Annotated in this window: 63 protein-coding genes and 4 tRNA genes (2 of these 67 cut by a window edge); 40 read left to right on the top strand and 27 right to left on the bottom strand. The window is 31.0% G+C overall.

All coding sequences use genetic code 11. From position 1 onward, the window contains the following. The 15 genes from ELQ10_RS05535 to ELQ10_RS05465 all read right to left on the bottom strand — a co-directional run. Positions 1 to 227 carry the 5' portion of an NADH-quinone oxidoreductase subunit J gene (locus ELQ10_RS05535; protein ID WP_002858410.1) on the bottom strand. Its footprint begins 292 nt before the window's first position, so only the first 227 of its 519 coding nucleotides appear in the window; it begins with the start codon at positions 225 to 227; the stop codon falls past the left edge of the window. Next, a complete protein-coding gene (nuoI, locus tag ELQ10_RS05530) occupies positions 224 to 865 on the bottom strand; it encodes an NADH-quinone oxidoreductase subunit NuoI (protein ID WP_002938373.1) in 642 nt (213 codons plus the stop codon). Before nuoI ends, ELQ10_RS05535 begins: the two co-directional genes overlap by 4 nt. Before the next feature lie 9 nt (positions 866 to 874). Beyond that, positions 875 to 1873, bottom strand: coding sequence for an NADH-quinone oxidoreductase subunit NuoH (gene nuoH / locus ELQ10_RS05525; RefSeq protein WP_002938377.1), 999 nt, complete (start codon positions 1871 to 1873; stop codon positions 875 to 877). Continuing rightward, the gene (locus tag ELQ10_RS05520; RefSeq protein WP_133401831.1) at positions 1866 to 4328 is read right to left on the bottom strand and encodes an NADH-quinone oxidoreductase subunit G; all 2463 of its coding nucleotides are present in this window, start codon (positions 4326 to 4328) and stop codon (positions 1866 to 1868) included. Before ELQ10_RS05520 ends, nuoH begins: the two co-directional genes overlap by 8 nt. Beyond that, positions 4325 to 5017: a hypothetical protein gene (locus ELQ10_RS05515; RefSeq protein ID WP_133401830.1), complete on the bottom strand. Its 693-nt coding sequence runs from the start codon at positions 5015 to 5017 to the stop codon at positions 4325 to 4327. Before ELQ10_RS05515 ends, ELQ10_RS05520 begins: the two co-directional genes overlap by 4 nt. Then, positions 5014 to 5241, bottom strand: coding sequence for an NADH-ubiquinone oxidoreductase subunit E family protein (locus tag ELQ10_RS05510; protein ID WP_002824979.1), 228 nt, complete (start codon positions 5239 to 5241; stop codon positions 5014 to 5016). The genes ELQ10_RS05515 and ELQ10_RS05510 overlap by 4 nt, the downstream gene beginning before the upstream one ends. After that, a complete protein-coding gene (gene nuoD, locus ELQ10_RS05505) occupies positions 5238 to 6464 on the bottom strand; it encodes an NADH dehydrogenase (quinone) subunit D (RefSeq protein WP_002862216.1) in 1227 nt (408 codons plus the stop codon). Before nuoD ends, ELQ10_RS05510 begins: the two co-directional genes overlap by 4 nt. A 1-nt stretch (position 6465) precedes the next feature. Beyond that, a complete protein-coding gene (locus ELQ10_RS05500; protein WP_072238634.1) occupies positions 6466 to 7260 on the bottom strand; it encodes an NADH-quinone oxidoreductase subunit C in 795 nt (264 codons plus the stop codon). After that, positions 7257 to 7760, bottom strand: coding sequence for an NADH-quinone oxidoreductase subunit B (locus ELQ10_RS05495; protein WP_002777888.1), 504 nt, complete (start codon positions 7758 to 7760; stop codon positions 7257 to 7259). Before ELQ10_RS05495 ends, ELQ10_RS05500 begins: the two co-directional genes overlap by 4 nt. Continuing rightward, positions 7742 to 8131 (bottom strand): NAD(P)H-quinone oxidoreductase subunit 3, encoded by a 390-nt coding sequence (locus ELQ10_RS05490; protein ID WP_002824972.1) that lies wholly within the window; start codon positions 8129 to 8131, stop codon positions 7742 to 7744. Before ELQ10_RS05490 ends, ELQ10_RS05495 begins: the two co-directional genes overlap by 19 nt. 112 nt (positions 8132 to 8243) lie before the next feature. Then, the gene (locus ELQ10_RS05485) at positions 8244 to 8909 is read right to left on the bottom strand and encodes an ATP-binding cassette domain-containing protein (RefSeq protein ID WP_044306295.1); all 666 of its coding nucleotides are present in this window, start codon (positions 8907 to 8909) and stop codon (positions 8244 to 8246) included. Next, positions 8902 to 9612, bottom strand: coding sequence for an ATP-binding cassette domain-containing protein (locus ELQ10_RS05480; RefSeq protein WP_011050003.1), 711 nt, complete (start codon positions 9610 to 9612; stop codon positions 8902 to 8904). The genes ELQ10_RS05485 and ELQ10_RS05480 overlap by 8 nt, the downstream gene beginning before the upstream one ends. Further along, entirely contained in the window at positions 9609 to 10403 is a 795-nt protein-coding gene (locus ELQ10_RS05475; protein ID WP_133401829.1) for an ABC transporter permease, read from the bottom strand. Before ELQ10_RS05475 ends, ELQ10_RS05480 begins: the two co-directional genes overlap by 4 nt. Continuing rightward, positions 10390 to 11334 (bottom strand): ABC transporter permease, encoded by a 945-nt coding sequence (locus ELQ10_RS05470; protein ID WP_052793982.1) that lies wholly within the window; start codon positions 11332 to 11334, stop codon positions 10390 to 10392. The genes ELQ10_RS05475 and ELQ10_RS05470 overlap by 14 nt, the downstream gene beginning before the upstream one ends. Next, positions 11334 to 12869: an ABC transporter substrate-binding protein gene (locus ELQ10_RS05465; protein WP_133401828.1), complete on the bottom strand. Its 1536-nt coding sequence runs from the start codon at positions 12867 to 12869 to the stop codon at positions 11334 to 11336. The genes ELQ10_RS05470 and ELQ10_RS05465 overlap by 1 nt, the downstream gene beginning before the upstream one ends. A 296-nt stretch (positions 12870 to 13165) precedes the next feature. On the opposite strand from ELQ10_RS05465, the gene ELQ10_RS08635 reads away from it, so the two are divergent. The 6 genes from ELQ10_RS08635 (at position 13166) to cgb (ending at position 18094) form a co-directional block, all read left to right on the top strand. Continuing rightward, positions 13166 to 13471 carry a hypothetical protein gene (locus ELQ10_RS08635; RefSeq protein WP_243833029.1) on the top strand — a complete coding sequence of 102 codons (306 nt, stop codon included), beginning with the start codon at positions 13166 to 13168 and terminating at the stop codon, positions 13469 to 13471. A gap of 32 nt (positions 13472 to 13503) precedes the next feature. Further along, a complete protein-coding gene (locus ELQ10_RS05460) occupies positions 13504 to 15528 on the top strand; it encodes a DMSO/selenate family reductase complex A subunit (protein ID WP_243833028.1) in 2025 nt (674 codons plus the stop codon). Positions 15529 to 15538: 10 nt separating this feature from the next. Next, complete coding sequence (locus ELQ10_RS05455) at positions 15539 to 16195, top strand: DMSO/selenate family reductase complex B subunit (protein ID WP_126252255.1); 657 nt, start codon at positions 15539 to 15541, stop codon at positions 16193 to 16195. Beyond that, on the top strand, positions 16182 to 17048 hold the full coding sequence (locus ELQ10_RS05450; RefSeq protein WP_052793985.1) for a DmsC/YnfH family molybdoenzyme membrane anchor subunit: 867 nt from the start codon (positions 16182 to 16184) through the stop codon (positions 17046 to 17048). The genes ELQ10_RS05455 and ELQ10_RS05450 overlap by 14 nt, the downstream gene beginning before the upstream one ends. Further along, complete coding sequence (locus ELQ10_RS05445) at positions 17048 to 17605, top strand: molecular chaperone TorD family protein (RefSeq protein WP_133401826.1); 558 nt, start codon at positions 17048 to 17050, stop codon at positions 17603 to 17605. Before ELQ10_RS05450 ends, ELQ10_RS05445 begins: the two co-directional genes overlap by 1 nt. 66 nt (positions 17606 to 17671) lie before the next feature. After that, positions 17672 to 18094: a single-domain globin Cgb gene (cgb, locus tag ELQ10_RS05440; protein WP_002866873.1), complete on the top strand. Its 423-nt coding sequence runs from the start codon at positions 17672 to 17674 to the stop codon at positions 18092 to 18094. Between the two features lie 19 nt (positions 18095 to 18113). On the opposite strand, the gene ELQ10_RS05435 is transcribed toward cgb, so the two are convergent. Both ELQ10_RS05435 and ELQ10_RS05430 read right to left on the bottom strand, forming a co-directional pair. Continuing rightward, positions 18114 to 19745 (bottom strand): multidrug ABC transporter permease/ATP-binding protein, encoded by a 1632-nt coding sequence (locus ELQ10_RS05435; protein ID WP_002866874.1) that lies wholly within the window; start codon positions 19743 to 19745, stop codon positions 18114 to 18116. A 49-nt stretch (positions 19746 to 19794) separates the two neighbouring features. Beyond that, positions 19795 to 21090: an MFS transporter gene (locus ELQ10_RS05430; RefSeq protein WP_002866875.1), complete on the bottom strand. Its 1296-nt coding sequence runs from the start codon at positions 21088 to 21090 to the stop codon at positions 19795 to 19797. Positions 21091 to 21186: 96 nt separating this feature from the next. Between ELQ10_RS05430 and ELQ10_RS05425 the strand changes: the two genes are divergently transcribed. The 16 genes from ELQ10_RS05425 (at position 21187) to hisIE (ending at position 32449) form a co-directional block, all read left to right on the top strand. Further along, positions 21187 to 21984 (top strand): MBL fold metallo-hydrolase, encoded by a 798-nt coding sequence (locus ELQ10_RS05425; RefSeq protein ID WP_002866876.1) that lies wholly within the window; start codon positions 21187 to 21189, stop codon positions 21982 to 21984. Between the two features lie 87 nt (positions 21985 to 22071). Next, a complete protein-coding gene (gene infA, locus ELQ10_RS05420; RefSeq protein ID WP_002781436.1) occupies positions 22072 to 22290 on the top strand; it encodes a translation initiation factor IF-1 in 219 nt (72 codons plus the stop codon). A 171-nt stretch (positions 22291 to 22461) separates the two neighbouring features. Beyond that, positions 22462 to 22575 carry a 50S ribosomal protein L36 gene (rpmJ, locus tag ELQ10_RS05415; RefSeq protein ID WP_002781429.1) on the top strand — a complete coding sequence of 38 codons (114 nt, stop codon included), beginning with the start codon at positions 22462 to 22464 and terminating at the stop codon, positions 22573 to 22575. A 2-nt stretch (positions 22576 to 22577) separates the two neighbouring features. Beyond that, positions 22578 to 22943 carry a 30S ribosomal protein S13 gene (rpsM, locus tag ELQ10_RS05410; RefSeq protein ID WP_002800121.1) on the top strand — a complete coding sequence of 122 codons (366 nt, stop codon included), beginning with the start codon at positions 22578 to 22580 and terminating at the stop codon, positions 22941 to 22943. A 9-nt stretch (positions 22944 to 22952) separates the two neighbouring features. Then, positions 22953 to 23345, top strand: a complete 393-nt coding sequence (gene rpsK, locus ELQ10_RS05405) for a 30S ribosomal protein S11 (protein WP_002779544.1) — start codon at positions 22953 to 22955, stop codon at positions 23343 to 23345. Between the two features lie 27 nt (positions 23346 to 23372). Further along, positions 23373 to 23999, top strand: coding sequence for a 30S ribosomal protein S4 (gene rpsD / locus ELQ10_RS05400; protein WP_002856574.1), 627 nt, complete (start codon positions 23373 to 23375; stop codon positions 23997 to 23999). 12 nt (positions 24000 to 24011) lie between these two features. Beyond that, positions 24012 to 25025 carry a DNA-directed RNA polymerase subunit alpha gene (locus ELQ10_RS05395; protein WP_133401825.1) on the top strand — a complete coding sequence of 338 codons (1014 nt, stop codon included), beginning with the start codon at positions 24012 to 24014 and terminating at the stop codon, positions 25023 to 25025. 3 nt (positions 25026 to 25028) lie between these two features. Beyond that, on the top strand, positions 25029 to 25382 hold the full coding sequence (gene rplQ, locus ELQ10_RS05390) for a 50S ribosomal protein L17 (protein ID WP_002851332.1): 354 nt from the start codon (positions 25029 to 25031) through the stop codon (positions 25380 to 25382). Positions 25383 to 25554: 172 nt separating this feature from the next. Continuing rightward, on the top strand, positions 25555 to 26454 hold the full coding sequence (hisG, locus tag ELQ10_RS05385) for an ATP phosphoribosyltransferase (protein ID WP_038816164.1): 900 nt from the start codon (positions 25555 to 25557) through the stop codon (positions 26452 to 26454). A gap of 7 nt (positions 26455 to 26461) precedes the next feature. Beyond that, positions 26462 to 27748 carry a histidinol dehydrogenase gene (hisD, locus tag ELQ10_RS05380; protein WP_133401824.1) on the top strand — a complete coding sequence of 429 codons (1287 nt, stop codon included), beginning with the start codon at positions 26462 to 26464 and terminating at the stop codon, positions 27746 to 27748. Next, positions 27745 to 28803: a bifunctional histidinol-phosphatase/imidazoleglycerol-phosphate dehydratase HisB gene (gene hisB, locus ELQ10_RS05375; protein WP_133401823.1), complete on the top strand. Its 1059-nt coding sequence runs from the start codon at positions 27745 to 27747 to the stop codon at positions 28801 to 28803. The genes hisD and hisB overlap by 4 nt, the downstream gene beginning before the upstream one ends. Beyond that, on the top strand, positions 28800 to 29387 hold the full coding sequence (gene hisH / locus ELQ10_RS05370; RefSeq protein WP_002892617.1) for an imidazole glycerol phosphate synthase subunit HisH: 588 nt from the start codon (positions 28800 to 28802) through the stop codon (positions 29385 to 29387). Before hisB ends, hisH begins: the two co-directional genes overlap by 4 nt. Continuing rightward, positions 29384 to 30115 (top strand): 1-(5-phosphoribosyl)-5-[(5-phosphoribosylamino)methylideneamino]imidazole-4-carboxamide isomerase, encoded by a 732-nt coding sequence (gene hisA, locus ELQ10_RS05365; protein WP_134250302.1) that lies wholly within the window; start codon positions 29384 to 29386, stop codon positions 30113 to 30115. The genes hisH and hisA overlap by 4 nt, the downstream gene beginning before the upstream one ends. Further along, complete coding sequence (locus ELQ10_RS05360) at positions 30100 to 31056, top strand: HTH domain-containing protein (RefSeq protein ID WP_134250301.1); 957 nt, start codon at positions 30100 to 30102, stop codon at positions 31054 to 31056. The genes hisA and ELQ10_RS05360 overlap by 16 nt, the downstream gene beginning before the upstream one ends. Further along, the gene (hisF, locus tag ELQ10_RS05355) at positions 31057 to 31824 is read left to right on the top strand and encodes an imidazole glycerol phosphate synthase subunit HisF (protein ID WP_134250300.1); all 768 of its coding nucleotides are present in this window, start codon (positions 31057 to 31059) and stop codon (positions 31822 to 31824) included. It begins immediately after the preceding gene. A 1-nt stretch (position 31825) separates the two neighbouring features. Further along, complete coding sequence (hisIE, locus tag ELQ10_RS05350; RefSeq protein WP_134250299.1) at positions 31826 to 32449, top strand: bifunctional phosphoribosyl-AMP cyclohydrolase/phosphoribosyl-ATP diphosphatase HisIE; 624 nt, start codon at positions 31826 to 31828, stop codon at positions 32447 to 32449. 23 nt (positions 32450 to 32472) lie between these two features. Here the strand turns inward: hisIE and ELQ10_RS05345 are convergent, their stop codons facing one another. Both ELQ10_RS05345 and ELQ10_RS05340 read right to left on the bottom strand, forming a co-directional pair. Next, entirely contained in the window at positions 32473 to 33633 is a 1161-nt protein-coding gene (locus tag ELQ10_RS05345; RefSeq protein ID WP_002866583.1) for a 2,3,4,5-tetrahydropyridine-2,6-carboxylate N-succinyltransferase, read from the bottom strand. A gap of 25 nt (positions 33634 to 33658) precedes the next feature. After that, positions 33659 to 34765: an Mrp/NBP35 family ATP-binding protein gene (locus tag ELQ10_RS05340; RefSeq protein ID WP_038816157.1), complete on the bottom strand. Its 1107-nt coding sequence runs from the start codon at positions 34763 to 34765 to the stop codon at positions 33659 to 33661. A gap of 122 nt (positions 34766 to 34887) precedes the next feature. Between ELQ10_RS05340 and ELQ10_RS05335 the strand changes: the two genes are divergently transcribed. The 6 genes from ELQ10_RS05335 (at position 34888) to prfA (ending at position 39958) form a co-directional block, all read left to right on the top strand. Further along, positions 34888 to 36003: a bifunctional 2-C-methyl-D-erythritol 4-phosphate cytidylyltransferase/2-C-methyl-D-erythritol 2,4-cyclodiphosphate synthase gene (locus ELQ10_RS05335; protein ID WP_107840459.1), complete on the top strand. Its 1116-nt coding sequence runs from the start codon at positions 34888 to 34890 to the stop codon at positions 36001 to 36003. After that, positions 36000 to 36887 carry a response regulator gene (locus ELQ10_RS05330; protein ID WP_134250298.1) on the top strand — a complete coding sequence of 296 codons (888 nt, stop codon included), beginning with the start codon at positions 36000 to 36002 and terminating at the stop codon, positions 36885 to 36887. Before ELQ10_RS05335 ends, ELQ10_RS05330 begins: the two co-directional genes overlap by 4 nt. Then, positions 36865 to 38025: a sulfate adenylyltransferase gene (locus tag ELQ10_RS05325; RefSeq protein ID WP_002866588.1), complete on the top strand. Its 1161-nt coding sequence runs from the start codon at positions 36865 to 36867 to the stop codon at positions 38023 to 38025. Before ELQ10_RS05330 ends, ELQ10_RS05325 begins: the two co-directional genes overlap by 23 nt. Before the next feature lie 4 nt (positions 38026 to 38029). After that, entirely contained in the window at positions 38030 to 38530 is a 501-nt protein-coding gene (locus ELQ10_RS05320) for a phosphatidylglycerophosphatase A (protein ID WP_002858951.1), read from the top strand. Positions 38531 to 38608: 78 nt separating this feature from the next. Next, the gene (rpsT, locus tag ELQ10_RS05315; protein ID WP_002856547.1) at positions 38609 to 38872 is read left to right on the top strand and encodes a 30S ribosomal protein S20; all 264 of its coding nucleotides are present in this window, start codon (positions 38609 to 38611) and stop codon (positions 38870 to 38872) included. Between the two features lie 18 nt (positions 38873 to 38890). Further along, positions 38891 to 39958: a peptide chain release factor 1 gene (gene prfA, locus ELQ10_RS05310; protein ID WP_134250297.1), complete on the top strand. Its 1068-nt coding sequence runs from the start codon at positions 38891 to 38893 to the stop codon at positions 39956 to 39958. 13 nt (positions 39959 to 39971) lie between these two features. Here prfA and ELQ10_RS05305 read toward each other — a convergent pair whose 3' ends face one another. Next, on the bottom strand, positions 39972 to 40727 hold the full coding sequence (locus ELQ10_RS05305) for a HugZ family heme oxygenase (RefSeq protein WP_070233518.1): 756 nt from the start codon (positions 40725 to 40727) through the stop codon (positions 39972 to 39974). A 193-nt stretch (positions 40728 to 40920) separates the two neighbouring features. Between ELQ10_RS05305 and ELQ10_RS05300 the strand changes: the two genes are divergently transcribed. Genes ELQ10_RS05300 through ELQ10_RS05285 form a run of 4 tightly spaced genes read left to right on the top strand, consistent with a single transcriptional unit; the run spans position 40921 to position 45584 of the window. Further along, positions 40921 to 43044, top strand: a complete 2124-nt coding sequence (locus ELQ10_RS05300; protein ID WP_134250296.1) for a TonB-dependent receptor — start codon at positions 40921 to 40923, stop codon at positions 43042 to 43044. Beyond that, positions 43019 to 44005 carry an iron ABC transporter permease gene (locus ELQ10_RS05295; RefSeq protein ID WP_002856526.1) on the top strand — a complete coding sequence of 329 codons (987 nt, stop codon included), beginning with the start codon at positions 43019 to 43021 and terminating at the stop codon, positions 44003 to 44005. The genes ELQ10_RS05300 and ELQ10_RS05295 overlap by 26 nt, the downstream gene beginning before the upstream one ends. Then, complete coding sequence (locus ELQ10_RS05290; RefSeq protein WP_002856079.1) at positions 44005 to 44781, top strand: ABC transporter ATP-binding protein; 777 nt, start codon at positions 44005 to 44007, stop codon at positions 44779 to 44781. Before ELQ10_RS05295 ends, ELQ10_RS05290 begins: the two co-directional genes overlap by 1 nt. Next, on the top strand, positions 44778 to 45584 hold the full coding sequence (locus ELQ10_RS05285; RefSeq protein WP_002881816.1) for an ABC transporter substrate-binding protein: 807 nt from the start codon (positions 44778 to 44780) through the stop codon (positions 45582 to 45584). The genes ELQ10_RS05290 and ELQ10_RS05285 overlap by 4 nt, the downstream gene beginning before the upstream one ends. On the opposite strand, the gene ELQ10_RS05280 is transcribed toward ELQ10_RS05285, so the two are convergent. After that, positions 45581 to 46438 (bottom strand): radical SAM/SPASM domain-containing protein, encoded by an 858-nt coding sequence (locus ELQ10_RS05280; RefSeq protein ID WP_208379421.1) that lies wholly within the window; start codon positions 46436 to 46438, stop codon positions 45581 to 45583. The genes ELQ10_RS05285 and ELQ10_RS05280 overlap by 4 nt on opposite strands. Before the next feature lie 165 nt (positions 46439 to 46603). Between ELQ10_RS05280 and ELQ10_RS05275 the strand changes: the two genes are divergently transcribed. Beyond that, entirely contained in the window at positions 46604 to 47863 is a 1260-nt protein-coding gene (locus ELQ10_RS05275; RefSeq protein ID WP_134250294.1) for an MFS transporter, read from the top strand. Positions 47864 to 47886: 23 nt separating this feature from the next. On the opposite strand, the gene ELQ10_RS05270 is transcribed toward ELQ10_RS05275, so the two are convergent. Together ELQ10_RS05270 and mutY are read right to left on the bottom strand one after the other, a co-directional pair. Then, positions 47887 to 48255, bottom strand: coding sequence for a cupin domain-containing protein (locus ELQ10_RS05270; RefSeq protein ID WP_134250293.1), 369 nt, complete (start codon positions 48253 to 48255; stop codon positions 47887 to 47889). 30 nt (positions 48256 to 48285) lie between these two features. Next, a complete protein-coding gene (gene mutY, locus ELQ10_RS05265; RefSeq protein ID WP_134250292.1) occupies positions 48286 to 49320 on the bottom strand; it encodes an A/G-specific adenine glycosylase in 1035 nt (344 codons plus the stop codon). A 72-nt stretch (positions 49321 to 49392) separates the two neighbouring features. Between mutY and ELQ10_RS05260 the strand changes: the two genes are divergently transcribed. The 7 genes from ELQ10_RS05260 to ELQ10_RS05230 all read left to right on the top strand — a co-directional run bounded on the left by ELQ10_RS05260 (position 49393) and on the right by ELQ10_RS05230 (position 52307). Then, positions 49393 to 50145, top strand: coding sequence for a hypothetical protein (locus ELQ10_RS05260; RefSeq protein WP_002895360.1), 753 nt, complete (start codon positions 49393 to 49395; stop codon positions 50143 to 50145). 71 nt (positions 50146 to 50216) lie between these two features. Beyond that, positions 50217 to 50291: transfer RNA gene (locus tag ELQ10_RS05255), tRNA-Gly, on the top strand. Positions 50292 to 50300: 9 nt separating this feature from the next. Further along, positions 50301 to 50389: transfer RNA gene (locus tag ELQ10_RS05250), tRNA-Leu, on the top strand. A gap of 18 nt (positions 50390 to 50407) precedes the next feature. Next, positions 50408 to 50481 (top strand) — tRNA-Cys (locus ELQ10_RS05245). A gap of 21 nt (positions 50482 to 50502) precedes the next feature. Continuing rightward, positions 50503 to 50590: transfer RNA gene (locus ELQ10_RS05240), tRNA-Ser, on the top strand. A gap of 204 nt (positions 50591 to 50794) precedes the next feature. Continuing rightward, complete coding sequence (gene ribD, locus ELQ10_RS05235; protein WP_134250291.1) at positions 50795 to 51805, top strand: bifunctional diaminohydroxyphosphoribosylaminopyrimidine deaminase/5-amino-6-(5-phosphoribosylamino)uracil reductase RibD; 1011 nt, start codon at positions 50795 to 50797, stop codon at positions 51803 to 51805. Beyond that, positions 51786 to 52307 carry a hypothetical protein gene (locus tag ELQ10_RS05230; RefSeq protein ID WP_134250290.1) on the top strand — a complete coding sequence of 174 codons (522 nt, stop codon included), beginning with the start codon at positions 51786 to 51788 and terminating at the stop codon, positions 52305 to 52307. The genes ribD and ELQ10_RS05230 overlap by 20 nt, the downstream gene beginning before the upstream one ends. 7 nt (positions 52308 to 52314) lie before the next feature. On the opposite strand, the gene ELQ10_RS05225 is transcribed toward ELQ10_RS05230, so the two are convergent. From ELQ10_RS05225 to ELQ10_RS05210, 4 genes are all read right to left on the bottom strand, one after another. Continuing rightward, positions 52315 to 53679: an L-serine ammonia-lyase gene (locus ELQ10_RS05225; protein ID WP_002855898.1), complete on the bottom strand. Its 1365-nt coding sequence runs from the start codon at positions 53677 to 53679 to the stop codon at positions 52315 to 52317. A gap of 14 nt (positions 53680 to 53693) precedes the next feature. Next, positions 53694 to 54944, bottom strand: coding sequence for an aromatic amino acid transport family protein (locus ELQ10_RS05220; RefSeq protein ID WP_002856631.1), 1251 nt, complete (start codon positions 54942 to 54944; stop codon positions 53694 to 53696). Positions 54945 to 55203: 259 nt separating this feature from the next. Continuing rightward, the gene (locus ELQ10_RS05215; RefSeq protein ID WP_134250289.1) at positions 55204 to 55620 is read right to left on the bottom strand and encodes a PepSY-like domain-containing protein; all 417 of its coding nucleotides are present in this window, start codon (positions 55618 to 55620) and stop codon (positions 55204 to 55206) included. A gap of 65 nt (positions 55621 to 55685) precedes the next feature. After that, on the bottom strand, positions 55686 to 56009 hold the end of the coding sequence (locus ELQ10_RS05210; protein ID WP_002866602.1) for a DUF4261 domain-containing protein. Its footprint extends 420 nt past the window's final position; only the last 324 of its 744 coding nucleotides appear in the window; its start codon lies off the right edge, out of view; its stop codon occupies positions 55686 to 55688.

Here is a 56009-nt window from a genome sequence, read left to right as displayed (position 1 = left end):
AAAAACATCATCGCAAAACTATAAAGTCCAAGCACAGCTCCACTATAAACAATAATTTGTATCACGCCTAAAAACTCTGCATCAAGTAAAAAATAAAATCCTGATAAAAACACCATTCCACCTGCTAAAGCCGAAAGAGAATAAAGCATATTTTTACTTAAAACCGCAATGCCAAAAAAACCTAAAACCACTACACTAAAAAATACAAAAGCTAAATTTTCTATCATTTGTTTTCTCCTTGCTCTTGTGTGTCTTGATTTTCTAAGGCACTTTCAAGCATCGCATCGTAATAATTTGGTGTTTTTACCACCAATAAATCAGCATCTTTTCTAAGGCTTCCCGCTCCTTCAAATTCAACTTGATTTTTAAGCTTATCAATAGGAGTTAAAAAATCTTGCTTATAGCCAAAATAAGATCTTTGTTCAGCCGCATTTTCATACTCTGTTCCATGTACTATAGCAAGCTCAGGACAAACCTCAGCGCAAAAACCACAATAAATACAACGCCCTAAATTAATACTATAATTTCCTACTTTTTTACGCCCATTTTCATCTAAAGAAGTTTCCATTCTAATACAATTGCTAATACAAATTTTTTCGCAAAGCCCACAACCTATACATCTTTCATTTTCGCTTTCTATAAAACGCATCAAACGATGAACAGCACGGTAACGATTGTCAAGCTTTACCTTTTCAAAAGGATATTTAATCGTAGCGCTATTATTTCTCTTAAGTAATTCTCTCATCATCACAAAAAGCCCTACAAAAAGCTCTAGTTTAACGCTTCTACGCAAAGCTTGTGAAATTTTCTCCCAAGTGCTAACAGGAGTTTTTCTTTTCTCATCCACTAAATAATAATTTTTCATATCAAACTCCTATAAAAGAACTGCCAAAGCAGTGATTAAAAGGTTTAAAACCGCTAAAGGGATTAAGATCAAATAGCACATTTTCATCACTTGATCTGGACGCAATTGCGGAAAAGCAGCTCTTGCCCAAAAATACCAAAAGAAAATAAAACTTGATTTTACTATCATCATAATCCAACCAGGAATAATCCAAAAGCTATTAAAACCCCCTAAAAACAAAAGAGTTACCAAAATAGCTCCAGCTATCATAGAAGCATATTCACCTATGAAAAACATACCCCATCTTAAACCCGAATACTCCGTTCCATAACCCGCTACAATTTCAGCATCATTTTCCGTCAAACAAAGCGGGGTTCTATTAGTCTCTATAAATAAAGCAATTATAAAAAGCACAAAAGCCAAAGGCTGTTTAAAAATAAGCCAAGAAAAAAATCCATCGCTTTGATAATTGTTAATATCCACCAAAGAAAAAGAACCTACAAGCATTACAATAGCAATCAAAGCTAAAGCTCCTACGCTTTCATAGGAAATAATCGCTACAAGTCCTCTTGCAGCCCCTAAAATCGACCATTTATTATTACTTGCAAGTCCACCCAAAAACACCGCATAAAAGCAAAGCCCTGAAGTACCGATGACAAAAAGCAAAGCTACATTAATATCTGCCACTATAGGCTGAATCACCCTTCCAAATAAAGTAAATTCAGGTAGCATAGGAATAGCTGCTAAAGAAACAAAAGCACAAATAGCAGAAATCAAAGGTGCTATAGCAAAAATAAATTTTTGCGAATTTGAAGGGATTATATCTTCTTTAGTAAAAAGTTTTATCATATCAGCTACAAGTTGAATAAGCCCAAAAGGCCCTACCATATCAGGCCCTATACGTCTTTGAAAATAAGCTAAAACCTTTCTTTCAGCATAAGTTGCAAGACCTGCTAAACTCGCAAATATTGCAATGATAATAATACATTTAATCAAAGTCTCTAAAGCAAAAAAAGCAAAATCACTCATGGTTTGCTCCTAATTTTTCTAAATTTGCCACAACAAATCTTTCATCAAAAAAGCTTAGCGTATCAAGTTTTTCATCGAAATACGGCAAGAAAGCTCCATTTTTTATATCCTTATCCACACGCACGCTAAGGCTTAATTCTTTATCTTTTATTTTAAGTTTTACAAGATCTTTATCTTTTAAATTTTTCTCTTTAGCTAAATTTTCACTTACACCTAAAAAAATCACCTCATTAATCGCACTAGCACGATTTGAAAATCTACCAAATTGATAGCTAGGATTAGCACTATAAAGCAAAATTTCATCTTCTTTTAGGCTTAAATTTTCAAAATTTGGAGAGATGAATTCTTTTTTGGCAACTTGTTTGAAACATTCTAAATTAAGCTCATATCCCCTTTTACAATCGCCTGCATTGGTGTAAAAATTGTCTAAATGATCAAAATCAATCGGAGAAAAACCTTTATTTATAGGGAGTCTCTTAGTATAATTTATAGTATATTCCTCATCAAAACCTAAAGCATTAGCCAAATCATTTAAAAAATATCCCTTAAATTCTAAAGCAGCGTTAGTTGGTACCACTCTTTTATCATAATTTAAAAAAGTTCCTTCTTGCTGATTTAAACTCGCACTAGCTAAATTTGCATGCTCTTCATAAGAAAAACTAAAATCACCTTTTTCATTGTAACCTAAAGTCTTGCCTTCTTGTGTGTTTTTATCCAAATCACAAATCATAGCCACACCTAAGGTATTAGTATGCGTAGGATTTAAAAATACTTTAAAAGGAGTGGTATTTTGGATCAAAGCAAGTAATTTAGCAAGTTTTTTCGCATTTTTATGAAAATAAAAATCACTCCCTACAACAAGAGTAAAATTTGCTTTTTTAAGCAATAAATCTTCTAATTTATCTTCATCTATGCCTAAATTTTTAGCAAAAACAGAGCGTTGCACTTCTATGATTTTTTTCACTTTCTTAGGCACGACTTTTTTTACTTCTTTTTGAATTTCATTGCCTTCTTCATCTTTTTCTATGACTTGTTCTATAACTTCTTCGTTGATACTTTCTTCTATTTCTTTATTTTCACTAACAAAAAACTCTGCTAAATGAGTTTTGATACCTTCATCTTGGCTAAATTTTTGAAGTAAAAAATATAAAATTTGCTCTTCATCGCCACTTTTATGAATGTGCGGGATAAAATTTTTAGAATATTTTGCTATACCCATATCTTCCATAGGATGAAAATAAAACCCTGAGCCTTTATTCATCACTAAAGCATTATTGATTTTATAGCTAAGCGTTGGAGCATCATATCTTAAAAGCATTCCAGCCACAACCAAAAAATCACTTTTTGTTATATCTTGAGTATTAGCACTATAAAACTCACCAGAATTAGCGATAAATTCTTGTAAAAATTCTTTAAATTTCAAAGCTTCTTCATTGATCAAAGAAAGATTAAATTTCTTTTTTAAATTTTGCAAAATCAAAGCTTCTTCATTGGTAATAAAACTATTAAATTTAATGTTTTTAATTTCATTTTTCTCAAAAAGTTCCACAAGTTCTTTAAAGGCTTTTTCATCTTTATCCGCCTCATTTTGCGTATCAAAAGCAAATCTTGCAGCCTTATTTAAACTCGCAAAGGCAAAATCATTACTCACACGATAAATTTTTTCTTTTTGATTGCTAATACCACTTTGCTTAATATCATAATACATCAACTCACAATCACTTGAATGCGGATTTGAAGCAGGGATTCTTTTAAGTTCCCAAATATTTGAAGTGTATTGAAATTTCGAACCTATCAAAGCTCCTGTTGGACACACGCTTGTACATTCTCCACAAAATGAACAATCAAGCGTGTCGCCATTTGCAGGACCTATCAAACTTTTTTGAAATTTAGTCCAAATCGCATAAGCATCTTTTCCCATGCTCTCTTTAAAGCTATTATCCACACTATCTCCGCCACGAGGAACAGTCTTTAAAGCACTTTCACCGATTTTATCCTTACAAACTGTAATGCAGCGCTCACATACTATGCAAAGTGCGGGATCGTAATTAATCATTCCCCAATGTTTATGCGGTTTATGCGTGTCTTTAATCCAATGTTTTTGAACATTTACACGACTTTTATGAGTGAAATTTTGCAATTCACACTCGCCTGATTTATCGCAAACTCCACATTCTAAAGGATGATTGATACAATAAGCTTGCATGATCTCATTTCTTTCATCCCAAAGATTTTGCAAATCACTTTCTACAACCATACCCTCTTTTGCTTTAGTATTGCAAGAATATACCTTTTTACCATCAGCTTCAACCATACACATACGACAAGCCAAAGTAGGACTACAGCCTGAAAGATAGCAAATTGCTGGGATAAAAATATCATTTCTTCTTGCTATATTTAAAATATATTCGCCTTCTTCAAAGGCGCAATCTATACCATTAATCTTAACTGTCATTTTGCTTCCTTTATGCGAATTGGAGTAAAATCAAAACCATTGTTTTCATGATTTAAAAAAGCTATAGTGCCTTGTAAATTTTCATCTAAACAAAGCTTGGTTTTAAAACTAAAATCTTTAGCCAAAATTTCAACTTCACTTTGATCTTTGCATTTTGCAATTTGTAAAAATTGCCTTGAACAATGCAAATTTTTATCTTGTAAATTGGCTTTAAAAAGCACTAAACCATCATAATTATCGAGTTCTTTTAGGGTGTTTAATTTTGCCTTTTTAAAATCGCATTCTTCTTCATCACTATCTAAAATCTTTAATTCATATTTTATGCTTAAGAAATTCAAAAAATATTTGATATTTTTGCTATCTTTGTAAGAATGGATATTTTTATCTATAATTAAATACTTAGCCTCTTTTAAAAAAGAAAGCACTTCACCTGCTTCTTCCTCTCCAAAGCAAGATTCAGCACTTAAATATCCCTCATCTAAATCGCAAAAATGCCCTTCATCGCTTAATTTACAAAGCAAGGCTAAAACAAAACTCAAACTTGCAATTTCGCATTTGTAAAATTTAGCTTTTAAGTTTTTATCTTCCAAACAAGAAATATTAATGCTATTTACACCTATTTTTTCACATAAATTTTTGTTTTTAAGGCTTGGCATATCTAAAAAACAAAGAGCATTATCATAAATCATACCCTCTCCTTTTTTATAACAATAGTCCAATCCACTTGATTAAATTTCAAAGAATTTAAAAGCTCACAGCCTTGTTCTTTTACAAAAGAAAAACTTTTTTCAACAGGAGAAAAATCGCCGATTTCAAAAAGCACCACTAAAACCTCGCCTTGTTTTGCTTCTTTTATGATTTGTGCTAAATCTTCAAAAAGCTCTTTGCTTTTTCTTAAATCTACTCTTCTCATCGATCTATCTCACCTAAAACTATATTTACATTACCCATAATGGCTACAACATCAGCCAAATAAGTACCTACAAGCATTTCTTCAAAAAACGCACAATGCCAATAGCTAGGCGTTCTAGCCTTTAAGCGATAAGGTCTTCCTGTACCATCACTATGGATAAAAAAGCCAAGCTCACCTTTTGGACTTTCAGTAGGCACATAAACTTCGCCTTTAGGGGGTTTTAAACCTTGAGTGATTAAAACAAAATGTTGCATTAAAGAATAATTTTGCGTTAAAATTTGCTCCTTTGAAGCACTTACATACTCAGGATGCGTAGCTAAAATTTCAGGTGGGGTATCTTTATAAAGCGTGGCACATTGTCTAAGGATTTTCAAACTTTCACGAAATTCTTGCATATAAACTTTATATCTTGCATAAGAATCCCCTTGCGTAGCATAAGGCACGCCAAATTCAACTTCATTATAAAGCAAATAAGGCTCTTCTTTGCGTATATCGTATTTTATACCACTTCCTCTTAACATCACACCCGTACAACCCCAATTTAAGGCTTGTTCTTTAGTAACCACACCTACATTTTCAGTTCTTAAACGCCAAATTCTATTATCATCTAAAAGATCTTCATAATCTTTTAAATCATTTGGAAATTTATCGCAAAATGCAAGCATTTCTTCTAAATAATTTTCAGGTAAATCAAGCATAACCCCGCCTATTCTCATAGAAGAATGCGTAAGCCTTGCACCGCAATACTTTTCTATCAAATCCAAAACATATTCTCGTTCTCTAAAGCAGTATAAAAACACACTCATCGCACCAATATCAAGCGCATGAGTGGCAAGCCAAAGCAAATGTGATGCAATACGGTTTAATTCTAAAAGTATCATGCGTATCACTGCTGCACGACGTGGAATCTCTAAACCACAAAGCTTTTCAACCGCTGCACAATAAGCATAATTATTCGCTGAAGCAGCGATATAGTCCATTCTATCAGTAGTAGGAATAAATTCTTGATAAATCATATTTTCAGCCATTTTTTCCATACCACGATGCATATAACCTATACAAGGACGTGCTTTTACAACTTGCTCTCCATCAAGTTCTAAAATAAGGCGTAAATTTCCGTGTGCTGAAGGGTGTTGAGGGCCTAAGTTGATAATCATCTTTGAGTCTTCTTGCTCAAAAGCTATATTTTCATAATAAGGTTTTAACTTGCTAGGAATTTGCATTTTAACGCCTTTTCTCTAAAATTTTTGCTTCATCGCGTTTTACTTTTTTTACAAAAGCCACGCCTTCATCTTCTTGATATTCTTGTTTAAAGGAAATTTCCTTCTTTTGACTACCTTTTGGCACTTCATGATAAAGTCTTGCAAAATTTAGCGTATCTTTATCATCAGCAAAACCAGAATCTCTTTGCTCTTCGCCCACTACTTCACGATATTCTTTGCCAAAAATTTTATCAATCTCATACCATCTTGCAAACTCATCGCCCTTTAAAGGATAAGTTTTTAAAAGCGGATGTCCAAACCAATCATCAGGCATTAAAATGCGTTTTAAGTTAGGATGATTTATGATGAAAATTCCAAACATATCATAAATTTCTCTCTCGCTCCAATTTGCCCCTTTAAAAACATGAGCCACGCTTTGCAAACGCTCTTTTACGCCTACAAAAGTTTTTATTCTCACTCTTAATTTTTTTTCTAAATTTAAAAGCTGATAAAACACTTCAAAACCATTTTTATCTGCTACAAAATCAATAGCACTTGCCTCTGTAAAACTTAAATACCCTAAAGTTTTAAGCATTTGCAAGGTTTTAACATTGTCTTCTTTTTTAATTTCTATTACCCAAAAATCAAGTTCTACAAAAGAATTTAAAATTTCTACTTGAGTTTTTAAAACTTCAAAATCATCTTTAAAAACACTTTCATTAACATCAGATTTTACAGCGTGTGGCGCGTGATAAAATCTATCTTTGTAATAATTTTGAGTTTGAGCATTTTTTTTATCGCTATACTTTCTCATTATACCAACCTTTTAGGTGCGATTTTACGACTTGCTTTTTCTTTGCGGATCTTTTTTTGCAAAATCATCAAAGCAAACTGAAAACTTTCTGGACGTGGAGCACAGCCTGGCACATAAATATCTACAGGTATAATTCTATCCACTCCTTGAACCGTAGAATAAGTATTAAACATACCCCCTGTATTGGCACAACTTCCCATAGAAATCACCCATTTAGGATCAGGCATTTGATCGTAAAGTCTTCTTGTAAATTCAGCATGCTTTTTACATAAAGTTCCTGCGATAATCATCACTTCACTATGGCGTGGTGAAGCTCTAAAAATCGTTCCAAATCTATCAAAATCATATCTTGAACCCCCAGCCGCCATCATCTCAATCGCACAACAGGCAAGTCCATAAGATAAAGCCCATAAAGAATTACTCCTGCCCCATTGAACTAGTTTATCCACACTAGTTAAAACTACGGGCAAACCACTTGCATAATTTACTTGATGCTCTGCCATGCAAACGCTCCTTTTTTATAAGCATATAAAAATCCAACTCCTAAAAGTACGATAAAAACAAAAACTTCTAAAAGCCCAAACCAACCTAAATCTTTAAAAATCAAAGCCCAAGGAAATAAAAACACAACTTCTATATCCAAAAGTATGAAGATTAAGGCGATGATGAAAAATTGAGAGTTAATCTTGTTAGCTTGTTTAACAGGAATAGGACCACATTCATAAATTCCAAGTCCTAATTTTTTGCGATTTTTTGCGGCAAAATTATTACCGATTTTTGAAGCTAAAAAAACCAGTCCAAAAAAAATAACACTAGCAAGTACTAGCATTAAAAAAATACCAAAATAAGGATGCGAAGCATCTATATGAGACATTTATTCTCCTTTTTTAAAGCACTTTAATCACTCCACAACAAAAATTAAATTTACACTTTTCTTTATTTTACTCTAAATTTTCTATATTGAAACTTATATTAAAAAATATTTTTTAAAGTTTTAATTTTTTATGATTAAATTTATAAAAAAGATCACTTTGATGGCTTATAAATATATAAGAAATATTATTTTTTTGCTGATAGTCATATAAAAAAGTTAAAATTTCTTTAGAAGTTTTAATATCAAGCGCTGAAGTAATTTCATCTAAAATCAACAATTTAGGATTTAAAACCAAAGCACGGATAAGACCTACACGTGTGGCTTCTCCTCCGCTTAACTCATAGGGCTTTTGTTCTAAAATTTGTTTTTTTAGACTAAAAAAATCAAAAAATTCTAAAATCAAGTTATCATTCTTTTGTAAATTAAAATTTTCCAAACCATCTTGTATAAGATTTCTGATTTTTTTATAAGGGTTTAAAGCCATTTTTTGATCTTGAAAGCAATACTGAATTTGCTTTCTTAAAAGTCTTTGTTTGTTTTTATCAAGCTTGTGCAAGTTAAGATTTTCATACCATACCTCACCTTCACTTGGATCTTCTAAAAAACAAAGAATTCTAGCTAATGTGCTTTTACCTGCACCACTTTTACCTAAAATTATTAAATTGTCATTTTTATTTAAAGAAAAATTGACATTATCAAAAATAATATGTCTTTCTTTTTTTAAATACCAATGCTTTTTAAGCTCATAAAACTTACTTAAATTACAAACTTTAAGCATTATAATACCTTAAAAACTCATCTAAGCTATATAAATTTGAACTATTTTTTTCTAGCATAAGAATTTCATCTGCTAAAGAATTTACCAAATTTAAATCATGAGTGATACAAACTAAGGCTGCAGTATTTTTTAATTCTTCTAAAATCGATATGATCTTTGAAGCGTTTTCTTTATCCAAAGAAGCTGTGATTTCATCACAAATTAAAATTTGGGGTTGATTTAATAATGCCAAAGCTAGGCTCACCCTTCTTGCCATACCCAAACTTAATTCATTAGCATAAGAATGCCACAAACGATCAAGATTTTCAAATCCTAATTTTTGAAAATAAGAAAAAGCGTAATCTTTTCTTTCTTTTTGTTTTAATTTTGTATGAGTTTTTAAAACAAGATGACATAAATTTCCAATATCCAAATAAGGATAAAGACTAAGCTCTGCATCTTGCAAAACAAGTGCCACCTTAGAACGAAAATTTCTAAGCTCTTCTTTGTTAAAATTAAAAATACAAGAATTATGAAAACTTAATTCATCAAAACTTATTGTGAAATTAGAATCTAAAAGTCTTACCAAAGCTTTTCCCAACAAACTTTTGCCCACTCCACTTTGTCCTAGTATCATTAAAGTTTTGCCTGTTTTTATATCTAAATTAATATCCTTAAGCAATAAATTATTCTTCAAACTGATATTTAAATTTCTTACCTTCAAGATCTTATACCCCAAATTTTTTGTAAAAAATTACCCAACCATAAAAGAGGTAAAAACAACAAAAGCAAGCTTAAAAGTGGAAAAAGTATCATCCACCAAGCACCTATAAAAACTGCTTTTGAAGACTCACTCAAAAGAGTACCTAAAGTTGGAATTTCAAATCCTAAACCCAGTCCAAAAAAACTCAAAGTAGCTTCTGTGGCTATAGCATGAACGATATTAAATATAAAAAGTGTAAAAATCAGTGTTTTTAAAGCAGGTATTAAATCTTTAAAAAAAGCTCTAAATTTAGTTCTTCCAAGCACTATATTTGCTTTGTAAAAATCTAAATTTTCAAGTCTTTTTAATTCACTTTCTATCATTCTTGCTATGAAACACCAATGAATTAAAGCGATTAAAAAAATCATCAAAAATACATCAGAAGTTATCATACTTTGAAAAAACATCATAAGTAAAAAAGCAGGCAAGGCTAAAAAAAACTCTAAAATACGCATCCAAAAAACATAAAAAAAACATCGTGCTAAAAACAAATAACACAAAGCAAAGATAATAGACAATAAAGATCCACCAACACCTATAATCAAAGAATTTCTCAAAGCAAAAAGCAAACGAGAAAACAAATCCCTGCCTAAAAAATCAGTCCCTAAAATATAAGTAAAATTAGGAGCTTGATGCAAATTTTCTAAATGAGTACTTAAAATATCAAAAGGAGTCAAACAAGGTGCAAACAAGGCACATAAAAATAAAAAAATTAAAGGCGCAAGAATGATAAGAAATTTAAACAAAATCAAGCCTTCTTAATCTAGGATTTAAAATCCTAGCTACAATATCACTTAAAAATGTAAAAAATGCTGCAAGCAAAACACTAAAAAATATAAGTGCAAGCACAACAGGATAATCTTTAAAAATAATACTTTTAAAAAGTAAAGATCCAAGCCCCTCGTAAGCAAAGACACTTTCTACCACATAAGTTCCCATCATAAAACTTAAAGCACTTCCCCCAAAATAAGCTACAATAGGACTTAAAGAATATTTCAAAACTAAAAAATAAATATCTTTCTCCCTTAAAGCCCTAGCGTATAAATTTTGAATAAAAATTTGAGAAAAACTTTCATTGATAAAATTTCTAGCAATCCTTAAAAATAACGCCAAATGTGATAAAACGAGCACCAAAACAGGCAAAATCAAATGCTCTAAACGATTTAAAAAATCATCTTCAAAGCCTATATCACTACTTCCTATAACAGGTAAAATTTTCCAAAAAATTCCAAAAATCAAAACAAACAATAAAGCCAAAACAAAAGGAGGTAAAGCAAAAAAATTAAAAGCTAAAAAAGTGATGATTTTATCTATAAAACTTTCTTTATAATAATATCCCAAAAGTGCCAAAAAAACGCTGAGTAAAAACAAAAGCATTAAGGCACCAAAACCCAAAATAAAAGTATTAAAAATTCTTTCTTTTATAAGCTTTAAAACACTTTCTCCACTTAAAAAAGAAACTCCTAAATCTCCTTTTAAAGCCTTAAAAAGCCAAATTTTATACTGCTCTAACAAAGGCTTATCAAGCCCTAAATTTTGTTCTATTCTTTGAATAAATTCTTTACTTTGTGAATTAACTCCATTAGCATAAGCTATACTACCTTTGCTAAAATGAAGTAAAACAAAACATAAAAAAGTACTAAAAAATGCTATAAAAATACTAAAAACTAAGCGTTTTAGCACTATTTACTCCACTCATAAACATTCCAAGTAAAACCCACTCCGTGATGACCTAAAGTCCTTGTTTTGATACCTTTTAAATCGTTATTATAAACCAAAGCAAAATCAAGATAGGCCAAGAAAATAAAAGGTGGATTTTCATACAAAGCATCTATAAAATCTTTATAATATTTTTTTCTCTCTTCTAAATTTGAAGTATTTCTTGCTTTTTGCAAGGCTATATCCACTTTTTTATCATGATAATGTCCAAAATTCCAACCCTCATCATTTAAAGCACTATCTTGCGAACTTTCAAATACCCTAAAAGTGTGAAAATCAGGATCCAAAGGACTTCCCCAGCCTATTAAAAAACTATCTACTTTAGAATAATCAAAACTTCCAGCAGGTTTAGCCACCACCTTGCTTACAACTCCTATTTTTCTAAATTCGCTTTGCAAAATTCCAGCCAAACTTACCCTTAAAGGATCATTACTCATCGCCCAAATTTCAAATTCTAAAATTTTCCCATCTTTTTCAAAATTTCCATCTTTATTTTTCTTAAAACCTGCACTTACAAGTAAATCCTCGGCTTTTTTAGGATCATATTTGTAAATTTTAAAATTCTTAGAATTTGCCCAAGAACGCTCTAAAGGGTGATTAGCTACAAAAGCATAATCATGTAAAAGATTTTTTACTATACTTTCTTTATCAACTGCGTAATTTAAGGCTTGTCTTACTTTTAAATCTTTTAAAAATTCATTATCAAAATTAAACATTAAAGCCCGATAATCGGCCGATTTTTCACGTAAAATTCCAAAATTTTCATCATTTTTAAAAATATTTAGCAGAGAAACATCGATTAAAGCTGCGTCTATCTTGCCATTTTTAAGCTCAGCACTAGCTATAGAAGGATCAAAAATGTGTTTTATAATAAGTCTTGGAGTTTTTACCTTATCAAGATAAAAATGTTCATTGGCTTTAAATTCAACATATTCACCTTTTTTCCATTTTACAAATTTATAAGGACCTGTACCTATAGGATTTTGATTAAAAGAGCTTGTGTTTAAATTCTCATTTTCAAGCAAATGTTTAGGAAGCATACCTATGCTTAAAGCATCTAAAAATGCAGGATAAGGTTTAAAAAGTGTGATTTTCACATGAGAAGGATTTAAAATTTCCACACTTTTAATGTCTTTAAAATTGACATAAATAGAAGAATTGTTTTTAGGATCTTTAAAGGCTTCTATACTAAATTTCACATCATCAGCACTAAATTTGACTCCATCATGCCATAAAACATCATCTCTTAAAAAAATATCATAAACAAGCCCGTCTTTACCAACATCCCAAGACTTAGCCAAATCAGGTTTTAAACTCATATTTTCATCAAAACGCGTAAGCCCTGAAAATACAAGATTAATCACTGCATCATGATCCTCACTATAAGCAGGATTTATCCTTGCGATTTCATTTTCAACTGCTATAATAAGTGTATCTTTTGGGATTTTTGCGTCTAAATTCGCAAACAACAACATTGCAAAAATTAAAAATCTCAACATAAAAAACCTTTTTATTTTAATAACGCACAAAATTATAAAACAAAAAAGCTCAACTCGCAAGCCTATACGGGGGATAAAGTTATATTTTAGTTATAAATTTATATTTAAATACTATTTTAATAAATTTTTATCATTATATTATTCAAATTTTTATTTTTTGATGTTAAATTCATAAACGAAAAATTCATTATAAAGCCTATATTTAGGAGTTTTAAAGTCTTAATTTTAATTGAATAAAATTATTATTTGTACTATAATCGCAATTACTTTTTGTCACATAAATGTAAGGAGATAACATGGAACAAAATCGTAGAGATTTTTTAAAATGGAGTTCTTTGTTTGGCGGCTTAACCTTAAGTCCTATAAGTCTAAGTGCAAATTTATTAAAAACTCCACCATTGATCAGCAAATGGGCTGGATGTAATGTAAATTGCGGAACAAAATGTCCTGTAAAAGTGCATACTCAAGATGGAATTATTAAATATGTCAGCACTGATAATGAAGGTGATGATAGCTTTGATAATCGTCAAGCAAGAGCCTGTATTAGAGGGCGTAGTTCAAGATATAAAGTTTACAATGCAAATCGCTTAAAAAGACCATAAAAAGAGCGGGAAAAAGAGGCGAAGGTAAATTTATGCCTATTTCTTGGGAACAAGCTTTTGATGAAATTTCTGCCAAAATGCAAGAAATTAAAGAAAAATACGGCAATGAAGCCTTTTATATAAATTATGCAACAGGAACAACAGGAACAATAATCAATCGCTGTACACAAGGTCCATGGGCTAGACTTTTAAGTCTTTATGGTGGTTATTTAAATTATCATAATTCTTATTCTACGGCTCAAATTTCAAATGCTATGAATTTTTTCTATGGTGGATCTCCTGCTAGCGATATATACACTTTACGCTCTGCAAAATTAGCTATATTTTTTGGAGCAAATCATGTTGAAACTAGAATGGGAGGTGGTGGAGTAGGCTATGCTTATCAAAAAGCCTTAGAAGAAAGTGGATGTAAAATAATTCACATTGACCCAAGATACAATGATTCTATGATAGGGCATTGCGATGAGTGGATACCTATAGCACCAGGAACCGATGCAGCTTTAATTGCTGCACTAACTTATGTGATGATAAAAGAAGATTTACTTGATAGAACTTTTCTTGATAAATACACCATAGGCTTTAGCGAAAATACTCTGCCACAAGATGCAGCCAAAAACTCAAGCTATGAAAGCTATGTTTTAGGACTAAGCGATGGAGTAGAAAAAACTCCTGATTGGGCTAGCAAGATTACAAAAATTCCAGCACGCCGCATAGTTCAACTTGCAAGAGAAATTGCCACCATAAAGCCTTGTTTTATAGAACAAGGTTGGGGAGTGCAAAGACATTCAAATGGAGAACAAAATGCAAGGGCGATAGCAACTCTAGCTTGTATTACAGGAAATATTGGCATAGAAGGGACAAATACAGGATGTCGAACAGGGTCAAGTAAAACATATGATATAATGGGCATGCCTTTTAAAAATCCAATAAAAGATTCCATTCCTTGTTTTTTATTTACAGACGCTATTTATCGCGGAAAAGAAATGACAGATATTAGTGATGGGGTGCGTGGCACAACACAATTAAAACAAAATATCAAATTTATTTTCAATACAGCAGGAAATTGTCTTACAAATCAACACAGCACCATTAAAGAAGTGCATGATATTTTAAGCGATGAGAATTTGTGTGAGTGTATAGTAGATGTTAATGTAACTAGAACTCCGTCAAATAACTACGCAGATTATATCTTACCTGATGCAACTATGCTGGAGCAAGAAGATTTTATAAGACCTAGCGCAGGATATTATAGCAATAAGCCTTATATTATTTATTGTCAAAAAGCTATCGAGCCAGTTGGTGAAGCAAAACCTATTTATGAAATGTGTCTTGAACTTGCTAAAAGACTTGGCATAGAAAAAGAATTTAGCGAAGGAAGAACACAAAAAGATTGGCTAAAATACCTTTATGAAGAAAGTATGAAAAAAAATCCACTTTTGCCTAGTTTTGAAGAAATGTGCGAAAAAGGACTTGTAAAATTTGAGCCTGTAAAACCTGTAGTGGCATTACAAAGTTTTATAAAAGATCCTATCAATAATCCTTTAAAAACTCCTAGCGGAAAGATAGAAATTTATAGCACAAAACTCGCACAAATGCAAAAAACTTGGAAATTAAAAGAAGGACAACAAATAGTGCCTATTCCTGTTTTTGAAAGCCAAAGAGAAGGGATTTTAGATCCATTAAAACAAAAGTATCCTTTGCAATTTTTTGGCTATCACTACAAAGGCAGAACGCATTCTAGCTTTTGGGAAATTCCACAAATTAGAGAAGCTAATCCGCAAGAAATTTGGATAAATACCATAGATGCAGAGCAAAGAAGTATCAAAACGGGCGATGTGGTGCAAGTAAGAAATGACTTAGGAATCATACAAGGCATAGCAAAAGTTACTCCAAAAATCATACCAGGTTGTGCAGTAACCCCACAAGGTGCATGGGTAAAATATGAAAATGGTATCGATATGGGAACTTGTGTAAATTCTTTGGCAAGTATAGTACCAACTGCTATTTCTAAAGGAAATGGACAACATTCTATTTTAGTTGAAATTGCAAAAGTTTAAGGAGAAAAAGATGAAATTAGAAGAAAATTCACAATTTGGTTTTATACTAGATCAAAGCAAATGCGTAGGCTGTAGGACTTGCTCACTTTCTTGCAAGGATTATAAAAACATGCCTGTGGGGGTTAATTTTCGCCGTGTATTTGAGACTGAAGGGGGAAATTGGACAGCTAAAGAAGATGGAAGTTTTGAGCAAAATGTTTTTGCTTACTACACTTCTATTTCTTGCAATCATTGTTCTAATCCATCTTGTCTTAAAGCTTGTCCAACTGGTGCAACAATGAAAATAAAATGGGGAATAGTAGCAATCGATGATAGTATGTGTATAGGCTGCAAAGCTTGTGCTATGGCATGTCCTTATGGCGCACCTCAATTTAACCATGAAAGTGGTCATATGAACAAATGCGATGGGTGTTATGAGAGATTAAAAGAAGGTAAAAATCCAATTTGCGTGGACTCTTGTCCTTTTAGAGCATTAAAAGCAGGCGATATAACAAAACTGAGAGAAGAACACGGAAATTTAGCCTCTATCACACCTTTACCTGATGCTTCTATCACGCATCCGAATTTATGTATAGTGCCTGAAAAGCATAGTTTGCCTTCAGGTAATAAAAGTGCGATTTTTCATCTACCTCAAAACTACCAAGGAATTAAAAATGACATCATTTAATCACATTTTAAGCGAAATGCCTTTGGTGTTATTTACTATTTTAGCACAAGCTGTAATTGGACTTAGTTTGGTTTATGCACCTGCATTTATAAATGGTTACAAAAATTATGCAAATTTAAAGTCTTTTGGGTTAGCCTTAGGAATTGCAATGATGGTTGCTTTTATCCCTTCATTTTTTCATTTAAATGATATTACACACATTTTTAATGTATTAAATAGAATGGGTGTTTTTTATGCAAACAATGAGTGGCACATAGGCTGGATGAATAATGAAATTTTATTTGTATCTCTTGTGTGTGCTTTGGGTTTTTTACTTTATCTAAAAACTTCAAATTGGGTGTTTTATCTTACGCTAATATGTGGAATTTTAGGACTTTTCTTTATGAGTGGAGCTTATGGCTCCATGCAAGAAAGTGTGCCTACTTGGGATTTTAAGATCACTTTGCTTTATTTTTTTGCTAGTGCTATATTTTTAGGCGCTATTATTTATTATTGTTTTTTTGAAAATAGCGAACATGAAAGAAAAATGTCGTTTTTTACAGGACTTATAGGTATAGGGCTTTTAAGCACTGCTATAGTTTTGCAAACCCTACATGTAGGACAAACTTGGATTATGGGGCTTGTAAACCCTTTTGAACTTTTAGGTGGAACCTATGATTGGTTTATATCGCTTTCTTTTGCATTCTTAGGACTTGGGACTGTTACTTGGCATTTGCATAATTATTTACATGAAAAATTTAAAAGTAAATTTTTTGCTTATTTTGCCTTACTTTGTGCATTTTTAGGGGTATTTACCACCAGAATGCTATTTTATGGACTTATAAGTACTCAAATCATGTTGGGACATTCTTAATGCAAAAATTAGCAATAGATATATTTATCAATTTTATGCAAAATCCACCTAATCATTTTTTGCTAGAAAAACTTAAAAAAGAAGAATTCTGGCAAAATTGGTTTTTAAAAAATAATAGCAAATTGCAATGCACCGCTTTAAAGCTTTTATCATCTTCAAACGAAGATGATAAATTAATAGCAAGTGATTTTACATCTTTGTTTTTAAGCGATGTTGATTATGTAAAAGCACCGCCTTTTGCTTCTTTTTATCTTGATGAAAATAAAGAAATTTATTCAGATAATTCTGATAAAATTAAGCAAATTTTTGTGCAAAATAACTTTTTTTCTTTTTTTAATAAAGAACCTGCAGATAGCTTGATAAATGAATTATTATTTATTAGTTTTTTAATCAAAAAACAAGATGATATAATTTTGCAAAAATTCTTAAAAGAAGAATTTTTTACTTGGTTTAACATGTGGAGTTTTAATGTTATCAATAAAGCTAAAATACATTTTTATAAAGCATTAACAATGTTAATGCAAGACTTTTTCAATCAACTAAATACAAAATTTTAACACAAGTCAATTTTTTTCTCCTTTTTAAGATATATAATATCTCTTTTACATTAAAAAGGAGAAATTATGACAAAAGAACAAATACAAATCATCAAAGATTGTGTGCCTATTTTGCAAAAAAATGGAGAGGATTTAACCAATGAGTTTTATAAAATAATGTTTAATGATTATCCTGAGGTAAAACCTATGTTTAATATGGAAAAACAAATTTCAGGAGAACAACCAAAAGCTTTAGCGATGGCGATTTTAATGGCAGCCAAAAACATAGAAAATTTGGAAAATATGAGAAGCTTTGTTGATAAAGTTGCCATAACTCATGTTAATTTAGGGGTTAAAGAAGAGCATTATCCTATAGTTGGAGCTTGCCTTTTAAAGGCTATTAAAAATCTTTTAAATCCTGATGAAGCCACTCTTAAAGCTTGGGAAGTTGCTTATAGTAAAATTGCTGAATTTTATATCGATATAGAAAAAAAGCTCTATGATAAATAATATAAGCCCATTTTGGGCTTTAATCAAATTTTTCTACTAAATTTTTAGCTAATTCCTTTATATTCTCACCCTTTAATTCGCTGATTTCACCATTTTGAGCCAAGAAAATTCTATCAGCACTATCAAAATATGCATCATCATGTGTGATAGCAAAGATTGTTTTACCTTGCTCTTTTAGCAAAGGTAAAAGTTTTTTATAAAAAAATCTTCTAAAAACAGGATCTTGATCAGCCGCCCATTCATCAAGCACCAAAATATCCCTTTCTTCAAGCAAGGCTATAAGCATAGCTAAACGCTTTTTTTGCCCTGTAGAAAGTTTGGTTAAGGTCAGTTCATTATCTTTGACACTTGTTTTATCTTTAAGTTCTAAAAACTCCAACCAAAAAGCAATTTTTTCTTCGCTTGCAAAATTTTCTTTATTTAAGGTTTTAGTAAAAAGATGAAAATCGCTAAAAACAGCAGAAATAAGAGATCTATACTCATCTAACTTTTTATCATCTATAAGCGTATCATCAACATAAATTCCGCCTTTGCTTGGCTTAAAAAGTCCTGTCAAAAGCATACAAAAAGTGGATTTACCACTTCCATTTTTACCTATTAAAAATACCAATTCACCTTTTTTAAGTTCTATATTTACAGGATTTAAGTGAAAATTTTCTTCATAAGCAAATTGAGTATTTCTAAAAGAAATTTTTTTCCATTCGCTAATATAATGTGTTTTTTTAAAACCTTCTATATAATCATCTAATTCCAATTTTGCGATCTTATCTAAAGCAATTTTTGCCAAAAGCAAAGTAGGAAAAGATCCTATCATAGATACTAAAGGGGTTCGTAAAAACAAAATAGAAAGAGCTATAGTTGTAGCATCTGCAACACTTGCCCATTCAAATTTTAAAGCTAAGTAAAACTCTACACCCACTAAAGCCAAAAGAGTTACATTTGTCCAGTTGTTTGAGAGATTGTTAAAAAGATTGCCTAAAGTACTATTTTTCTTTTTCAATCTTGCATTATTTTCAAATTCATCTTCATAGTAAAGCTTGGCTCTGTCACGATTGATCAAAAGTTCTTTATGTCCATCTAGTATATTTTGGTAATTATTTTGCAAAGCATCATCATTTTCCCTTGCCTTTCTAAAATACTGATATACTTTCATCATCAAAAAATTATTAGTAATAAAAATAACCATAATCCATACCACACACAAAACAAAAATTTGTGGTGAAAGATAACATAAATAAACACTAGTGCATAAAATCAATATACTTGATTGTAAAAAATCAGGCAATCTTAAAAGCCCAAAAGATATATTTCTCACATCACTTCCCAAAGAAGCTAAAATTCTAGCCTTACCTACTTTAGCCACTCTTAACAAAGGAGTGTCTAAGATCTGCTTTACTACGCGCCTTTGCATTTTAAAAATAAAATTTTGTCCAAAAATACTAAGTCCAAGTTCAACTATGGTAGAACTTATAAAAAATATCAAAAGCAAAACAATAAAATAAAAAATAGGAATATTTTGTGCATTTTTAAGCAAATAATCATTGATAAAAACAAGAGTTAAAACTCCAACAGCACTTGTAATAAAAGAAAAAAGCAAAAAAGAAATCAACTTTAATTTATTTTGCTTAAGTAATTCGATAATAAAAGGCATTTATAAACTCCAAAATATAATTTTAATTATAACATTTTAAGAGTGATTATCAAAATTTTATTTTATCTTTTACTATAAAAACAGCACAAATAGCCAATAACGCTAAAAAAATCATATATATACTCATACCATATAAAAATGGATTTTCATTTTTACTCGCCAGTGTATTAAGCCAAAAAACGAGTTGCGGAGTAATACCGCCTGAAATTGCATAAGCAATATTATAAGAAAAAGAAATTCCTGAAAATCTTATTTTAGCTCTAAAAACTTCACTCATTAAAATAGGCGCAAACACATTAATCCCACCTAAAAAACAAACAATCGAATACAAAATACACACCAAAACCAAATTTTTAAGCTCATATAAAGCATAAAAATATAAAAAAGAAAAAAATACAAAAGTTAAAGAAAAGAAAATGCAAATTTTAAATAAACCAAATTTATCTACAAGATAACCCATAAAAGCCCCGCCTAAAGCTATTCCCAAAATTCCTAATATCTGTAAATAACTTCCTTCAACCCCACTTAAATTTAAAATACTAGGCATAAATTTAGGCATCAATAAAACAAGCACAATAACACAACCTGTTAAAACCCAAGTCATCATCATTGATGAAAATAAATTTTTTACAATATCCTTTTCTTTAAATAAATCTCTAAGTGGAAAAGAACTAAGTGATGATTCTTTTTTCATTTGTTTAAAAACAGGAGTTTCTTGCAAAAATCTACGCAAATAAATAGAAATAATCCCAAAAATTCCACCTACAAAAAAAGCAATACGCCATGCATAAGCAGCAATTTCTTCTATACTAAAAAAAGCATTAATGATTAAAAATACTATACTTCCTAACAAAATTCCTAAAGCCATAGCTGAATTTAAACAGCTTAAAAAGAAAGCTTTTTGTTTTTCTTGACAATGTTCTCTTACAAAAACCCAAGCTCCAGGCAATTCTCCACCTATAGCTATGCCTTGAAAAATTCTTATAAGTATCAATAAAACAGGAGCTAAAAACCCAAGAGTTTCATAACCTGGAATAAAAGCTAAGACAAAGGTAGGAAGAACCATTAGTAAAATACTTAGCATAAACATATTTTTACGCCCAAATTTATCTCCAAAATGTGCCATAACTATACCACCTAAAGGACGTGCTAAATATCCAGCTGCAAATGCTCCATAAGTATTTAATAAAGCCCAAAATTCACTCATATCTTTAGGAAAAAATACATTAGCTATATATTCAGCAAAAAAGACAAAAATAATAAAATCATAAAATTCTAAAGTTCCTCCTAGTGAAGAAAGTCCTAAGATCTTAATTTCCTTTGTTCCAAATTTTGATTTTCTCATTGATTAATTACCTTAAATTTTAAAAACATTGTTTTTATTATACTATAATCATTTCCAAAATATTATCTAAAAAATTTAAGGATAAAAAGGATAAATATGTTTAATTTTATAACCACCCTTTTAAAAACCAATCTTTATTTTTTAGAAGAAAAAACCACAAGCAAAAGTTCAAATCAAACCCATATAATCTCACTTAAACAATCTGATGATGAATTTTTAAATTTATTATTTTCTTTTTTAGTGCCGCAAAACGATGAAGATAAGAATTTTATAGAAAAAACTCGCACAAAAATCAAAAGAAATGAGCATAATATTGCTCTGATAAAAAATCCAAATTTTAATGCTTTAATAGACACAGGGTTTTTAGATACTATTGACACATTAAAAGAAAAATTGCATACCCACAAAACCGATTTTAAAGATATCACTCATATTATCTTAACACATGCACATCCTGATCATATAGGAGCTTTAATGAGCGAAGAAAATCTTTTTCCAAAAGCTCAAATTTTAATCGATAAAAAAGAATATGATTTTTGGATCAAAAGCGATAGACAAGAAATTAAAAACACCTTGCTTAAACTTAAAAATATAGAATTTATTAACCACTCTAAAGATTTGATCTTTCAAAATTCAGGCATTAAAGCCATACCTGCTTATGGACATACCCCAGGTCAAAATGCTATCATAATTGATGATAAAATAGTCTTTTGGGGAGATTTACTTCATCTTTATGATATACAAATCCCAAAACCTAAAATCGCTATAAAATTTGATATAGATCAAAATGAGGCTATACAAACAAGGGAAAAACTACTTAAAGAATTTAAAGAAAGAAAACTCAAAGTTATAGGGACTCATGTGCCTTTTATTGAGCCTAAATTTTTAGATTAATTACTTAAAAATTACTAAAAATTAAGTAAAAATTTTAATAATTTTTGCTAAAATTATAGCCTTTTTATTTCATGAAAGGAGAAAATTTTGGCAAAAGATGATGTAATTGAAATTGATGGCACCGTACTTGAAGCATTGCCTAATGCAAATTTCAAGGTTGAACTTGACAACAAACATGTAATTTTATGTCATATTGCAGGAAAAATGCGTATGCATTATATAAGAATAATGCCAGGTGATAAAGTAAAAGTAGAACTTACACCTTATAGCCTTGATAAAGGGCGTATAACTTTTAGATATAAATAATCTAAGTTATTTAAAAGCTAATTTTAGATAAAATTAGAGTTTTTGCGACAAATTACATCGAACTATATGAAGAAGTATTTTTAAAATCCACCACTTATTTTGAAAATAGTTGGTTATTCATAAAACCTGATGTAGTCGTAAATCAAGTGGAATTCATTCAAGGAGACGCTCATGAAAGTGAGACCATCGGTTAAAAAGATGTGCGACAAGTGCAAAGTAGTTCGCCGTAAAGGCGTGGTTCGCATTATTTGCGAAAATCCAAAACATAAACAAAGACAAGGATAAACATGGCTCGTATTGCAGGTGTGGATTTACCAAAGAAAAAAAGAATTGAGTATGGACTAACCTATATTTATGGTATAGGACTTTTCACTTCAAGAAAAATTCTAGATAAAGTAGGAATTTCTTATGATAAAAGAGTTCATGAGTTAAGTGAAGATGAAGCAGCAGCTATCCGTAAAGAAATTCAAGAAAACTATATGGTTGAAGGGGACTTGAGAAAACAAGTTGCTATGGATATTAAAGCACTTATGGATTTAGGAAGCTTTAGAGGCTTAAGACACAGAAAAGGCTTACCAGTTCGCGGACAAAAAACAAAAACAAACGCAAGAACGAGAAAAGGTAAGAGAAAAACTGTTGGTGCAAAATCATAAGGATAAATCATGGCAAAAAGAAAAATCGTAAAGAAAAAAGTAGTTAAAAAAAATATAGCAAAAGGTATTGTTTATATCAGTGCGACTTTTAACAATACTATGGTTACAGTGACTGATGAAATGGGAAATGCTATCGCTTGGAGTAGTGCAGGTGGTTTAGGATTTAAAGGTTCTAAAAAATCAACTCCTTATGCGGCACAACAAGCAGTAGAAGACGCTTTAAATAAAGCAAAAGAACACGGAATTAAAGAAGTAGGCATTAAAGTACAAGGACCAGGAAGCGGTAGAGAAACTGCTGTTAAGAGTGTAGGTGCTATGGAAGGAATTAAAGTAACTTTCTTAAAAGATATCACTCCATTAGCTCACAATGGTTGCAGACCGCCTAAGCGTCGTCGTGTCTAAGATATAAGAAAAATTTAGGAGAATATTATGGCAAGATATAGAGGACCAGTAGAAAAATTAGAAAGACGCTTTGGTGTTAGCTTAGCATTAAAAGGAGAAAGAAGACTAGCTGGCAAAAGTGCACTAGATAAACGCCCTTATGCACCAGGACAACACGGAGCAAGAAAAGGTAAAATTAGTGAGTATGGACTTCAATTAAGAGAAAAACAAAAAGCTAAATTTATGTATGGAGTAAGTGAAAAGCAATTCCGTCGTTTATTTGCTGAAGCAGCAAGAAGAGAAGGAAATACAGGGGTATTACTTATCCAACTTTTAGAACAAAGATTAGACAATGTAGTATATAGAATGGGTTTTGCTACAACACGTCGTTTTGCAAGACAACTTGTAACACATGGACATGTTTTAGTAAATGGTAAAAGAGTGGATATCCCTAGCTTTAGAGTAGAAGCAGGTGCTAAAATCGAAATTATCGAAAAAAGCAAAAACAATCCACAAATAACAAGAGCTATCGAACTTACAGCACAAACTGGAATCGTTGCTTGGGTTGATGTTGAAAAAGATAAGAGATTTGGAATTTTCACAAGAAAACCTGAGAGAGAAGAAGTTGTCATTCCGGTTGAGGAAAGATTTATCGTTGAGCTTTACTCTAAGTAATAGGGGCTAAATATGAGAAATATTACAACATCTGCTTATACGCCAACAGAATTTACAATAGAAAACATTAGTGATACTGTGGCTAAAATCAGTGCTTGGCCTTTTGAGATCGGCTATGGAATCACCCTAGCCCATCCTTTACGCCGTTTGCTTTACACTAGCACCATAGGATATGCTCCAACTGCGATCCATATTGATGGCGTAGCTCATGAATTTGATAGCATGCGTGGTATGCTTGAAGATGTAGCACTTTTTATCATTAATCTAAAAAAACTACGCTTTAAAATTAAAGGCGACTCAAATAAAGAAATAGTAGAATTTAACTTTAAAGGCTCAAAAGAAATTTACGGCAAAGATCTAAATAATGATCAAGTAGAAGTAGTAAATAAAGACGCCTATCTAGCAACAATCAACGAAGATGCTGAACTCAAATTCACATTGATCGTTGAAAAAGGTATTGGCTATGTACCAAGCGAAGAAATTAAAGAGCTTATAAATGATCCTAAATTTATAGCTTTAGATGCTTTCTTTACACCTGTAAGAGAAGCAACCTATGATATTGAAAAAGTTTTATTTGAAGATAATCCTGATTATGAAAAAGTGGTTTTAACCGTAACAACTGATGGACAAATCACTCCAAATGAAGCTTTTCAAAATGCTCTAGAAGCTATGTATAAACAATTATCAGTATTTGATAAAATCACCAATGTTAGAAGCGTAATTAAAAATCAAGCAACAAGCAATGAACTAGAAAATACTAAATTATTGCAAAACATTACAGATTTAAATTTAAGTGCTAGAAGTTATAATTGTCTTGAAAAAGCAGGAGTAGTTTACATAGGCGAGCTTGCTTTGATGAGTGTAAGTGAACTTGCAGGGCTTAAAAATTTAGGTAAAAAATCTCTTGATGAAATTAAAAACATCATGGAAAGCATAGGTTTTCCTGTGGGAACTTCTAAGCTTAGCGATAATAAAGAAATACTTAAAAATAAAATCGCAGAATTAAAAGCACAAAACGAAGGATAAAGAATGAGACATAAACATGGATATAGAAAACTTGGCAGAACTTCATCTCATCGTGCTGCCTTATTAAAAAATTTAACTATAGCTTTAGTAAATAGCGGAAAAATCGAAACTACTCTACCAAAAGCTAAAGAATTAAGAGGTTATGTAGAAAGATTGATTACTAGAGCAAGACTTGGAGATTTTAACGCTCATAGAGCAGTTTTTGCTTCATTACAAGATAAAAACGCTACTAATAAGCTAGTGACTGAAATTGCTCCAAAATTCAAAGATCGCAATGGTGGATATACAAGAATCATCAAAACAAGAATTCGCCGTGGTGATGCCGCTGAAATGGCTTTCATCGAATTTGTAGCTTAATCAAATCCTAGCTTTTGCTAGGATTAATACTTCAATTAAATACCCTAAAAATAAAAAGTTTTAAATAATTATTTTAAATAAAATTAAATTTATTTATTTTTCAAAACCCTTGCTAAAAATTCAACTACTTATGCTAATATAAGTTTTTAATTTTTAATTTCAAGGATATGTTATGCAAGAAAACACTCGTTTACGCATTGCGATACAAAAATCAGGTAGACTTTCAAAAGAATCCATAGAGCTTCTTTCAGAATGTGGTGTTAAAATGCATATCCATGAACAAAGTTTGATCGCTTTTTCTACAAATTTACCTATAGATATTTTACGCGTTAGAGATGATGATATCCCTGGGCTTATTTTTGATGGTGTTGTAGATTTAGGTATTATAGGGGAAAATGTTTTAGAAGAAAATGAACTTGAACGCCAGTCTTTAGGAGAAAATCCAAGCTATAAACTTTTAAAAAAGCTAGATTTTGGATATTGCCGTCTTTCTCTTGCCTTACCTCAAGAAAAAAAATTTCAAAATTTGAAAGATTTTGAAGGCTTAAGGATAGCTACTTCTTATCCACAACTTTTAAAGCGTTTTATGAAAAAAAATGGGATTAATTATAAAAATTGTATGCTTACAGGTTCTGTCGAAGTAGCCCCTAGGGCAAATTTAGCCGATGCAATTTGCGATCTTGTTTCAAGCGGGGCAACTTTACAAGCAAATAATCTTAAAGAAGTTAAAGTCATTTATGAATCTCGTGCTTGTTTAATTCAAAAAGAAAATGCTTTAAGTAAAGAAAAACAAGCTTTAGTGGATAAAATTATGTTGCGTGTAGCAGGAGTAATGCAAGCAAGAGAATCTAAATACATTATGCTTCATGCTCCAAAAGAAAAGCTTGATAAAATTCAAGCTCTGCTTCCAGGAGTTGAAAGACCGACTATCTTACCTTTAGCACACGATGAAAAAAATGTAGCTTTACATATGGTAAGTAAAGAAAATCTTTTTTGGGAAACTATGGAGGCTTTAAAAGAAGAAGGTGCGAGTTCGATTTTGGTTCTACCTATAGAAAAAATGTTAAAGTGAGTAAAAAATGCAAATTTTAGTATATGATAATTTAGATGAAAAACAAAAAGAAGAGGCATTAAAACGCCCTGCTATAAGCGCGAAGGATGAAATTTCAAAAATAGTAAGTTCTATCATTAAAGAAGTGCAAGAAAAAGGCGATGAAGCTTTGATAGAACAAGCTTTAAAATTTGATAAGGCTGAAATTTCTAATATTAAAATCACTCAAGAAGAAATTACTCAAGCAAGCAATCGTTTGGATAAAGATTTACAAGAAGCTATTTTAGTAGCTTATGAAAATATCAAAAAATTCCACGAAGCCCAAATCCCACATGAAATCGCTCTTGAAACTACAAAAGGCGTTAAATGTGAGGTTTTAATACGCCCTATAGAAAAAGTAGGACTTTACATACCAGGGGGTTTAGCACCTTTGTTTTCAACGGTTTTAATGTTAGCTATCCCTGCAAAAATTGCAGGTTGTGAAAAAATCGTTTTAGCAAGTCCTGCAAAAATCAATGATGCCGTGCTTTTTTGTGCTAAGCTTTGCGGCGTGGATGAAATTTATCAAATGGGTGGTGCAGGAGCTATAGCAGCTTTGGCTTATGGTACGCAAAGTGTTTTAAAGGTGGATAAAATTTTTGGCCCAGGAAATGCCTTTGTAACCGAAGCAAAACGCCAAGTAAGTAGTGATATAAACGGAGCAGCTATTGATATGCAAGCAGGACCTAGTGAAGTTTTAGTAATAGCTGATGATTTGGCTAATGAAAAATTTGTAGCTAGTGATTTGCTTTCACAAGCTGAACATGGTGCAGATTCTCAAGTGATTTTGGTGTGTTTAAGTCAAGATTTTGCTAAAAAAACAAGCGATGAAGTCCAAAGTCAATTAGAATTTTTACCTCGCAAAGAACTTGCAAGCAAAAGCATTGCTAATTCACGCATTATCATAGCTAAAGATTTAAATCAAGCCTTAGAAATTTCAAATCTTTATGCCCCTGAACATTTGATCATACAAACTCAAAATCCACGAGAACTTTTAAAAGGTGTAAAACACGCAGGATCGGTATTTTTAGGAGCTTATTCCCCAGAGTCTATGGGTGATTATGCAAGTGGGACAAATCATGTTTTACCTACTTATGGACTTACTAAAACGCATTCTAGTTTAGGTTTGGCAGATTTTAGTAAAAGAATGACCGTTCAAGAATTAAGTAAAGAAGGCTTTTTAGCTTTGGGTAAAAGTGTTGAAATTTTAGCACAAAATGAGCATTTAGACGCACACAAAAATGCAGTAACTTTTCGTTTAGAGAGCTTAAAATGAGTCAAAAAATCCTTTTTATAGATAGAGACGGCACTTTAATAGAGGAGCCAAAAAGCGATTTTCAAATCGATACTCTTGAAAAATTGCGTTTTGAAAAAGATGTTATTCCTACTCTTTTAAAATTAAAAAATTTTGGATTTAAATTTGTTATGGTAAGCAATCAAGATGGTCTTGGAACGCCAAGTTTTCCAAAGGAAAATTTTGAAATCGCTCATGAAAAAATGCTTGATATTTTAAAAAGTTGCGGTATAGAATTTCAAGATATTTTTATTTGTCCGCATTTTGAAAATGAAAATTGTGCTTGTAGAAAACCTAAAACCGCTATGTTAGAAGAGTATATCAAACACGAACTTTATGATAAGGAGCAAAGTTTTGTTATCGGAGATCGTGAGAGTGATGTGATCTTAGCTTCAAATTTAGGTGTGCGTGGTTTAAGATATGGCGAACTTTCTTGGAAAGAAATAGAAAATGAAATTTTAAGTTCTTTTAGAAGTGCGAGTTATCAAAGAACTACTAAAGAAACAGATATAAAAGTAAAAGTGTGCTTAAATGGGGGCAAGGTTAGCATTAAAACAGGCATTGATTTTTTTGATCACATGTTAGAGCAAATCGCTGTACATGGAGGTATAGGGCTTGAAATTTCTTGTAAAGGGGATTTAGAAATCGATGAGCATCATAGCGTTGAAGATGTAGCCTTAGCACTTGGAGCTTGTATCAAAAAAGCTTTAGGGGATAAAATCGGCATTGCAAGATATGGTTTTGCTTTACCTATGGATGAGTGTTTGGCAAGTTGTGCGATGGATTTTTGCAATCGTCCTCATTTAGTCTATAAAGCCAAATTTAAAAAATCTCATTTAGGGGCTTTAAGCACAGAAATGATCGAGCACTTTTTTTATTCTTTAAGCTATACTATGGGTATAAGTTTGCATTTAAAAGTTAAAGGCAAAAACGATCATCATAAAGCTGAAGGGCTTTTTAAAGCCTTTGCAAAAGCTTTGAAAATGGCAGTAAAAATAGAAAGTGAAAATTTAGCCAGCTCTAAAGGAGTGATATGAAAATCATCATCATCGATACAGCCTGTGCGAATTTGGCATCTTTGAAATTTTGTCTGGATAGATTAGGTTTTAATGCAACTATCAGTAGGGATTTAAAAGAACTTGAAAGTGCGGATAAGCTTTTTTTACCTGGAGTGGGTACCGCAAAAGAAGCGATGAAAAATTTAAAACAATTTAATCTTATTAATTTTATTAAAAATACCAAAAAACCTTTGCTTGGTATTTGTTTAGGTATGCAAATTTTAGGAAATTTTTCCGAAGAATTAAATCAAGAAACTTTAAAACTCATAGATTTTACAACCCAAAAATTTAAAGTTAAAGAAGGCTTTACTTTTCCACATATGGGATGGAATCAAGTTCATAGCTCTCATGCTTTGTTTAAAGGTTTAGAAGGGGCTTATTTTTATTTTGTGCATAGTTATTGTGTAGGACTTGGGGAATACACTATAGCAGATTGTGAGTATTCGCAAAAATTTAGCGCAAGTGTAATGAAAGATAATTTTTACGGGGTGCAATTTCACCCTGAAAGAAGCAGTGAAGCGGGGGAAATTTTAATTTCAAATTTTATTAAGGATATAGGATGACTCAAATCATACCCGCACTCGATCTTATAGATGGCGAAGTGGTGCGTCTTGTAAAAGGGGATTATGAACAAAAAAAAGTATATAAATACAATCCCTTGGAAAAATTCAAAGAATACGAAAAAGCAGGAGCGAAAGAACTTCATCTTGTAGATCTTACAGGTGCAAAAGATCCTAGCAAAAGACAACTTGCTTTGATAGAAAAATTAGCCAAAGAAGTCAATGTCAATTTGCAAGTAGGCGGAGGCATACGCTCTAAAGAAGAAGTTAAAGCTTTGCTTGATTGTGGAGTAAAAAGAGTAGTTATAGGATCTATGGCGATTAAAGATGCGACTTTATGTCTTGAAATTTTAAAAGAATTTGGTAGCGAAGCTATAGTTTTAGCCTTAGATACGATTTTAAAAGAAGATTATGTTGTGGCTGTAAATGCTTGGCAAGAAGCAAGCGATAAAAAGCTTATGGAAGTTTTAGATTTTTATAGCAATAAAGGCTTAAAACACATACTTTGCACAGATATTTCAAAAGATGGCACCATGCAAGGAGTAAATGTAAGACTTTACAAACTTATCCATGAAATTTTTCCTCATATTTGCATTCAGGCAAGTGGTGGAGTAGCGAGCTTAAAAGACCTTGAAAACTTAAAAGGAATTTGTAGTGGGGTTATCGTAGGAAAAGCTTTATTAGACGGAGTTTTTAGCGTAGAAGAAGGGATAAGATGTCTAGCAAATTAAGCTACAAAGAACTTACTTTAGAAATTTTAAAACAAAGTGACAGACCTTTAAGTGTTAATGAAATTTGGCAAAAAGCTCTTGAACAAGGCTTAGATAAAAAGCTTTCTAGCATAGGACAAACTCCAATTGCTACTTTAGGGGCTAGGATATATGTTGATATAAAAGAATTGCAACACAATTCTTTATTTATCAAAGCTTCCCAAAAACCTACAACTTTTTGGCTAAAAGAAAGAGAAAATGAACTTTTAAAGCTTGATAATAAAAATGAAATTACTAACAAAAAACAAGAAAAAAATAAATTTCATGAAAGAGATTTACACCCCTTGCTTGTAAAATTTTTATATGAAAATTTAGATTTTAATTTAAATTGCAAAACAATTTACCATGAACAAAGCAAAAAGGGTAAAGGCGGGGAAGATAAGTGGAATTATCCTGATATTGTAGGGGTTTATTTTCCTCATGATGATTATGAAAAAGAAACCATAATACTTTTAGAAAATATCAAACAAAACAGCTATAAACTTTTTTCTTTTGAACTTAAAATTGGTTTAAATTTTTCAAATTTAAAAGAATGCTATTTTCAAGCTGTAAGTAATTCTAGCTGGGCAAATGAAGGCTATTTGGTTGTTTTACAAGAAATTGATAGCGAAGTTTTAAGCGAGTTAAGACGCTTAAATCAAAGTTTTGGCATAGGAGTGATAAAACTTGAAAAAGATATTTCAAATTCTCAAATTTTAATTAGTGCAAAAGAAAAAGAACTTGATATTCAAACACTAAATATGCTGATCAATAAAAATCCAAATTTTAAAGAATTTATTGATGATATAAACAAACAAATTAAAGTGGGCAAAGAAGCAAAAATTCAAGCTAATTTTGATGAAATTAAAAGCGATGAAGAAATGGAAAAATATCTTAAAGAAAAATGTATTTTGGAGAAATAAATGCTTACAAAACGCATAATTGCATGTTTAGATGTCAAAGATGGCAGAGTAGTAAAAGGAACACAATTTAAAAACCATAAAGATATGGGAGATATCATAGAGCTTGCTAGGTATTATTCTCAAAATGGTATTGATGAGCTTGTTTTTTATGATATTGCTGCAAGTGCTAGAAAAGAACGCATATCAAGAGAATGGGTAAGTGAAGTAGCAAAAAATATCAATATTCCTTTTTGTGTTGCAGGGGGTATTAAAAGCGAAGAAGATGCAGCTGAACTTTTGGCTAATGGGGCAGATAAAATTTCTATCAATTCTCCTGCTTTAAATAATCCAAGCCTAATCACACGCCTTGCTAAAAGCTTTGGCGTGCAATGCGTAGTAGTAGGGATTGATAGTTTCAAAGATGAAAATGGAAATTTAAAAGTATTTCAATACACAGGCGATGAAAAAACAAGCAAACATAGTGGAAAAAGCACTTTAGAATGGGTTAAAGAAGTGCAAGATCTAGGCGCAGGTGAAATTGTTTTAAATATGATGAATCAAGATGGTGTTAAAAATGGCTATGATTTAGAACAATTAGAAGCTGTATATAAAATTTGTAAAGTACCTTTGATCGCAAGCGGGGGAGCGGGAAAAATGGAGCATTTTTTAGAAGCTTTTAAACTAGGTATAGATGGGGCTTTAGCTGCTTCTGTTTTTCATCAAAAACTTATAGACATTAAAGAATTAAAAATTTATCTTAAAAATCAAGGTTTAAGTATAAGGATATAATATGCAAAATTTCAAAGAACTTAATGAAAAAATTGCTTGGCAAAAAGTAGATCATCTTTTACCTGTCATCATCCAAGATGCAAAAACTTGTGAAGTTTTAATGCTAGGCTTTATGAATAATGAAGCCTTAGAAAAAAGCTTAGAAAGTGGTAAAGTAGTCTTTTTTTCACGCACAAAACAGCGTCTTTGGATGAAGGGTGAAGAAAGTGGAAATTTCTTAAATATCGTAGATTTAAGCTTAGATTGTGATAATGACACGCTTTTAATTTTAGCAAATCCTGTAGGACCTACTTGTCATACGGGCGATATTTCTTGTTTTGAAAAAATTTCTAAAAATGCGGATTTTGTTTTTCTAGCCAGACTTGAAAAGCTTATCAATTCACGCAAAAATGCCGATGAAAATACTTCTTATACAGCAAAACTTTTCAAAAGTGGCACAAAACGCATCGCACAAAAAGTTGGTGAAGAAGGCGTAGAAACAGCTTTAGCAGCGACAGTAAAAGATAAAGAAGAGCTTATTTGTGAAGCAGCGGATTTAATGTATCATTTAAGTGTTTTACTTACAGATGCAAATCTTAGTTTCTCAGATGTGATTTCAAAGTTGAAAGAAAGACATAAAGCTTAAAGCTTTATGTAAATAAATTTGTATCAATGCAAGGCTTCATTAAGTTTGACTGCTTTTTTATTTAAAGCTACTATCATAGCACCGCTTATAGAATCTTGACGGAAATGTAGCCCATTTAAACCTTTAAGCTCTAAGCCTTTGTAAATTTCTTTATCAAAATTAAAATAAGGATTAAGTTTAGCAAGTTCTTCGGCATCTTTGAGTAAAAATTTCGTTCCTTCTAGCACCGCAATACCTGCATCAACTATACAATTATCCCCTAAAGGAATTCCTGTCACTGAATTAGCCCCTAAAAGACAAGCCTTGCCTACGCTTATAGCATTGCCACTTGTTCCACTTAAAACACCTAAAATCGAAGCTCCGCCACCTACATCAGAACCTTCTCCTACTATAGCACTTGAACTAATACGCCCTTCAACCATACAAGCTCCTGTTGTGCCTGCATTAAAATTCACATAACTTGCCCCTGGCATGATGGTTGTTCCTGCTGCTAAAGACGCACCCATTCTTACTTTAGAGCTTTCTAAAATTCTTGTATTATCCTCAGGGATAATATGTGCTAAAAATCTTGGAAATTTATCAACAAAATCGATTTTTGGGTATTGATTGCTCATTTTTAAACGCATTTCATTTGCTCTTAAATACTCAAGCTCAATAGGCTTATCATCACTCCAAGCTACATTGCTTAAAAGTCCAAAAGCTCCATTTAGATTGATACTTCTTAAAGGTACTTTTTTAGTAGAAAGCAAATAAAGTTTTAGATAAACACTTTCTACACTTAAAGGTTCTTTATCTTCAAAAAGACAAACAAAAGCAAACTCATCGTCTTTAAATTTATCTTTGATAATCTTTAATAAATCAATATTTTGATGCCCTTCTTCTTCTAAAAAAGGTTTAAAACAAGAAAGCGCAAAATCAATATCTTCTAATTTTAAAGTTTGCACAAACTCACTCGCATTAAAATCAATCTCCACACCCCTTTGCATAAAAGCTTCAAGCATGATTGCCGCTGAGCCAAAATTTTGCTCATAATTAATCAAAGCAAAACTTGCTTGTAAGATTTTATTTTTATTTAACTGTCCTCTATCAAGTCTTGCTATACCAAAAGCTTTAGGTTTTTTATAGCCACTTTTTTGCTCAATTTGTTTGATTAAAAGTAAAAAATCTTCTTTGGTATTAATCATTTTCTTTTCCTTATCCACTTAATTTTTAATGCGAACACGCACTTTTTCCATTCATCACAGGTTGTATAGCAGAATTATCCGCACCACCTTCATTGTTAATCTTTTCTATAAAGCTCCAAATTTTTTCAGCCGCCATTAAATAACGCTTTGAACTCACACTTTCAGGGTGATAAAAACTCACAGGCTTGCCTTCATCTCCACCTTCTCTTACTATCATTTCTATAGGAATTTGTGCTAAGACTTCACTTTTATAGGCTTTTGCCATATCCTCAGCCGTTCCTTTGCCAAAAATATCATACTCTTTACCATTATCAGGACATAAAAATCCGCTCATATTTTCAATCACACCCGCTATAGGAATGTGAAGTTTATTAAACATATCTAAAGCTCTTTTACTATCGTCTAAAGATACAGTTTGAGGCGTGCTTACACAAACTCCCGCAGTAATAGGAATACTTTGTGCAGAAGTAATTTGCGCATCGCCTGTTCCTGGAGGCATATCCAAAAACAATACATCAAGCTCAGGCCAAATTACATCAGCTAAAAGTTGCTCAATTGCTTTCATAATCATAGCTCCACGCCACATAAGCCCTTGACCCTCTTCGATCAAAACCCCCATACTCATCATATAAACACCATGAGTTAAAATAGGCTTTAATCTCTGCCCTACTACTTCAGGCTGAGTTTTGGTTTCGCCTAGCATTCTTGGAATATTTGGCCCATAAATATCTGCATCTAAAATCCCTACTCTTTTTCCCATTTTAGCCATGGAAATTGCTAAATTTACTGTAGTTGTAGATTTGCCCACACCACCTTTTCCACTTGAAACCATGATGAAATTTTTTACTTGTGGAGCGATATTTTTTCCACTTCTTGAATTGCTTTTTTCTTCAGGAATTTTTGGAGTAATGATATTAAGTTCAATATTTTTTAAAGCCAAACTCGATAAAGCTTCAATAGCATTTTTACGAATTTCATTAGCTACTTCAGGATTTGCTGAAACGATTTCTATATCAATAAATACACCATCATCTTGAATTTTAATATCTTTTACAAAGTTAAAACTCACTATATCCTTTTCAAAACCAGGATATTTTACAGTTTTTAATTTCTCTAAAATTTGTTCTTTCATGTTTTTTCCTTGTCTTTTAAAAAAATCAATTTTACTAATAAAATGATAAAATTTAGCTTTTTATAAGTGTATAATATGGTAACATTATAAAAACCAACAATATTAAAAAGAGGAATAAAAAAATGAGTGAAATGAGCCTCATTATGTTAGCAGCTGGAAATTCTACTCGTTTTAACACAAAGGTAAAAAAACAATTTTTACGACTTGGAAATGACCCTCTTTGGCTTTATGCAACAAAAAATTTAAGCTCTTTTTATCCTTTTAAAAAAATAGTTGTTACCTCTAGTAATATTTCTTATATGAAAAAATTTACTAAAAACTATGAATTCATAGAAGGTGGTGATACCAGAGCAGAATCCTTAAAAAAAGCCTTAGAGCTCATAGATAGCGAATTTGTTATGGTAAGTGATGTAGCAAGGGTATTGGTGAGTAAAAATTTGTTTGATCGTTTGATTGAAAATTTAGATAAAGCAGATTGTATTACCCCTGCTTTAAAAGTTGCAGATACAACACTTTTTGACAATGAAGCCTTGCAAAGAGAAAAAATCAAACTCATTCAAACCCCGCAAATTTCTAAAACCAAATTGCTTAAAAAAGCCTTGGATCAAAACCTAGAATTTACAGATGATAGCACAGCTATAGCTGCAATGGGTGGAAAAATTTGGTTTGTTGAAGGTGAAGAAAATGCAAGAAAACTAACCTTTAAAGAAGATCTTAAAAAGCTTGATTTGCCTACACCTAGCTTTGAAATTTTTACTGGCAATGGTTTTGATGTGCATGAATTTGGAGAGAATCGCCCTTTGCTTTTAGCAGGAGTGCAAATTCATCCTACTATGGGGCTTAAAGCACACAGCGATGGAGATGTTTTAGCTCACTCTTTAACCGATGCGATTTTAGGTGCTGCAGGACTTGGAGATATAGGAGAGCTTTATCCTGATACTGATATGAAATTTAAAAATGCCAACTCCATGGAGCTTTTAAAACAGGCTTATGATAAAGTCAGAGAAGTAGGTTTTGAACTCATTAATATAGACATTTGCGTCATGGCACAAAGCCCTAAACTTAAAGACTTTAAACAAGCTATGCAAAGCAATATAGCTCATACTTTAGACTTAGATGAATTTAGAATCAATGTTAAAGCCACAACAACGGAAAAATTGGGTTTTATTGGAAGAAAAGAAGGTATGGCGGTGCTTAGTAGTGTAAATTTAAAATATTTTGATTGGACAAGATTATGAAAGTTTTAATTATTGAAAATGAAATTTATCTAGCGCAAAGCATTAGCATTAAACTAAGTGATGCTGGATATAGCTGTGAAATTATCAACTCGTTTGATGAATACAATGGTGAAAAATACTATGATATTGTACTGCTTTCTACAAATACTAATAATTTTTTAAAGGCCGTAAGTCAGTTTAAACATAGTATTATTATTTTGCTTATTTCTTATATAAGTACAGATACAGTTTCAAATCCTTTGAAATTAGGTGCTAGTGATTATATTCAAAAACCCTTTATGATAGAAGAGCTGATTAGAAAAATAAAGCATTATCAAGATTTTAGAAAACTTTCAATCCTTAATAAAGCTTATCAAAGCTACATCAAATCAAGATTAGAAACAATCAAAATTCCAGAGTATAATTATAAAAAATTAAAACTTCCATTGATATTAAAATCCAACAAGCAAAGCAGTGCTGATGCTTTTGTTTTTAATTATGCAAATGAATGTGACATTACTCTTTCTTTTATTGATTTAACATCTACAAATTCAGTTGAAAAAGTTATGAAACTTCCCACAGAAAACAATCTCTTATTTTTGAGTAATTTTCAAGCATTAAAAGCAGCAGAAAAGGAAAAACTCCTAGATTTTATACAAAACAAAAATGTTATTTTGCATACCAATTCAAATACAGATGATTTAAAAATAAACTGCATTAATTTAAATGATAATGAAAAAAATATCGATAGCAATGAAATTTTAACCATAGATGAGTATGTAAAATATGTTATTATAAATTACCAAAATATATTTCCTGATACTGATCTTTCAAAAAAATTAGGCATTTCACGTAAATCTTTATGGGAAAAAAGGAAGAAATATGAAATCAGCAAGAAAAAATAAAAACATTACCATAGATCAAAATGAATTTGGTATCTTGTCACTTATTAAAGAAGGTTTGCTAGGTACTTGCACTCATTTAATGAATGAAAAAGAAGTCAATGAAATCATTAAATCAGGAAAATTTAAAGGAGAAAGTTTTCCCTATCCCTTAAGCTTTGCACCAAAAAATGCTGAAGAAGCACTAAATGATATAAAATCTGGCGATAGAATCGATCTCATACTAGACGAAAAAGTAGTAGGACATATAGATTTTAAAAGCCGATTTAAAAATAATAAAAATTTTTCTGATATTTTCAGTCCTAACACTTGCTCTTTGGAAGATATGGGAACAACTTGTATAAGTGGAAAAATAGAAATTTACAATTCTCAAATTAAAAAAATAAAAGAAAATTTTCAACAAATCAAAAACAATCTTAATGCACAAAAAATTACCGCTATAGTTTCAAGTTTTGATCCTTTGCATCGTGCCCATGAAAGAATGTTTCGTTGGACTATTGATAAAGCAGATTTAGTTGTAATTTTTCTTGTAGAATCTTTTGATGCAAATGGGTTTGAATTCGAACTTAAAGAAGCTTATTTGAAAAAATTTATTCAAAACTATCTTCCACCGGATAGAATTTTCATTTTTCCATTAAAAAATATTAATATTTTTCACGCTCATTTAAATCCTGGCTTAGAAAGCATTATCGCAAAAAGTCTAGGTTGTACCAAACTAGTAGTAGGACAAAATCATACAGGACTTGGAATGTTTTATGATGATAATCAACCAAAAACCATACTTGATGATTTTTCCAAGGATTATGGCATAGAAGTGATTGTTTTGCCTGAATTTGTATTTTGCGATCAATGTCGCATGATTGTTAGCACAAGATCTTGCCCTCATGGTTGTCATCACCATTTGCACTATAATTCTCAGTCTTTAAAAGATTTACTAAGAGCGGGTATCATTCCTCCAGCAATTTTCATGCGCAAGGAAGTATCTAGCGTTATTTTAACTTCTCTTTTTCCAAATAGATTAAAAAATATGCAAAAAATTTATAATGAGCTTTTTCCAACTGATGGAATTTTAGAATACAAAAATGATGAAGAATTTTATCAAAAACTTTTAGAAATTCATCAAATGTCTTATATGGTGTAACAAAATGCAAAAATTATTTTTAACTTTTTTTTATTCAGGTTCTATAAAAAAGGCAAGTGGGACTTTTGGTACTATCGCTGCTTTAATACCTGCTTTTTTTATACTTAAATATCTTGGGATTAATACTTTGTTTTTACTAAGTATTTTAATTTTTGTTGCAAGTATTCGTGTTATAGATGATTATGAAAAAAAAACAGGAATTCACGATGACAAACACATAGTTATCGATGAAGTTGCTGGGGTTTTTCTTGCTTGTGCTATTGCAGCAAGTGTTGAAAATTCAATAGTTAATTTTATTTTGGCTTTTGTTTTATTTAGACTCTTTGACATTACAAAACCTTCTATTATTGGCAAAATAGATAAAAAAGTCAAAGGCGGACTAGGTGTAATGCTTGATGATATGCTAGCAGGATTGTTTGCTGGACTTTTAAGTGCGGTAATTTACGGATTTTTACTTAAATTTAATTTAGTTTTTTGGGATATAAATTTAAAAGATTTATTTTGAAATTTTGCTTAAATTAATTAAATTTTAAATTTTATTCTTATATAATTTAGTCTTTAATTTCAAAAAAGGAAAATATAAATGGCAAACCATAAATCTGCTGAAAAAAGAGCAAGACAAACTATTAAAAAAACAGAAAGAAATAGATTCTATAGAACAAGACTTAAAAATATAACTAAAGCCGTAAGAGAAGCTGCAGCAAATGGAGATAAAAATGCTGCTAATGAAGCTTTAAAAGTAGCTAATAAAAGCATTCATGCTATGGTAAGTCGCGGTTTCATTAAAAAACAAACTGCTTCTCGCCGTGTAAGCCGCTTGGCCCTTTTAGTAAATAAAATCGCATAATTTTCTATATAGTTTTTAATGTTAGCTAGCAAACTAGATCCTTTTTTAAAACGCTTTGAAGAGTTAAATTCTCTTCTTAGCAGTTCTGATATACTCAACGATATCAGTAAAATGACTACACTCTCTAAAGAACAAAAAAATTTAGAACCTATCGTTTTAAAAGCTAAAGAGTATTTAAAAACTTTAGACAATATAGAAGAAAATAAAGCTTTGCTAAACGATCCAGAACTTGGGGAACTTGCAAAAGAAGAACTAAAAACTTTAGAAGAACTAAAACCAAAACTTGAAGAAGAGATTAAAATTTTACTTCTTCCTAAAGATCCCAATGATGAAAGAAATATTTTTCTTGAAATTCGTGCAGGCACAGGTGGCGATGAGGCATCTTTATTTGTAGGAGATCTTGTAAAAGCTTATGCAAGATATGCTGAAAATCGCGGCTATAAACTTGAGATTGTAAGCTCTAGTGAAGGAAGCGTAGGTGGATTTAAAGAAATCATCATGCTTGTTAAAGGAACAGGGGCTTATTCAAGACTTAAATATGAAGGTGGAACGCACCGTGTTCAAAGAGTTCCTCAAACAGAATCCCAAGGACGCGTGCATACTTCTGCTATCACCGTGGCAGTAATGCCAGAAGTTGATGATATAGAAATCGAAATCAATCCAAACGATCTTAAAGTTGATGTTATGCGATCTTCAGGACATGGTGGACAAAGTGTAAATACTACTGATTCAGCTGTTCGTATCACTCATATCCCTACAGGTATAGTTGTAGTCAATCAAGATGGAAAAAGCCAACACAAAAATAAAGAAAGTGCGATGAAAGTCCTAAAAGCAAGGCTTTATGAAATGCAAGAGAGTGAAAGACTAGCAAAAGAAAGTGAAGCAAGAAAATCACAAGTAGGAAGCGGAGATAGAAGCGAACGCATTCGCACTTACAATTTTCCACAAAATCGTATCAGCGATCATAGAATAAATCTTACTTTATATCGCTTAGATGCCATTATACAAGATGGGCTTTTTGATGAAATCATAGAACCTTTAATCACTCATCATCAAGCCCAAGCTTTACAAGAACAAAATTTATAAGATTTTATATAAATTAATGCTTATGTGGGAATTTATGTGGATTTCCACTAGCACCTACATGTGCAACATTTCCATTTTCTATATCATAAGCTTGACCAAAACCTTTTACAAAGCGTCCTTTTTTAAATTCAAGCTTTACTAGATGAAAATCAAGCATCTTGCGTATAGTTTTAATGCCTCCTTCTCCTCCGGTTTGTTTTTCAAACTCATCATAAATTTGATCAAATCTTTCACCTCTCTCTAAAAAGCTTGCATTTACTCTATAGCGCAATCTTTTGCGAAGTATAACAGAAGCAGCTTTACTCTCATCCTCTAAAAACATTATTTCTATATTGTTTGGATTTACTTTGATGTTGTTAAAATGTTCACTTACTTCACTTATATAAATATAATTTCCCCATTGTGTGCTTACAAAAGGTGCATACGAGCAAACAACTTCTCCATTTGCATTTAAAGTTGCCAAAGCTACAGAATTAAAACTTAGCATAAATTCATTTAATTCTTTTTCTACGCCACTAAAATTTTGCTCGCTCTTTGCACTCATGCAAAGGGATATTATAGTATCTTTAATCGTGTTTTCATCGGCTTTTTTAGGAAATTCCACTCGTAAATTTTCTTTATCATTGTAAACAAGATCCAAGCCATTAAAATCAACACTTTTTAGAAAAACATCTTGCACTTGCTCAATACCACCAAATTTTTTACAAAGATCAACTAAATTTGATTTATGATGATCATTCATATGAGAAATAATGCTTTCAAAATTCATTTTTATCCTTTCTTGATTTTAAAATAAAATATTAAAAAAAATGGTATCAATTATCAAATTAAAAATAACTTAAAATATATAAATTATCTATTTTAACAAAAATTTATACTAAATTAAGTTAATAAAGGATAAATTTCTTTCTAAATTATTATGATATAAATTATCATTATTTATTTTATTTAAGGAGTAAAATTTGCATCCAAATAAAAAAGCTTTTAAGTTATCTTTATTTGCATTATTGCTAATAACTAATTTAAATGCACAAGAATCAAATGAAGCTATTAAATTACAAAAAGTTGTTGTTAGTGCAACAGGTTTTGAGCAAGATGCAGACTCAAATTTACGCAATGTAATCAGCATAGAAGGCAAAGATCTGCAAAATAAAGGTTATGTTTCCTTAGAACAAGCCTTAGAAAGAATTTCGGGCATTAGTTTTGTAAATTTTGGACTTGGACGCAATATAGATATGCGTGGACAAGGAGATAAATCCAATATAGCTGTAAAAGTTATGATCGATGGGCGTGCTATTAATGTTCTTGATAATTCCCATGGTATAACCCCGCTAGATAGTATCAATTTAGATAATGTAGAACGCATAGAAATCATACCTGGGGGTGGATCTGTGCTTTATGGAAGTGGTACTAGAGGGGGTGTGATTAATATCATTACAAAAAAACAAAAATCAGATGCTTTTGCTATAAATTTAAAAAGCAGTGCCTATGATCATGGTGGACTAGGTGGAAATTTAGGTATCAATGGCGCCAAACAAATAAATGAAAATTTAGCTTTTAGCTTTGATATACAAAGTTTTAACCTTGATGGATATCAAGAAGGTTATAATGAAAAAGGTTATTTTATCAACACAAAAACCTATATTAATATCAATGATAATAGCGATTTAACTTTGGGTTATAATTATTTTAAAAGCAAAAATACCAGCAGTGGCTATCTAACAAAAGCACAAGCTCAAAGCGATCCAACCCAAAAAGGCAATAGTGACAATATCACACAAATCAATCGCCCTGAAATTTCTTTGGATTATCATTACTATTTTGATGATATATGGGAATTTAACCTAGAAGCTTTTTGGCAAAATCAAAAGATCAATTATCTAAAAGATGTTTCTACAATGAGTTATGGAAGTATGAGTCTTCCTGTATATCAAAATGGAAGTGGTTTTGAAGACACACTTACAGGGATAAGTTTAAAAAACAAGCTAAATTATGCAAATAATTCTTATTTTATTTTTGGTTATGAATTTGCAAACCATGATGCAAAAAGAACAAGCATTATTCATTATGATGTAAATGCCGGCAGATTTCAAATGAGTCACACCATGACAACGCTTATGGATATGGATAAACAAAGCCATTCTATTTTCGCTCTTGATTCTCATGAATTTAACGATATTTTTAGTATTTCAGGTGGAGCAAGATATGAATATAGTCTTTATGACACAAATAGAAATTACACTAGCAATATGATTATATCAAACACTCCTAAACCAAGCACTCCAGAACTTTTTTCGACCGATGATACAAGTCATAACTTCGCCTTTGAAATCACTCCAAATTTTAAATACTCAGACACAGGAAAGCTTTATATCAAATACGAAAGAGGTTTTGTCTCTCCAAGTCCAGCACAATTTGTCAATAAGGATAAAAATTCACAAAAGTATTATTCTGCAAATTTAAATCCTGAGATCTTTGATACCTTTGAACTAGGAATTGATGATTTTTGGTGGGATTTTTACGGCTTTAATCTAACTTTATTTTACACCCTAAGCAAAGATGAAATTTCTTATCTTGGAAACCCTCATTCTACTAGTGGATCTTGGTGGAAATATTATAATATAGATCAAACTCGCCGTCTAGGAGTAGAATTAAGTCTGAGTCAAAATTTTTTAGATGATGATTTAATCTTTAGAGAAAGTCTAACTTATCTTGATGCTAAAATTTCTAAAGGCGTTAATGACGGCATGAGAATTCCTTATGTTTCAAAAATCAAAGCCACAGCTGGGCTAGAATACGCTTGGAATAAAAATTTCTCAAATTTTATTGATCTAACCTATTTTTCTAGAGCAAAAGATGGTGGAACTATAGATGAAAATACAGGAAAAATGTCTAAAAATTCTTGGATAAGGGATTATTTTTTAACAGATATTGGTATGAAATATAATTATAAAAAATTACAAATTTTAGCAGGAATTCGCAATCTTTTCGATAAAAGATACTACACCTATCAAGACAGTATAAATGATCAATACCTAGTTGGGAATGGCAGAAACTACTATGTTGAATTTAAATACGCATTCTAAAATTTTAGTGATTATAGGGCTTTTGGTAGCTTATATAATCGCTTCTTTTACAGCACTTTGCTTAGGAGATGAGAATTTAAACCCAAAAGAACTTTTTTCATATATCTTTAGCCAAGATGAAATTTTAAGACAAATCATCATAGATGGACGCTTACCACGCATTATAATGGCGATTTTAATCGGTATGCTTCTAGCTAGTAGTGGGGCTATCACTCAAAATGTATTTTCAAATCCTATAGCCGATCCTTATATCATAGGTATAGCTTCTGCAGCAACCTTTGGAGCGGTTTTGGCGTATTTGTTAAAATTGAATGATTATTATTATGGAATTTTAGGTTTTGTTTGCTCTGCCTTTTTTGCCCTAGGAGTTTTTAAAATTTCTTCTAAAGCTTCTATAGCGACTTTACTCATTATCGGCATAGCAGCTTCATCTTTTTTAGGAGCTTTTACTTCTTTTTTCACTTATCTTATAGGCGAGGATTCTTTTAAAATAGTCGCTTGGCTTATGGGAAATATAGGCAATGCTTCTTGGTTTCGTGTGGGAATTTTAATCTTGCCTTTAATTTTTTGTTTGTTTTATTTTTACGCTCATAAAAACGAATTAAACATACTTTTAAGCGGAGATGATGAAGCTAGAAATCTAGGGGTAAATGCTCAAAAATTAAAGATAAATTTACTCATTGTTTCATCCTTGGCTGTATCTTTTGCGGTTGCTTTTAGCGGACTTATAGGCTTTGTTGGACTCATCATTCCTCATACTATAAGACTTTTGCTTAAAAATTATGATAATGCCTTGGTTATCCCTTTATGTACAGCATTTGGAGGATTATTTTTACTTATTTGTGATACTTTAGCAAGAACTCTTTTAGCCCCTGTACAAATTCCGATTGGAATTTTAACTGCATTTTTTGGAGCTCCTATTTTTTTATACTTGGCTTTAAGTGCTAGGAGATTTTTATAATGCTAAAAATACATGATTTAAGCTTTGCTTATCACCAAAAAGATTTACTAAAAAACATTCATTTAGAACTTAAAAATCAGGCTTTTATAGGAATTTTAGGGCCAAATGGCTCAGGCAAAAGCACTCTTTTAAAACTTATACTTAAAAATTTAAGTCCAAATAAAGGAGAGATAAGTCTTTTTAATACAAATATCAAAGATTTTTCTCTTAAAGAATTTGCCAAAATTTGCGGATTTGTGCCTCAAAAATCAGAATTAAACACCCCTTTAAAAGTCATCGATGTGCTTTTAATGAGCAAATATGCGAATTTAAAACACGCTTTTAGTTCTTATTCTAAAGAAGATATTTTAGAAATTAAAGAATTTGCTAAGGATTTAAGACTTGAAAATTTTCTAGAAAGAAGCATACTTTCTTTAAGTGGGGGTGAATTTCAAAGAATGCTTTTGGCAAGAGCTTTGCTTAAAAAGCCAAAAATTCTTTTTTTAGATGAACCCACTTCAGCCCTTGATTTAAACTATGCTATAGAGCTTTTAAGTCTTTGCGAAAAACTAGTTAAAGAAAAAAATATAGCCGTTGTTGCTATCTTGCATGATTTAAATTTAGCTTCTATGTTCTGCGATAAAATCCTTTTTCTAAAAGAAGGGGAAATAAAGTATTTTGGAACGAGCAAAGAGCTTTTTACTCAAGAAATTTTAAAAGAAATTTATGATTTAAACTGCGAGATTATTTATAAAAATTCTAAACCTTATATTTTAGCTTTAAAGGAGAAAAAATGAAAAAAATTTTAATTATTATGAGTTTGTTTTTAATCACACTAAATGCAAAAGAACGCCTTGTAGTGCTTGATCCTGCAAGCATAGAAACCCTTTTTATGCTTAAGGCTGAAGATCAAATCGTAGGCATTGCCACTTTACAACACTCAAATATCTATCCTAAAGATCAAACCTCAAAACTTACAAGTGTAGGCACTTTTTCAAATCCTTCACTTGAAAAAATAGTAGCATTAAAACCAAGTTTGGTGATTTTAAGCTCTTATTCTTTAAATTTAGAAGAAGGACTTAAAAATTTTGGTATCAAAAGTATCAATTTAAAAGCCGAGCGTTTAGAAGATATAACAAAAAATATCACAACCTTAGGCCAAATCACCAAAAAAGAAAAAGAAGCAGAGCTTTTAAAACAAGAATTTACCCAAAATTTAAAAAAATTAAGCGATAAACCCCTAAATAAAAGTGCGATTTATCTTTATTCTAGCAACCCTTTAATGGCCTTTAATGATAATTCTTTAATAGCTGATATTTTAAGACTTATAGGGATTAAAAATTTAAGTCCGCAAAGTCAAATTTCAAGACCTGTTATATCAGCAGAATATATACTGAAACAAAATCCAGACATACTCATTCTTGGAATTAATGCTAAAAACAACCTTTTAGATACAAATGCTTTATTGAAAAATACCAAAGCAGTTAAAACAGGAAGTATTTATTTTAACAAAGATACACATATATTATTACGTCTTAGTCCTAAGATAATAGATAGAATTCAAGAATTTAAAACAAAGCTAGAAAATAACAATTTTTAATCACTCAATCTTGCTTTAAAAAATTCGCAAGTTTGACAAAGTTTTTCTATGCGTTTATCTTCTTCAAAAGCTTTTTTCATCATCTTTATACGCGGTGATTTAAAAAGCTTATCAAAGTTATTTTCAAAAACATTTCCCAAGTTAATATCTGCTTTAGTATCCAAACAGCAAGGCACCAAACTTCCATCACTTAAAATCCCAATTTGCTCTTTTAAAGCATGACATTTTCCTTTTTTATAAAGGGGTTCATCTTTTAAATTTGGCCATTTAAAAAGTTTATTTTGATGAAGCAAAATATGTCTTTGCAAGCGATTTTTACTTAAGTTTGTATCGATCTTAATTTCAAATTCTTTGGATAAAAACTCATAAATTTTTAAATTTGACTTAGGTGCTTTAAAATTAGCATCTAAATTCCAAAGTCTTAGATTGATAAAAGAAAGGCTTTTTTGCTCTAAATGCTTTTTGCAAAGTTCTAAAATAGGCTTAAAATACTGTTCTAAAGAAATTTTGCTTTGACTTAAAAAAGACATTAAAGAAATATTGATTTGATGGATATTCTCATACCCTAACAATAAAGCTTGATTTTTAGAATTTAGATAAAAGCCACTTGTAGTGATTTCAAGTTTCATAGCTTCATCTTTTGCGATTCTTAGATAATTTTCCAAATTAGGTAAAAGCAAAGGATCGCCCAAAAGATGAAAGGTAAAAAGCTCGGCTTTATTAGAAATTTCATAAGCTAAGTTTTGAAATTTTTCTTCACTCATTACCCCGCGAATTCCTTTTTGAGAAGGACAAAAATCACATTTTAAACCACAAATATCGCTTAATTCTATATATATTTTTTTAAATTTCATTATATTTCCTAGAGTAAACATTTTACCAAAATTTATGAAATTTATTAAAATATGTAACATTTTTATCGATATTTTTATCTTTTTTGTTTCTCTTCTTTATTTTTAAATATATTAAACAAAAATCACACTATACTTAAATAAAAATCTAAAATTAAGGAAGGGTTTATGCAAGAGCTTACTCGCACGAAAAAAATTCGCTCTATTATTGCTGCAAGTAGCGGAAATTTAGTAGAGTGGTTTGATTTTTATATCTATGCTTTTACAGCAACTTATTTTGCTCATACTTTTTCAACTTCAGATAATCCTGTTATCCAGCAAATCAATGCCTTTGGGGTTTTTGCAGCAGGATTTTTTATGCGTCCTATAGGCTCTTGGCTTTTTGGCTCTTTAGCTGATAAAGTAGGTCGTAAAAAATCTATGGTTATATCAGTGGTTTTAATGGCTTTGGGCTCTTTTATGATAGCAGCCTTGCCAAGCAAAGATACAGTGGGCGATCTTGCTATTATCTTACTTTTAATAGCAAGACTCATTCAAGGTCTTAGTGTAGGCGGGGAGTATGGCATAGCAGCTACTTATCTTTCAGAACTTGCTACGGAAGGAAAACGCGGTTTTTACTCATCTTTTCAGTATGTAACCCTAATAGGTGGTCAACTTTTGGCCGTTGCAAGCATTAGTATAATGTTTTTATTTTTTAGCATTGATGATATGAAAGATTATGCTTGGAGAATACTTTTTGTAATAGGCGGAATTTTAGCACTAGGCTCGCTTTTTGTAAGAAAAATGATGAATGAAAGTGCTACAAAACTTCACCAGCATGAAGATCGTGGTACTTTAAAAGCATTATGCAAATCTTGGAAACCTTTTTTAATGGTACTTGGGGTTACTTCTGGAGGTTCTTTAGCTTTTTATACTATTACAACTTATACTAAAACTTTTATGGAAAATACGGGTATGGATAAAATGCTTGTTAATAATCTTTTCTTAGGTGCTTTATTTATACTAATGATCATTCAACCTCTTTTTGGATATATAGGAGATAAAATAGGTCACAAACGATCTTTAATTGTATTTTGTATTTTGGCATTGGTAGGAATTTATCCTATTTTTTCACTTATAGCCAATAACGCACAAAATAATCCTTCTTTGACATTTATGTTGGTGGTATTATTGTTTGTTATTTTAAGTTTTTATACTTCAGTTGCTGGGATTTTTAAAGCAAAACTTTTTCCTGAACATGTAAGAGCTTTAGGGACAGGTTTGGGTTATGCTATTTCAAATGCTGTTTTTGGAGGATCTGCTCCTTGGGTTGCTTTACAATTTAAAAATGCAGGTATAGAAAATGGCTTTTTTATTTATTTAGCTGTTTTAACTATTTTGATGTTAATAGCAACTTTATTTTTACCTAAAAAAGGTGAACTTAACTAAACATTCCCAAAGAATGTTTAGTTTTAAAAACTCTCATCAAGAATTCCATCAGTTTTAGTCCATTGCTCCAAAGAATGCTCTTTAACTTGAACACAAATAAAATTTAAAACACTTTTAGCAAAAAATTGTCTTTTTACTTCAGGTTTAACTCTTATAACATCACCTTTATTTACAAGAATTTTTTCTCCATCTAAAACCAATTCACCTTGTCCCTCTAAAATAATAAAAAGCTCTTCGTTTTGTTTATGATGATGGATAAAAGGCACACAGGTATTGGCTTGAAGTTTATTAAAACTAACTTCACATCCTGTTAAATCTAATTTTTCCTTGAGTTCTATTCTAGTTTGATTTAAAAAATCATCGCCTAAATGAGCTACGCTGATCTTATTCATTTATTATCCTTATAATAAAATAATGGCAAATTATAAAAAATTTAAATTAATAAAAACTAATTTTAACGCTTTTAAAGAAAGTGCTGAAAGTGCGGTACTTTCTAACTCTTTTAAGGTTTTAAATTCATAATTTTTATTTTTATTGTTTAAAATTTGATGATAAACCTTGATATTAAGTTTATACTTAGTATAGCTGTGCTTAAACTCCCCTACAAAACTCATATCTTTAGAAAGTTTATACTCTCCTTCTTTAAAAAAAGGAAAATTATACATACCCTTATAAAGCTTATCTTGACTTTTCTGTATCGCAAATTTTTTATTAAATTCAAACAAAAAAAGATTTAAATTTAAACTCTCATAAAGTATTTTTTTAGCTCTTGGATAAAGCTCTGTATGAAATTTGCCTTGACAAAAATCATACAAAGGACAAATTCCACACTTTGCATTTTTACTCGCACAAACCAAAGCCCCTATATCAAGCAAGGCTTGGTTATGATCAAAAGCATGATTTAAATTTAAAAGCTCTTTAGCTCTTTTTTCAAGTTCTTTCATGCTAGGATTTTCTAAAGCAAAAAGACGAGAAAGCACACGGCGTATATTACCATCAACAAAAGAAACCTTTTGATCATAACCAAAACAAGCTATAGCACCTGCTGTATAAGCTCCTATACCGCTTAATTTTTTTAGATCCTCAACTTCTTTGGGTAGTTTAGCTTCAAACTTATCCACACATTCTAAAGCTGCCTTTTTTAAATTTCTAGCACGAGTGTAATAACCAAGTCCTTGCCAAGCCTTTAAAAGCTCATCTTCATTAGCATTAGCCAAACTTTCTAAAGTAGGAAATTTTTGCAAAAAGGGGAAATAAAACCTTTCCAAAACTGATTTAACTTGAGTTTGCTGAAGCATAATTTCACTGATATAAACTCCATAAGCTCTATCAATATGCTTTAAACTTTCATCACAATTTTGACTTTGTAAATTACGCCAAGGTAAAGTTTTGCGTCCATTTTTTTCATACCAAAGAAGTAAATTTTCTTGTAGTTTTTCAAGCTCTTTTTTTTGCATAAATGAGAGTATAACAAAAAATTTTAAAATTTTTTGCTAAAATTAGTTCAAATTAAATTATTAAGGATATCCATGTTAGCTTTTTTTAAAGGTTTAGGTATAGGTTTTTTATGTTTATTACTTTTTGTTGCAGGAGTAGTTTTTAATGTAGAATTTTTAGGCAAAAAAGACTCTAATCATGATTTATATTTTTCAAGAAATATAGAAGTAAGCAATACACTAAAACCCGATATTTTATATGCAAATATTAATTTTTGGGCAAATGAAAATTTAAGCTCAAAAATCACATTAGACAATAGTGAAAAAGCCGAAATCACAAATACTTTCAATCAAATTTTAGAACGCTCAAAAAAAGAAAATTTTTGTAGCGGAGGAAGTTTTTCTTTAGAACCTAATTTTTCCTATAAAGATGGTATACAAACTCCAAAAGGTCAAAGATTTGATGCGAATTTAGAATGTGAATTTAAAGAAAACCAACTTGCAGATTTTAACAAGCTTTTAAATGACATCAATTCTATCATAGCTAAAAATAATTTCATCAGCGTTTCAACACCAGCCATACAAACAAAATTTTCAAAAGATACACTAAACAACAACAAAGAAAATCTCTACAAAGAGCTTTTAAAAACATCATACGAATATGAAAAAACTTACTCTTTAGATCTTAATAAAACTTGTGTATTGAAAAATTTACAAGTAAATACAAATGCCAATATCGCACCTAGAATGTTAAATGCAAAATCTGACAATATAGAACTTTCATCTCCAATTATCAGCGAAAAAGAACAAATTTTAAGCGCGAAAGCTTTATTTATTTGCAAATAACTTAAGGCAAAATAAACTCCTTTTAAGTTTATTTTGCTATACTTTTATCTTCAATTCTTTCAGAAATTTATGCGGGAATAGCTCAGGGGTAGAGCACAACCTTGCCAAGGTTGGGGTCGCGAGTTCGAATCTCGTTTCCCGCTCCATAATCACCCGCCCGGGTGGTGGAATTGGTAGACACAAGGGACTTAAAATCCCTCGGAATTTTTCTTCCGTGCCGGTTCAAGTCCGGCCTCGGGCACCACTTTTTCAACATTATCAGGGCGACATAGCCAAGCGGTAAGGCATGGGCCTGCAAAGCCTTGATCTCCGGTTCGAATCCGGATGTCGCCTCCAAAAGGCAAAACTTTACTTTATCGGGAGATGGCTGAGTGGTCGAAAGCGGCGGTCTTGAAAACCGTTGAGGGTCACACCTCCAGGGGTTCGAATCCCTTTCTCCCGGCCACCAAAACTTTCTAGTTTATCAAGCTTATATCATTCCTGAAATTATAAAGGATACTACAAATGAAAAATAATACTTCAGTCTTACTATTTTTGTTATATCCTAAAAAACTTAGAAAAACTATAACTAATATAACTAAAAATAAGAAATACAAATGGAAAATTTAGAATTTATTATCTTAAAACAAAAATATAAAATTTTAAAAATATGTCAAATTTTAAAATACAAGGTAGGCAAATGAAAGAATTTTATATGAATTTAGCCTTAAATGAGGCTTGGAAATATCAGTTTTTAACCTATCCAAATCCGGCTGTAGGCTGTGTAATCTTAGATAAAAATGGAAAAATTTTAGCCATAAAAGCTCATGAAAAAGCTGGATTAGCTCATGCAGAACTTAATGCCATAGCTCATGCTTTTAAAAGCTTAAGACCTGAAATTTCATTGCCTAAAGAAGCAAACGCCTTACATGAGTTTATTTGCAAAAACCATCAAGGTGTATTTAAAGATAGCATAGCTTTTGTCACACTTGAGCCTTGCTCTCATCAAGGAAAAACGCCTCCTTGTGCAAAACTCTTTAGCGAGCTAGGTTTTAAAAAAATTTTCATCAGCGTTAAAGATGGAAATAAAATCGCAAGTGGTGGGGCTGAATTTTTAAAAAAACAAGGCATAGAGGTTGAATTTGACATACTTAAAGAAGAAGGAAAAAAACTTTTAAAACCTTTTTTAAAATGGCAAAAAGGGCAATTTAAACTTTTTAAATTAGCCCTTTCTATGAATGGCTCGCCTTTTGGCAAAATCGTAAGCAATGAGCTAAGTCGCACTTATGCACATAAAATTAGAGCGGTGATTGATTTGCTTGTAGTCGGTGGAGAAACCATAAGAAAAGATCACCCTATACTAGATGCTAGGCTTTGCAAAGCAAAAGCGCCTAATCTTTGTATCTTAAGCCGTCAAAATATAGATAATTTTGATAAAAATATCCCTTTATTTAAAGTTCCAAACCGCCAAATTTATACCCAAATTCCAAGTGAAGCTAAATTTTTAATGTATGAGGGTGGAGAAAATTTTCTCAAAACCTTTAAAGATGAAATAGATATGTTTTTGATTTTCCAAAGTTCAAGTTTAAATGATGAAAAAAATGTTACAATACCTTTAAATTTCAAGCCACTTTATAGGAATTTTTTAGGGAGTGATACTTATGGCATTTATGAACTTTAGTGGATTTTTTTATGCGAGAAATGATTTAAGATTATTTAAAATAGAAAAGAAAAATGAATTAAAATCCTTTTTTTACAAAGACTACACCTTATCAAGCTACAAAGATGCTTTAAATTTAAACAATGAAATCTTTTTTTATCAAAGTTTAAAAGAAGGCTTATTTAAAGAAAATGATGAAATTTTAGTTTCAAATTTGGGTAAAAAGATCATACTTTTTAGAAATTTCACTCAAAATTGTGATAATTTTAATGAGGCAAAATTAAAACAAATATTCCTTTTATTTTTTTTATTATTAGCGAGTGTATTTTTTGCAAGTTTGGCTATGATTAATGAATTTGGAGCCATAGATCTTGTTTTTTTAATGATTTGCTTATTGCTTTTAGTGATGGGAGCAATCAATCTTGGCTTGCTTTTTAAGCAAATTCGTATTCTTAAAAGTTTTTCCAAAGAAGAAATGAAAGAATTTTTAAGTCAAAGGATGAAAAAATACACTAAAGTGTAAAAACACTTTAGCATACTGTTTTTAAATTTGTAGCAAGACCACCTAAAGAAGTTTCTTTGTATTTATAATTCATATCTTTTCCTGTTTCATACATGGTTTCTATAACCTCATCAAGGCTTACCATAGGAGTAGATTTGCGTGTCATTGCCATTCTCGCAGCGCTTATAGCCTTAATAGCTCCAAAGGCATTTCTTTCTATGCAAGGAATTTGCACAAGTCCTGCAACTGGATCGCAAGTTAAACCTAGATGATGTTCCATTGCCATTTCGGCAGCATTGCATGCTTTAAAAGCATTAGCCCCTAAAACTGTTGCCATAGCCGCAGCTGCCATCGAACTAGCACTACCAATTTCTGCTTGACAGCCTGCTTCTGCTCCGCTAATACTTGCATTTTTCTTATAAAAAGAACCTATAAGCATTGCTGTTAATAAAAACTCTATAGCTTTTTCATCGCTAAAACCTATAGTATGATTTTTAAGATAAAGCATAACAGCAGGGATAACAGCACATGCTCCATTTGTTGGCGCGGTTACAACTTTTGCTCCGCTAGCATTTTCTTCAGCAATCGCAATAGCATATAAAGAAATAAAATCTATAATGCCCATAGGATCAGCTGTCATCGCCACTCTTTCTTTAAGTCCTTTGGCTCTACGCTTTAAATGAAGTTTTCCAGGCAAATAATCTTCATTTGGATGCGTACCATTATAATACACTTCTTGCATTACTTCCCAAATTTCAAGACAATAAGCACGAATTTCCTCTTTAGTATGAAATTGCAATTCATAACGATAAGAAAGCTCTGCTAAATCCCAATCTCTTTTATCGCAAAGCTCTAAAGCTTCTTTTGCATTGTTAAGCTCTATATCTAGTTTTTTCTTTTTATTTTGGTTGGAATTTTTACCTTTTTTTTCTAATTGTGCAGCTGTTAAAACAAAGCCTCCACCTACAGAATAATAAGTTTCTTCATCAACTAACCCACCTTTACAATCATAAGCTTTAATCTTCATACCATTCTCATGTAAAGGTAAAAAATCTTTGGAAAATATCAAATCTTTTTCATAATTAAAACAAAGTTTTTTCTCACCACAAAAATCAATTTGAGCATTTTCAATAGCATTTTTATTTACTTCATCTTGTATTGCTGCGCTTAAATTTTTAGCTTCTAGGCCATTTAACCCCCAAATTACAGCCTTATCACTCAAGTGTCCTTTACCTGTTAATGACAAAGAACCATAAAGAGTAACCTCAACTCTATCAATTTCATCAAGCTTTTTAGCGACTTTTTTACAAAATAAATTTCCAGCAAGCATAGGCCCTAAAGTATGAGAAGAAGAAGGACCAACACCTATTTTAAAAATGCTTAAATTACTCATTTTTTATCCTTAATTTATAAAAGATCATGAATTGCAGCAGAAATTGCAACTATCCCCATTACCAAAATAAAAAGATCTAAAAATTTATTACGAAATCTTGCCAAAATATCAAAACGATAAATACAATAAAGTGGCATTAAGAAAAGCAAAATAGCCAAAACAGGACCACCAATAGCCTCGATAATTCCTATAACACTTGGATTTTTATACGCAACAAGCCAAGCGATAGCAAAGGTAATGATCGCTGTTAAAGTTTGAGCGAATTTACCTTGAATTTTACCATTACTTGCTTTATATAAAATGCCATTTAAGCCTTCTTGAGAACCAAGATAATGTCCCAAGAAACTTTTACTAATAGCCACAAGTGCAACAATAGGCCCAACATAAGCTAGTAAAGAAACTTCAGGAAATTTATTTGCTATAAAAGTAAGAATATTGATATTTTGATCTTTTGCTGATGCAAAATCTTCTGGTGTAAAGGTTAAAGCACAAGAAAAAACAAAAAACATTACAACAAAAACCATAAGAATAATTGCCAAAGAAATAATTTTTCTAGCGCGAGGTTCAGCATAATCACCATATTCTTTTTTACAATAACAAGCAAGTGAAGAAATAATAGGAGAGTGATTAAAACTAAATACCATCACAGGAATAACAAGCCATAAAGTAACCCAAAAATTACTTGTTGAAATTACGGAAAAATCAACATTTGTAAATAATGATGAATTCCATTGTGGAATTAAAAGCAATGAAAAAATAAATAAAAATATAATAAAAGGAAAAACAAGAAAACTCATTGCTTTTGTTACAACATTTTCACCAAGAATAGAAATCAAAACCAAAACTCCAACAATCAAAAAACTCACCCACCAACGAGCAGCATGAGTAAGATCTGCATTGAAATTAAACTGATTGATTAAGAACTCAAGCAAAGTTGTTGTAAGATTAGCACTATAAACCAATAAAATAGGTAAAATAGCAAAAAAATACAAAAGTGTAATTAAAAATCCACCGCCCTTGCCAAAATAACTTTCTGCAACAAAAGTAATATCATCTTTTGGATTAGAACTTGAAAGCACAAAGCGACATAAATTTCTATGAGCTAAGTAAGTCATAGGAAAAGCTAAAACAAGTATAACTAACAAAGGTATCAATCCACCAAGCCCAGCACTAATAGGTAACAAAAGTACGCCGGCTCCAATAGCTGTTCCAAAAAGAGATAAAACCCACCTTGTATCGTGACTAGTCCATTTAGGAGTATTCATTATTCTTCCTTAAATTTAAGATTACATCTCTTTTATTTTAGCAAAATATTTATAAATAATTATTTTTTAAAAAAAATATTTTAAATCTTATGTAACATTTTGTAAATTTAATTTTATAAAAAAACAATCACTTGTATCAATAAAGTATTATTTTTAAACTAAATATATTTTGGGTTTTGCAATCAAAAAATAAAAATTTGGAAGACTATGCTTCCAAATTTTTGCATCAAATTTTCTAAGGGAGTTAAATTTTCAAAAATTAATCTAATTTTTGACCTAGGATATTTCCTTGCGTATCTGTATAAACTTCCATATTGTTATTAAACTTAAATTTATAACCATTAATTTCTTTGTCTACTTCAAGAATTTGAGCATTTGGTTGAGTTGTACTCACTTTTTTCATAACATTAGGTAAGATAGTATGTGGCAAAGCTTTGTATTTTCCATCAACTTCTTTCCACTCTCCATTGATCATAAAATCAATTTCAGTTCCATCATTTAAAATTACATCATAAGAATCTATATCTTTTTTTACTAAACCAATTTGAGCGGTTTTAAAATTTTTAGAAATAAATTCTTTGGCATTATTTGGAAGTTCGCTAGCAGGAACAACCATATCTTTAGCTAAAAGCACCGTAGCACCCAACAAAGCAAGTAAAGTTAATTTTGCTTTCATAGTTTCTCCTTTTTTTGTCTTGGTTGGCGAAAGTTTAACTCAAAACTGTGAAGTGAATGTGAAACTTAAAAAATAATTTTCAAGCTTTCATTCTCAACACTTATACCTTGACTTTTTATAAATTTTATTTCTTTTCCATCTTCAAATTTTAAAATATCTTTATCTTTTAGATTAATATCATAAGTTAAAATATGCAAAACAATATCATAAATACAAAAGAAAAGTTCTTTTTCTTCTATGTTTAAATCACAAACTTCAAGTTCTAATTTATCAAAATTTCTAAGCCCATAAGTATAAGCATTGACTCCATTTTCACTAGGATAAACACTAACATATATCCAATTATATACCGGCAAGCGATTATCATCTAACATTTTTGCATTTTCTAT

This window comes from Campylobacter sp. US42a, from assembly GCF_004379055.1.
Lineage (GTDB): Bacteria > Campylobacterota > Campylobacteria > Campylobacterales > Campylobacteraceae > Campylobacter_D > Campylobacter_D jejuni.
This window is presented reverse-complemented; position numbering and strand designations above follow the sequence as displayed.

What these genes read in the sequence shown, in the direction of transcription:
- nuoI (WP_002938373.1), bottom strand. Translation starts at nt 865, where the DNA reads ATGAAAAATTATTATTTAGTGGATGAGAAAAGAAAAACTCCTGTTAGC.
- nuoH (WP_002938377.1), bottom strand. Translation starts at nt 1,873, where the DNA reads ATGAGTGATTTTGCTTTTTTTGCTTTAGAGACTTTGATTAAATGTATT.
- ELQ10_RS05520 (WP_133401831.1), bottom strand. Translation starts at nt 4,328, where the DNA reads ATGACAGTTAAGATTAATGGTATAGATTGCGCCTTTGAAGAAGGCGAA.
- ELQ10_RS05515 (WP_133401830.1), bottom strand. Translation starts at nt 5,017, where the DNA reads ATGATTTATGATAATGCTCTTTGTTTTTTAGATATGCCAAGCCTTAAA.
- ELQ10_RS05510 (WP_002824979.1), bottom strand. Translation starts at nt 5,241, where the DNA reads ATGAGAAGAGTAGATTTAAGAAAAAGCAAAGAGCTTTTTGAAGATTTA.
- nuoD (WP_002862216.1), bottom strand. Translation starts at nt 6,464, where the DNA reads ATGCAAATTCCTAGCAAGTTAAAACCTTATTATGAAAATATAGCTTTT.
- ELQ10_RS05495 (WP_002777888.1), bottom strand. Translation starts at nt 7,760, where the DNA reads ATGGCAGAGCATCAAGTAAATTATGCAAGTGGTTTGCCCGTAGTTTTA.
- ELQ10_RS05490 (WP_002824972.1), bottom strand. Translation starts at nt 8,131, where the DNA reads ATGTCTCATATAGATGCTTCGCATCCTTATTTTGGTATTTTTTTAATG.
- ELQ10_RS05485 (WP_044306295.1), bottom strand. Translation starts at nt 8,909, where the DNA reads ATGCTTAAAGTTTGTAATTTAAGTAAGTTTTATGAGCTTAAAAAGCAT.
- ELQ10_RS05465 (WP_133401828.1), bottom strand. Translation starts at nt 12,869, where the DNA reads ATGTTGAGATTTTTAATTTTTGCAATGTTGTTGTTTGCGAATTTAGAC.
- ELQ10_RS08635 (WP_243833029.1), top strand. Translation starts at nt 13,166, where the DNA reads ATGGAACAAAATCGTAGAGATTTTTTAAAATGGAGTTCTTTGTTTGGC.
- ELQ10_RS05460 (WP_243833028.1), top strand. Translation starts at nt 13,504, where the DNA reads ATGCCTATTTCTTGGGAACAAGCTTTTGATGAAATTTCTGCCAAAATG.
- ELQ10_RS05455 (WP_126252255.1), top strand. Translation starts at nt 15,539, where the DNA reads ATGAAATTAGAAGAAAATTCACAATTTGGTTTTATACTAGATCAAAGC.
- ELQ10_RS05450 (WP_052793985.1), top strand. Translation starts at nt 16,182, where the DNA reads ATGACATCATTTAATCACATTTTAAGCGAAATGCCTTTGGTGTTATTT.
- ELQ10_RS05445 (WP_133401826.1), top strand. Translation starts at nt 17,048, where the DNA reads ATGCAAAAATTAGCAATAGATATATTTATCAATTTTATGCAAAATCCA.
- cgb (WP_002866873.1), top strand. Translation starts at nt 17,672, where the DNA reads ATGACAAAAGAACAAATACAAATCATCAAAGATTGTGTGCCTATTTTG.
- ELQ10_RS05435 (WP_002866874.1), bottom strand. Translation starts at nt 19,745, where the DNA reads ATGCCTTTTATTATCGAATTACTTAAGCAAAATAAATTAAAGTTGATT.
- ELQ10_RS05430 (WP_002866875.1), bottom strand. Translation starts at nt 21,090, where the DNA reads ATGAGAAAATCAAAATTTGGAACAAAGGAAATTAAGATCTTAGGACTT.
- ELQ10_RS05425 (WP_002866876.1), top strand. Translation starts at nt 21,187, where the DNA reads ATGTTTAATTTTATAACCACCCTTTTAAAAACCAATCTTTATTTTTTA.
- rpmJ (WP_002781429.1), top strand. Translation starts at nt 22,462, where the DNA reads ATGAAAGTGAGACCATCGGTTAAAAAGATGTGCGACAAGTGCAAAGTA.
- rpsM (WP_002800121.1), top strand. Translation starts at nt 22,578, where the DNA reads ATGGCTCGTATTGCAGGTGTGGATTTACCAAAGAAAAAAAGAATTGAG.
- rpsK (WP_002779544.1), top strand. Translation starts at nt 22,953, where the DNA reads ATGGCAAAAAGAAAAATCGTAAAGAAAAAAGTAGTTAAAAAAAATATA.
- rpsD (WP_002856574.1), top strand. Translation starts at nt 23,373, where the DNA reads ATGGCAAGATATAGAGGACCAGTAGAAAAATTAGAAAGACGCTTTGGT.
- ELQ10_RS05395 (WP_133401825.1), top strand. Translation starts at nt 24,012, where the DNA reads ATGAGAAATATTACAACATCTGCTTATACGCCAACAGAATTTACAATA.
- rplQ (WP_002851332.1), top strand. Translation starts at nt 25,029, where the DNA reads ATGAGACATAAACATGGATATAGAAAACTTGGCAGAACTTCATCTCAT.
- hisG (WP_038816164.1), top strand. Translation starts at nt 25,555, where the DNA reads ATGCAAGAAAACACTCGTTTACGCATTGCGATACAAAAATCAGGTAGA.
- hisD (WP_133401824.1), top strand. Translation starts at nt 26,462, where the DNA reads ATGCAAATTTTAGTATATGATAATTTAGATGAAAAACAAAAAGAAGAG.
- hisB (WP_133401823.1), top strand. Translation starts at nt 27,745, where the DNA reads ATGAGTCAAAAAATCCTTTTTATAGATAGAGACGGCACTTTAATAGAG.
- hisH (WP_002892617.1), top strand. Translation starts at nt 28,800, where the DNA reads ATGAAAATCATCATCATCGATACAGCCTGTGCGAATTTGGCATCTTTG.
- hisA (WP_134250302.1), top strand. Translation starts at nt 29,384, where the DNA reads ATGACTCAAATCATACCCGCACTCGATCTTATAGATGGCGAAGTGGTG.
- ELQ10_RS05360 (WP_134250301.1), top strand. Translation starts at nt 30,100, where the DNA reads ATGTCTAGCAAATTAAGCTACAAAGAACTTACTTTAGAAATTTTAAAA.
- hisF (WP_134250300.1), top strand. Translation starts at nt 31,057, where the DNA reads ATGCTTACAAAACGCATAATTGCATGTTTAGATGTCAAAGATGGCAGA.
- hisIE (WP_134250299.1), top strand. Translation starts at nt 31,826, where the DNA reads ATGCAAAATTTCAAAGAACTTAATGAAAAAATTGCTTGGCAAAAAGTA.
- ELQ10_RS05345 (WP_002866583.1), bottom strand. Translation starts at nt 33,633, where the DNA reads ATGATTAATACCAAAGAAGATTTTTTACTTTTAATCAAACAAATTGAG.
- ELQ10_RS05340 (WP_038816157.1), bottom strand. Translation starts at nt 34,765, where the DNA reads ATGAAAGAACAAATTTTAGAGAAATTAAAAACTGTAAAATATCCTGGT.
- ELQ10_RS05335 (WP_107840459.1), top strand. Translation starts at nt 34,888, where the DNA reads ATGAGTGAAATGAGCCTCATTATGTTAGCAGCTGGAAATTCTACTCGT.
- ELQ10_RS05330 (WP_134250298.1), top strand. Translation starts at nt 36,000, where the DNA reads ATGAAAGTTTTAATTATTGAAAATGAAATTTATCTAGCGCAAAGCATT.
- ELQ10_RS05325 (WP_002866588.1), top strand. Translation starts at nt 36,865, where the DNA reads ATGAAATCAGCAAGAAAAAATAAAAACATTACCATAGATCAAAATGAA.
- ELQ10_RS05320 (WP_002858951.1), top strand. Translation starts at nt 38,030, where the DNA reads ATGCAAAAATTATTTTTAACTTTTTTTTATTCAGGTTCTATAAAAAAG.
- rpsT (WP_002856547.1), top strand. Translation starts at nt 38,609, where the DNA reads ATGGCAAACCATAAATCTGCTGAAAAAAGAGCAAGACAAACTATTAAA.
- prfA (WP_134250297.1), top strand. Translation starts at nt 38,891, where the DNA reads ATGTTAGCTAGCAAACTAGATCCTTTTTTAAAACGCTTTGAAGAGTTA.
- ELQ10_RS05305 (WP_070233518.1), bottom strand. Translation starts at nt 40,727, where the DNA reads ATGAATTTTGAAAGCATTATTTCTCATATGAATGATCATCATAAATCA.
- ELQ10_RS05295 (WP_002856526.1), top strand. Translation starts at nt 43,019, where the DNA reads ATGTTGAATTTAAATACGCATTCTAAAATTTTAGTGATTATAGGGCTT.
- ELQ10_RS05290 (WP_002856079.1), top strand. Translation starts at nt 44,005, where the DNA reads ATGCTAAAAATACATGATTTAAGCTTTGCTTATCACCAAAAAGATTTA.
- ELQ10_RS05285 (WP_002881816.1), top strand. Translation starts at nt 44,778, where the DNA reads ATGAAAAAAATTTTAATTATTATGAGTTTGTTTTTAATCACACTAAAT.
- ELQ10_RS05280 (WP_208379421.1), bottom strand. Translation starts at nt 46,438, where the DNA reads ATGAAATTTAAAAAAATATATATAGAATTAAGCGATATTTGTGGTTTA.
- ELQ10_RS05275 (WP_134250294.1), top strand. Translation starts at nt 46,604, where the DNA reads ATGCAAGAGCTTACTCGCACGAAAAAAATTCGCTCTATTATTGCTGCA.
- ELQ10_RS05270 (WP_134250293.1), bottom strand. Translation starts at nt 48,255, where the DNA reads ATGAATAAGATCAGCGTAGCTCATTTAGGCGATGATTTTTTAAATCAA.
- mutY (WP_134250292.1), bottom strand. Translation starts at nt 49,320, where the DNA reads ATGCAAAAAAAAGAGCTTGAAAAACTACAAGAAAATTTACTTCTTTGG.
- ELQ10_RS05260 (WP_002895360.1), top strand. Translation starts at nt 49,393, where the DNA reads ATGTTAGCTTTTTTTAAAGGTTTAGGTATAGGTTTTTTATGTTTATTA.
- ribD (WP_134250291.1), top strand. Translation starts at nt 50,795, where the DNA reads ATGTCAAATTTTAAAATACAAGGTAGGCAAATGAAAGAATTTTATATG.
- ELQ10_RS05230 (WP_134250290.1), top strand. Translation starts at nt 51,786, where the DNA reads ATGGCATTTATGAACTTTAGTGGATTTTTTTATGCGAGAAATGATTTA.
- ELQ10_RS05225 (WP_002855898.1), bottom strand. Translation starts at nt 53,679, where the DNA reads ATGAGTAATTTAAGCATTTTTAAAATAGGTGTTGGTCCTTCTTCTTCT.
- ELQ10_RS05220 (WP_002856631.1), bottom strand. Translation starts at nt 54,944, where the DNA reads ATGAATACTCCTAAATGGACTAGTCACGATACAAGGTGGGTTTTATCT.
- ELQ10_RS05215 (WP_134250289.1), bottom strand. Translation starts at nt 55,620, where the DNA reads ATGAAAGCAAAATTAACTTTACTTGCTTTGTTGGGTGCTACGGTGCTT.